Annotated in this window: 59 protein-coding genes (2 of these 59 only partly in view); 31 read left to right on the forward strand and 28 right to left on the reverse strand. The window is 56.3% G+C overall.

All coding sequences use genetic code 11. The features are described from left to right. From ACR0L9_RS08015 to ACR0L9_RS08025, 3 genes are all read left to right on the forward strand, one after another. Window positions 1-38 carry the 3' portion of an SPFH domain-containing protein gene (locus tag ACR0L9_RS08015; RefSeq protein WP_170393209.1) on the forward strand. It extends 853 nt beyond the left edge of the window, so 38 of the gene's 891 nt are visible here — the last part of the coding sequence; the start codon falls outside the window, past its left edge; it ends in the stop codon at window positions 36-38. Continuing rightward, window positions 38-316 carry an NfeD family protein gene (locus tag ACR0L9_RS08020; RefSeq protein ID WP_170405488.1) on the forward strand — a complete coding sequence of 93 codons (279 nt, stop codon included), beginning with the start codon at window positions 38-40 and terminating at the stop codon, window positions 314-316. The genes ACR0L9_RS08015 and ACR0L9_RS08020 overlap by 1 nt, the downstream gene beginning before the upstream one ends. A 95-nt stretch (window positions 317-411) precedes the next feature. Then, complete coding sequence (locus ACR0L9_RS08025) at window positions 412-774, forward strand: SUF system Fe-S cluster assembly protein (RefSeq protein WP_170393211.1); 363 nt, start codon at window positions 412-414, stop codon at window positions 772-774. A gap of 304 nt (window positions 775-1,078) precedes the next feature. Here the strand turns inward: ACR0L9_RS08025 and ACR0L9_RS08030 are convergent, their stop codons facing one another. Next, window positions 1,079-1,402, reverse strand: coding sequence for a hypothetical protein (locus ACR0L9_RS08030; protein WP_170405485.1), 324 nt, complete (start codon window positions 1,400-1,402; stop codon window positions 1,079-1,081). Between the two features lie 164 nt (window positions 1,403-1,566). Between ACR0L9_RS08030 and ACR0L9_RS08035 the strand changes: the two genes are divergently transcribed. Continuing rightward, window positions 1,567-1,932 (forward strand): HesB/IscA family protein, encoded by a 366-nt coding sequence (locus tag ACR0L9_RS08035; protein WP_170465407.1) that lies wholly within the window; start codon window positions 1,567-1,569, stop codon window positions 1,930-1,932. Here the strand turns inward: ACR0L9_RS08035 and ACR0L9_RS08040 are convergent. Then, window positions 1,929-2,843: an isopenicillin N synthase family dioxygenase gene (locus ACR0L9_RS08040; RefSeq protein ID WP_480895372.1), complete on the reverse strand. Its 915-nt coding sequence runs from the start codon at window positions 2,841-2,843 to the stop codon at window positions 1,929-1,931. The genes ACR0L9_RS08035 and ACR0L9_RS08040 overlap by 4 nt on opposite strands. Before the next feature lie 120 nt (window positions 2,844-2,963). On the opposite strand from ACR0L9_RS08040, the gene tpiA reads away from it, so the two are divergent. Then, entirely contained in the window at window positions 2,964-3,713 is a 750-nt protein-coding gene (gene tpiA, locus ACR0L9_RS08045; RefSeq protein ID WP_480736331.1) for a triose-phosphate isomerase, read from the forward strand. Between the two features lie 9 nt (window positions 3,714-3,722). Here the strand turns inward: tpiA and ACR0L9_RS08050 are convergent, their stop codons facing one another. The 7 genes from ACR0L9_RS08050 to ACR0L9_RS08080 form a co-directional block, all read right to left on the reverse strand. Further along, complete coding sequence (locus ACR0L9_RS08050; RefSeq protein ID WP_480895373.1) at window positions 3,723-4,169, reverse strand: nucleoside deaminase; 447 nt, start codon at window positions 4,167-4,169, stop codon at window positions 3,723-3,725. 65 nt (window positions 4,170-4,234) lie between these two features. After that, window positions 4,235-4,546 carry a DMT family transporter gene (locus ACR0L9_RS08055; RefSeq protein ID WP_170510169.1) on the reverse strand — a complete coding sequence of 104 codons (312 nt, stop codon included), beginning with the start codon at window positions 4,544-4,546 and terminating at the stop codon, window positions 4,235-4,237. Between the two features lie 156 nt (window positions 4,547-4,702). Next, entirely contained in the window at window positions 4,703-6,079 is a 1,377-nt protein-coding gene (locus tag ACR0L9_RS08060) for a TRAP transporter large permease (RefSeq protein ID WP_480590540.1), read from the reverse strand. Then, the gene (locus tag ACR0L9_RS08065; protein WP_480895374.1) at window positions 6,079-6,756 is read right to left on the reverse strand and encodes a TRAP transporter small permease; all 678 of its coding nucleotides are present in this window, start codon (window positions 6,754-6,756) and stop codon (window positions 6,079-6,081) included. The genes ACR0L9_RS08060 and ACR0L9_RS08065 overlap by 1 nt, the downstream gene beginning before the upstream one ends. Window positions 6,757-6,872: 116 nt before the next feature. Continuing rightward, complete coding sequence (locus ACR0L9_RS08070; protein ID WP_480438504.1) at window positions 6,873-7,874, reverse strand: DctP family TRAP transporter solute-binding subunit; 1,002 nt, start codon at window positions 7,872-7,874, stop codon at window positions 6,873-6,875. A 318-nt stretch (window positions 7,875-8,192) separates the two neighbouring features. Continuing rightward, window positions 8,193-9,422: a sigma-54-dependent transcriptional regulator gene (locus ACR0L9_RS08075; protein WP_170393221.1), complete on the reverse strand. Its 1,230-nt coding sequence runs from the start codon at window positions 9,420-9,422 to the stop codon at window positions 8,193-8,195. Further along, window positions 9,419-11,152, reverse strand: a complete 1,734-nt coding sequence (locus ACR0L9_RS08080) for a sensor histidine kinase (RefSeq protein WP_480895375.1) — start codon at window positions 11,150-11,152, stop codon at window positions 9,419-9,421. Before ACR0L9_RS08080 ends, ACR0L9_RS08075 begins: the two co-directional genes overlap by 4 nt. A gap of 46 nt (window positions 11,153-11,198) precedes the next feature. On the opposite strand from ACR0L9_RS08080, the gene ACR0L9_RS08085 reads away from it, so the two are divergent. Then, window positions 11,199-12,380: a cytochrome P450 gene (locus ACR0L9_RS08085; RefSeq protein WP_480895376.1), complete on the forward strand. Its 1,182-nt coding sequence runs from the start codon at window positions 11,199-11,201 to the stop codon at window positions 12,378-12,380. A gap of 106 nt (window positions 12,381-12,486) precedes the next feature. On the opposite strand, the gene ACR0L9_RS08090 is transcribed toward ACR0L9_RS08085, so the two are convergent. Then, complete coding sequence (locus ACR0L9_RS08090; RefSeq protein WP_010439761.1) at window positions 12,487-12,960, reverse strand: Lrp/AsnC family transcriptional regulator; 474 nt, start codon at window positions 12,958-12,960, stop codon at window positions 12,487-12,489. Window positions 12,961-13,205: 245 nt separating this feature from the next. Here ACR0L9_RS08090 and ACR0L9_RS08095 point away from each other — a divergent pair, with 245 nt between their 5' ends. The 6 genes from ACR0L9_RS08095 (at window position 13,206) to infC (ending at window position 18,051) form a co-directional block, all read left to right on the forward strand. Then, on the forward strand, window positions 13,206-13,520 hold the full coding sequence (locus tag ACR0L9_RS08095; protein ID WP_170393224.1) for a DUF2849 domain-containing protein: 315 nt from the start codon (window positions 13,206-13,208) through the stop codon (window positions 13,518-13,520). 65 nt (window positions 13,521-13,585) lie between these two features. After that, on the forward strand, window positions 13,586-15,250 hold the full coding sequence (locus ACR0L9_RS08100; RefSeq protein ID WP_480895377.1) for a nitrite/sulfite reductase: 1,665 nt from the start codon (window positions 13,586-13,588) through the stop codon (window positions 15,248-15,250). Beyond that, window positions 15,240-16,001, forward strand: a complete 762-nt coding sequence (locus tag ACR0L9_RS08105; RefSeq protein WP_170510600.1) for a phosphoadenylyl-sulfate reductase — start codon at window positions 15,240-15,242, stop codon at window positions 15,999-16,001. The genes ACR0L9_RS08100 and ACR0L9_RS08105 overlap by 11 nt, the downstream gene beginning before the upstream one ends. After that, complete coding sequence (locus tag ACR0L9_RS08110; protein ID WP_170393227.1) at window positions 15,998-16,405, forward strand: DUF934 domain-containing protein; 408 nt, start codon at window positions 15,998-16,000, stop codon at window positions 16,403-16,405. The genes ACR0L9_RS08105 and ACR0L9_RS08110 overlap by 4 nt, the downstream gene beginning before the upstream one ends. Before the next feature lie 105 nt (window positions 16,406-16,510). After that, entirely contained in the window at window positions 16,511-17,344 is an 834-nt protein-coding gene (locus ACR0L9_RS08115; RefSeq protein WP_170595767.1) for a ferredoxin--NADP reductase, read from the forward strand. 245 nt (window positions 17,345-17,589) lie between these two features. Next, a complete protein-coding gene (infC, locus tag ACR0L9_RS08120; protein ID WP_238528775.1) occupies window positions 17,590-18,051 on the forward strand; it encodes a translation initiation factor IF-3 in 462 nt (153 codons plus the stop codon). A 75-nt stretch (window positions 18,052-18,126) separates the two neighbouring features. Here infC and ACR0L9_RS08125 read toward each other — a convergent pair whose 3' ends face one another. Further along, entirely contained in the window at window positions 18,127-19,443 is a 1,317-nt protein-coding gene (locus tag ACR0L9_RS08125; RefSeq protein WP_480895378.1) for an aspartate aminotransferase family protein, read from the reverse strand. After that, entirely contained in the window at window positions 19,440-20,192 is a 753-nt protein-coding gene (locus ACR0L9_RS08130; RefSeq protein WP_480895379.1) for a beta-keto acid cleavage family enzyme, read from the reverse strand. The genes ACR0L9_RS08125 and ACR0L9_RS08130 overlap by 4 nt, the downstream gene beginning before the upstream one ends. A gap of 110 nt (window positions 20,193-20,302) precedes the next feature. Between ACR0L9_RS08130 and ACR0L9_RS08135 the strand changes: the two genes are divergently transcribed. Next, complete coding sequence (locus tag ACR0L9_RS08135; RefSeq protein WP_480895380.1) at window positions 20,303-21,202, forward strand: MurR/RpiR family transcriptional regulator; 900 nt, start codon at window positions 20,303-20,305, stop codon at window positions 21,200-21,202. A gap of 47 nt (window positions 21,203-21,249) precedes the next feature. On the opposite strand, the gene ACR0L9_RS08140 is transcribed toward ACR0L9_RS08135, so the two are convergent. From ACR0L9_RS08140 to ACR0L9_RS08160, 5 genes are all read right to left on the reverse strand, one after another. Next, window positions 21,250-22,041 carry an FAD binding domain-containing protein gene (locus tag ACR0L9_RS08140; RefSeq protein WP_170510198.1) on the reverse strand — a complete coding sequence of 264 codons (792 nt, stop codon included), beginning with the start codon at window positions 22,039-22,041 and terminating at the stop codon, window positions 21,250-21,252. A 95-nt stretch (window positions 22,042-22,136) separates the two neighbouring features. Continuing rightward, a complete protein-coding gene (locus ACR0L9_RS08145; RefSeq protein WP_170405437.1) occupies window positions 22,137-24,497 on the reverse strand; it encodes a xanthine dehydrogenase family protein molybdopterin-binding subunit in 2,361 nt (786 codons plus the stop codon). Between the two features lie 51 nt (window positions 24,498-24,548). Continuing rightward, complete coding sequence (locus ACR0L9_RS08150) at window positions 24,549-25,034, reverse strand: (2Fe-2S)-binding protein (RefSeq protein WP_170393234.1); 486 nt, start codon at window positions 25,032-25,034, stop codon at window positions 24,549-24,551. A 156-nt stretch (window positions 25,035-25,190) separates the two neighbouring features. Next, window positions 25,191-26,192: a molybdopterin-binding protein gene (locus ACR0L9_RS08155; RefSeq protein WP_480895381.1), complete on the reverse strand. Its 1,002-nt coding sequence runs from the start codon at window positions 26,190-26,192 to the stop codon at window positions 25,191-25,193. Continuing rightward, window positions 26,189-27,157: an XdhC family protein gene (locus ACR0L9_RS08160; protein WP_170421340.1), complete on the reverse strand. Its 969-nt coding sequence runs from the start codon at window positions 27,155-27,157 to the stop codon at window positions 26,189-26,191. Before ACR0L9_RS08160 ends, ACR0L9_RS08155 begins: the two co-directional genes overlap by 4 nt. Window positions 27,158-27,363: 206 nt before the next feature. On the opposite strand from ACR0L9_RS08160, the gene ACR0L9_RS08165 reads away from it, so the two are divergent. Further along, a complete protein-coding gene (locus ACR0L9_RS08165) occupies window positions 27,364-27,864 on the forward strand; it encodes a hypothetical protein (protein WP_170510628.1) in 501 nt (166 codons plus the stop codon). Window positions 27,865-27,867: 3 nt separating this feature from the next. On the opposite strand, the gene ACR0L9_RS08170 is transcribed toward ACR0L9_RS08165, so the two are convergent. Both ACR0L9_RS08170 and ACR0L9_RS08175 read right to left on the reverse strand, forming a co-directional pair. Further along, the gene (locus ACR0L9_RS08170; protein ID WP_170662390.1) at window positions 27,868-29,124 is read right to left on the reverse strand and encodes a vWA domain-containing protein; all 1,257 of its coding nucleotides are present in this window, start codon (window positions 29,122-29,124) and stop codon (window positions 27,868-27,870) included. Between the two features lie 34 nt (window positions 29,125-29,158). Then, window positions 29,159-30,067, reverse strand: coding sequence for an AAA family ATPase (locus ACR0L9_RS08175; RefSeq protein WP_170421335.1), 909 nt, complete (start codon window positions 30,065-30,067; stop codon window positions 29,159-29,161). Between the two features lie 146 nt (window positions 30,068-30,213). Between ACR0L9_RS08175 and pyrC the strand changes: the two genes are divergently transcribed. Then, window positions 30,214-31,251, forward strand: a complete 1,038-nt coding sequence (gene pyrC / locus ACR0L9_RS08180; protein WP_480895382.1) for a dihydroorotase — start codon at window positions 30,214-30,216, stop codon at window positions 31,249-31,251. On the opposite strand, the gene ACR0L9_RS08185 is transcribed toward pyrC, so the two are convergent. Together ACR0L9_RS08185 and ACR0L9_RS08190 are read right to left on the reverse strand one after the other, a co-directional pair. Continuing rightward, complete coding sequence (locus ACR0L9_RS08185) at window positions 31,248-32,543, reverse strand: MmgE/PrpD family protein (protein WP_170610399.1); 1,296 nt, start codon at window positions 32,541-32,543, stop codon at window positions 31,248-31,250. The two genes, pyrC and ACR0L9_RS08185, sit on opposite strands and share 4 nt — an antisense overlap. A 38-nt stretch (window positions 32,544-32,581) precedes the next feature. Then, window positions 32,582-33,025 carry a type II toxin-antitoxin system RatA family toxin gene (locus ACR0L9_RS08190; protein WP_170510230.1) on the reverse strand — a complete coding sequence of 148 codons (444 nt, stop codon included), beginning with the start codon at window positions 33,023-33,025 and terminating at the stop codon, window positions 32,582-32,584. 72 nt (window positions 33,026-33,097) lie between these two features. On the opposite strand from ACR0L9_RS08190, the gene hpt reads away from it, so the two are divergent. After that, window positions 33,098-33,646 carry a hypoxanthine phosphoribosyltransferase gene (gene hpt / locus ACR0L9_RS08195; protein ID WP_170735162.1) on the forward strand — a complete coding sequence of 183 codons (549 nt, stop codon included), beginning with the start codon at window positions 33,098-33,100 and terminating at the stop codon, window positions 33,644-33,646. Between the two features lie 162 nt (window positions 33,647-33,808). Here hpt and ACR0L9_RS08200 read toward each other — a convergent pair whose 3' ends face one another. Together ACR0L9_RS08200 and lipA are read right to left on the reverse strand one after the other, a co-directional pair. Beyond that, window positions 33,809-34,954 carry an amidohydrolase gene (locus ACR0L9_RS08200; RefSeq protein WP_480895383.1) on the reverse strand — a complete coding sequence of 382 codons (1,146 nt, stop codon included), beginning with the start codon at window positions 34,952-34,954 and terminating at the stop codon, window positions 33,809-33,811. Continuing rightward, window positions 34,951-35,901, reverse strand: coding sequence for a lipoyl synthase (gene lipA, locus ACR0L9_RS08205; protein ID WP_170405410.1), 951 nt, complete (start codon window positions 35,899-35,901; stop codon window positions 34,951-34,953). The genes ACR0L9_RS08200 and lipA overlap by 4 nt, the downstream gene beginning before the upstream one ends. 262 nt (window positions 35,902-36,163) lie before the next feature. Here lipA and ACR0L9_RS08210 point away from each other — a divergent pair, with 262 nt between their 5' ends. Continuing rightward, the gene (locus ACR0L9_RS08210; RefSeq protein WP_480895384.1) at window positions 36,164-36,712 is read left to right on the forward strand and encodes a redoxin family protein; all 549 of its coding nucleotides are present in this window, start codon (window positions 36,164-36,166) and stop codon (window positions 36,710-36,712) included. A gap of 51 nt (window positions 36,713-36,763) precedes the next feature. On the opposite strand, the gene ACR0L9_RS08215 is transcribed toward ACR0L9_RS08210, so the two are convergent. Further along, window positions 36,764-37,687, reverse strand: a complete 924-nt coding sequence (locus ACR0L9_RS08215; protein ID WP_480584899.1) for a hydrogen peroxide-inducible genes activator — start codon at window positions 37,685-37,687, stop codon at window positions 36,764-36,766. 60 nt (window positions 37,688-37,747) lie between these two features. Then, on the reverse strand, window positions 37,748-38,845 hold the full coding sequence (locus ACR0L9_RS08220) for a DUF6456 domain-containing protein (protein WP_170817699.1): 1,098 nt from the start codon (window positions 38,843-38,845) through the stop codon (window positions 37,748-37,750). 253 nt (window positions 38,846-39,098) lie between these two features. On the opposite strand from ACR0L9_RS08220, the gene ACR0L9_RS08225 reads away from it, so the two are divergent. Then, window positions 39,099-39,386 carry a DUF6477 family protein gene (locus tag ACR0L9_RS08225; RefSeq protein ID WP_480895385.1) on the forward strand — a complete coding sequence of 96 codons (288 nt, stop codon included), beginning with the start codon at window positions 39,099-39,101 and terminating at the stop codon, window positions 39,384-39,386. Here ACR0L9_RS08225 and ACR0L9_RS08230 read toward each other — a convergent pair whose 3' ends face one another. Both ACR0L9_RS08230 and ACR0L9_RS08235 read right to left on the reverse strand, forming a co-directional pair. After that, window positions 39,387-40,931 carry a trimethylamine methyltransferase family protein gene (locus tag ACR0L9_RS08230; protein ID WP_170393250.1) on the reverse strand — a complete coding sequence of 515 codons (1,545 nt, stop codon included), beginning with the start codon at window positions 40,929-40,931 and terminating at the stop codon, window positions 39,387-39,389. A gap of 134 nt (window positions 40,932-41,065) precedes the next feature. Then, window positions 41,066-41,506, reverse strand: a complete 441-nt coding sequence (locus ACR0L9_RS08235; protein WP_480895386.1) for a GNAT family N-acetyltransferase — start codon at window positions 41,504-41,506, stop codon at window positions 41,066-41,068. Window positions 41,507-41,576: 70 nt separating this feature from the next. Between ACR0L9_RS08235 and guaA the strand changes: the two genes are divergently transcribed. From guaA to ACR0L9_RS08285, 10 genes are all read left to right on the forward strand, one after another. Beyond that, window positions 41,577-43,136, forward strand: a complete 1,560-nt coding sequence (guaA, locus tag ACR0L9_RS08240) for a glutamine-hydrolyzing GMP synthase (protein ID WP_170421311.1) — start codon at window positions 41,577-41,579, stop codon at window positions 43,134-43,136. A gap of 57 nt (window positions 43,137-43,193) precedes the next feature. Continuing rightward, the gene (locus ACR0L9_RS08245; protein WP_170393253.1) at window positions 43,194-43,784 is read left to right on the forward strand and encodes an acyltransferase; all 591 of its coding nucleotides are present in this window, start codon (window positions 43,194-43,196) and stop codon (window positions 43,782-43,784) included. Window positions 43,785-43,971: 187 nt separating this feature from the next. Continuing rightward, on the forward strand, window positions 43,972-44,859 hold the full coding sequence (locus ACR0L9_RS08250; RefSeq protein ID WP_170405390.1) for a DMT family transporter: 888 nt from the start codon (window positions 43,972-43,974) through the stop codon (window positions 44,857-44,859). A 137-nt stretch (window positions 44,860-44,996) separates the two neighbouring features. Beyond that, window positions 44,997-46,223 (forward strand): OmpP1/FadL family transporter, encoded by a 1,227-nt coding sequence (locus ACR0L9_RS08255; protein ID WP_170393255.1) that lies wholly within the window; start codon window positions 44,997-44,999, stop codon window positions 46,221-46,223. An 82-nt stretch (window positions 46,224-46,305) separates the two neighbouring features. Continuing rightward, on the forward strand, window positions 46,306-47,217 hold the full coding sequence (locus ACR0L9_RS08260) for a DMT family transporter (RefSeq protein WP_480569467.1): 912 nt from the start codon (window positions 46,306-46,308) through the stop codon (window positions 47,215-47,217). Between the two features lie 49 nt (window positions 47,218-47,266). Continuing rightward, window positions 47,267-48,139, forward strand: a complete 873-nt coding sequence (locus ACR0L9_RS08265) for an ATPase (RefSeq protein ID WP_170610378.1) — start codon at window positions 47,267-47,269, stop codon at window positions 48,137-48,139. Between the two features lie 38 nt (window positions 48,140-48,177). Further along, a complete protein-coding gene (gene metA / locus ACR0L9_RS08270) occupies window positions 48,178-49,095 on the forward strand; it encodes a homoserine O-acetyltransferase MetA (protein WP_480895387.1) in 918 nt (305 codons plus the stop codon). Continuing rightward, complete coding sequence (locus tag ACR0L9_RS08275; RefSeq protein WP_480895388.1) at window positions 49,085-50,038, forward strand: alpha/beta fold hydrolase; 954 nt, start codon at window positions 49,085-49,087, stop codon at window positions 50,036-50,038. Before metA ends, ACR0L9_RS08275 begins: the two co-directional genes overlap by 11 nt. A 48-nt stretch (window positions 50,039-50,086) precedes the next feature. Then, window positions 50,087-50,956 (forward strand): polyphosphate kinase 2, encoded by an 870-nt coding sequence (gene ppk2, locus ACR0L9_RS08280; protein ID WP_480895389.1) that lies wholly within the window; start codon window positions 50,087-50,089, stop codon window positions 50,954-50,956. 83 nt (window positions 50,957-51,039) lie between these two features. Then, the gene (locus ACR0L9_RS08285) at window positions 51,040-51,654 is read left to right on the forward strand and encodes a TetR/AcrR family transcriptional regulator (RefSeq protein ID WP_170393260.1); all 615 of its coding nucleotides are present in this window, start codon (window positions 51,040-51,042) and stop codon (window positions 51,652-51,654) included. Between the two features lie 11 nt (window positions 51,655-51,665). Here the strand turns inward: ACR0L9_RS08285 and ACR0L9_RS08290 are convergent, their stop codons facing one another. After that, entirely contained in the window at window positions 51,666-52,883 is a 1,218-nt protein-coding gene (locus ACR0L9_RS08290; protein ID WP_480895390.1) for a tetratricopeptide repeat protein, read from the reverse strand. 239 nt (window positions 52,884-53,122) lie between these two features. Between ACR0L9_RS08290 and ACR0L9_RS08295 the strand changes: the two genes are divergently transcribed. The 3 genes from ACR0L9_RS08295 to ACR0L9_RS08305 form a co-directional block, all read left to right on the forward strand. Beyond that, complete coding sequence (locus ACR0L9_RS08295) at window positions 53,123-53,401, forward strand: hypothetical protein (RefSeq protein WP_480895391.1); 279 nt, start codon at window positions 53,123-53,125, stop codon at window positions 53,399-53,401. After that, the gene (locus tag ACR0L9_RS08300) at window positions 53,398-55,038 is read left to right on the forward strand and encodes a sulfatase-like hydrolase/transferase (protein ID WP_170625986.1); all 1,641 of its coding nucleotides are present in this window, start codon (window positions 53,398-53,400) and stop codon (window positions 55,036-55,038) included. Before ACR0L9_RS08295 ends, ACR0L9_RS08300 begins: the two co-directional genes overlap by 4 nt. A gap of 99 nt (window positions 55,039-55,137) precedes the next feature. Beyond that, on the forward strand, window positions 55,138-55,684 hold the start of the coding sequence (locus tag ACR0L9_RS08305) for a sulfatase-like hydrolase/transferase (RefSeq protein WP_480895392.1). The gene runs 1,121 nt beyond the window's last position; 547 of the gene's 1,668 nt are visible here — the first part of the coding sequence; the start codon lies at window positions 55,138-55,140; its stop codon lies beyond the right edge, outside the window.

A 55,684-nucleotide genomic window follows, 5' to 3' on the forward strand; every position in this document is an offset into this window, starting at 1 on the left:
TCGGCAATGCCTTTAACATGCTTAAAGGAGGAAAATGATGGCCGATCCTTTCTGGCTGACTTGGTGGATTTGGTTGGCCGGAGCGCTTGCTCTGGGCATCCTTGAGGTCGCGCTGCCCGGCTTCATTTTCCTGGGTTTTGCCATCGGTGCAGCCATTACCGGAGTGGTTTTGCTGATCCCTGGCCTCACGCCATCCCTGCCCGTTCTGCTGTTGATATTTGCTGTTCTGTCACTGGTCGCATGGCTGGTTCTGCGCCGTATGTTTGCCCTGCCGCACGGTCAGGTCAAAACCTTTAAACACGACATCAACGACTGATCTGTCGTGGCGCCCAAATCAGGCGCCACGGCACCTCTGGACGCTGCCCGGCACTTTCCCTATATAATTTCTCAGGTAACAGACCCGAGGCATCAATGACCCACCCCAGTGAACAGTTCGAAGGCAGCCCTCTGATCGCTCCATCGACCATCGATCACCCGCTCTACGAACCCGTGGTCGAAGCTTGCCGGACGGTGTTTGACCCAGAAATACCGGTCAATATATACGATCTCGGTCTGATCTATACGATCGACATCACCGGAGAAAACGCGGTCAAGGTGATCATGACCCTCACTGCGCCAGGTTGTCCTGTCGCAGGCGAAATGCCCGGTTGGATCGTGGAAGCAATCGAACCCGTTGCTGGCGTCAAAGAGGTCGACGTCGAACTGACTTGGGAGCCACCTTGGGGCATGGAAATGATGTCAGATGAAGCCCGGCTTGAGCTGGGTTTCATGTAACTCCCGATTTACTCACAAAAAACATGGCGATGTTACAAAACGGTGTACTGCGTGTTACTTAACCGTTTTCATGTTGTCACAATGCTGGGTCACAAGGACCTCAGGTACTGACCCAGTGATTAAGCATGCTTTTTTCGATCTGCTGGACGTGCTGGCGCAGGATGTTGAGTCGCGGGCGTCTTATCCGATTGCCCCGCTAAATTGACATACTTCGTGAATTGCATGGGCCTCTGACCATAGCCATCCCCCATTCAATGGGCCCATTCCGGGCCGCTCTTGCCCGAGAGCGGCCCTTTTTGTTTGATTATTCTATGTTACAGGTCGATTTGATTTCAGCAGCGCGCGCGTCCAGCTCTTTTATATAGTCGCCTGACAGCATCTTCAGGTGCTTGCTCTCGGTTCCTGTGACGAGACCCAGCAAGGCACCGGCAGGGAGGATCGAGAACACGCTTTCAGCCTGCTGGTCCTCGGCATGTTTCTTTTCAGCTGCGATTGCGCGCAGATCACCGGGCGCGGTCGCACAGTTGACCGGGTGCCGTTTTGTGTCATCTATCGCAAATGCCGCAGACGCGGACGCCAGCAACATAGATGTGAAAATGGCTGCTCCTGCCCAGTTCTGCGCTCTCATCGATCCAAACCTCTCTGGAATGCCTGTCCTTTACTTCAGGTACGCTAAAGCTTTGCGCACCATCGTGACAACCCTGCGCGGAGTGTGTATTTGAACAGGCTCTCTCTTGAGCCCGGCGCGTGTCGGCCTTAGATTAGAGATAACGCGCGATAACGGAGCCCACCATGTTTGGCATTCCCGGCAAACAAGCCGTGACCATGACACCTAAAGCTGCTGAACAGATTGTTCGGCTTATGAAATCCGGCGGTCACACCGGATTGCGCATCGGCGTCAAGAAAGGCGGCTGTGCGGGGATGGAATACACCATGGACTACGTCGATGATGCCGACCCGAACGACGAAGTGGTCGAGCAGGATGGCGCGCGTGTAATGATCGCCCCCATGGCACAGATGTTCCTGTTCGGAACCGAGATCGACTACGAGGTTTCACTGCTTGAGGCCGGGTTCAAGTTCCGAAACCCGAATGTAGTCGATGCATGCGGATGCGGAGAATCGATCAAGTTCGACGAAACCTTGGCTGAACAACGCTAACTCGCAGCTTTTAGGTGGACGTAGGTCTCATTAAATCGCCGCGTCAGATGCTCTCCGGCGCGGATCGTGGCGTATGAACCCGGCGGCGCAACATTTGTGTCGTAAGAAGGATTGAAGAACAACGGAACCGAGATCCTCTCGTTCACGCTGCCTTTGACCCTATGCTCGGTCGCTTTGACTTCTCCTGCGGTCCAAAACTCCAGCATCTCGCCGAAATTGATTATGAATTGTCCCGGTGTGGCGTTTACAGCTTGCCAATCGCCATCAGGCATACGAACTTCCAGACCCGGTGTGCCGTCCGTGGCCAGCAAAGTCAGGCAGCCATAATCCGTATGCGCGCCGATACCAAAGTCCTTTTCTCCTGCCCAATCAGGGCGTTGCGGATAGAAGTTACCGCGCAGCAGCGCCATTGGCGTATCAAAGGCCGCATCAAAACTGTTTGCATCCCTACCGATGGCAATCGCAATCGCGCGCAAAACGCGAATGGCAACTGAGCAGGCGTCTGAATAGTAACTCTGGATCGTTCTCCGAAACGCGTCGGCCCCGTCTGGCCAGAGATTTGGGGCATACACACCTAATCCACGCCCCGCATAGGGATCATCGGCTGGCAGTTCAAAACCGCTATCAAAGACTTCTTTGAAATCCGGGTTCGCCCTGAGATCCACCTGTTCGGAACGCGGCGCACCCCAACCGCGGTTGGCACCCGTAGCTGCCATATCGACGCTCTGCTTGATCTCATCGGGTTGACGAAAAAAATCGCGATACGCGTCAATCACCAGCTGCACACGGGCGGCATCGAGGCCGGAATTGGAGATTGTTAGAAATCCGATCTGGCGAACAGCATGTCTCAGCTTTTCCATCTCATCTGGATCACGCAGATCCAATTTGGCGAGATCGAGATCGTCTATCATGCCATCCTCCGCAACAACGCGCGCAATGTGTCCCGACACGTAGCGCTATGCAACCGGAATTGTCAGCCCCGCCTGCGGGTGATATCCGAGGGTTCAAAGCAGAAAACCGGAGGGATCGCGATGCGGCGTAAGTTGGCGGCAGGCAACTGGAAAATGAACGGAACTGGCGTTGCGCTGAGCGAGTTAGAAGCGTTGAAAGCCTCGCACCCATCTTCTGCGGTAGAAATCCTGATATGCCCACCAGCTACTTTGCTTCATCGCGCGGCAAATACGGTTGAAGGTTCGGGCATTACCGTTGGTGGCCAAGACTGCCACGCGGCGCTCTCGGGTGCGCATACCGGGGATCTGAGTGCCGAGATGCTGTTGGATGCAGGGGCGAGCGCAGTGATCCTTGGCCATTCCGAGCGCCGTGAAGATCATGCTGAGCAGAACGAAGACATCCGTGCCAAAGCCCGCACCGCCATGGATGCAGGCCTGAAGACGATCATCTGCGTTGGTGAAAGCCTTGAACAGCGCGAAGCAGCAAATACTCTGGATATCATCGGTGGACAGATGTCGGGTTCGATCCCGGATCAAGCGACAGGCGAGAACCTGATTGTCGCATATGAGCCGATCTGGGCCATCGGCACCGGTAAGGTTCCAACTTTGGAAGAGATCGGAGAAGTGCACGATTTCATACGCGCACGTCTGGAACGCCGATTTGGCGAAGGTGTCGGCCGGTCAGTCCGCCTGCTGTATGGCGGATCGGTCAAACCCGGTAATGCTGCCGAGATTTTTGGCGTTTCAAATGTTGACGGAGCGTTGGTGGGTGGCGCCAGTCTGAAAGCAACTGATTTCTCGGGCATCATTCAGGCGCTTGAAAGCGCCTGATCGCCAACCTCATTCGGCAATATCTTCGGCCCAAAGCGCGGGCTTCTCTTCGATAAAACGCTTCATCAATGCAATGCAGTCCGGGTCATCTGCGATGATGACCTCGACACCGCGATCGCGCAGGAAGTCCTCATTGCCGCCAAAATTCACGGTGTCTCCGATCACAACACGCGGGATACCGAACTGTACGATCGTGCCAGAACACATCATGCAAGGCGACAGCGAGGTATAGAGCACAGTATCGCGATAGGTCTTCTGCCGCCCTGCCTTGCGCAGCGCATCCATTTCCCCATGGGCAATCGGGTCGCCCAGTTGGACACGCTGATTACGCCCGTGCGCGACGACCTCACCACCCCGCGCAAGCACTGAACCGATTGGGCAGCCTCCTTCGTCAAATCCAGCTTTCGCCTCATCATAGGCAACGCGCAGCAAGCGTGCATCGGTGTCGGTCAGCATATGCAGGTGTCCTTTGTTCGGAGTTGTTTCGCAAAGCTGCCCGACACCACTACGGCGGTCAACGCTTAGGCCAGTTTCATGATGACCAAACCCGTCACGATTAGAATCGCAGCGCCGATCCGCATGGGCGTCAGCGCTTCACCCAGGAACAGGATGCCAACAGTGAACGCCCCTACTGCGCCGATCCCGGTCCAGATCGTATAGGCGGTGCCAAGCGGCAGATCCCGCATGGCCATTGCAAGCAGGCCAAATGACCCGATCATCGCAACACCCATGATCGCCGTCGGCCACAGCCGCGTGAAACCAGCGGTCTGCTTCATCGCGACGGCCCAGACGATTTCGAGGAGGCCAGCAAACAATAGTAATATCCAGGGCATAAGAACACCTCACTTTCCGAGATCGGGTCGTCCCGAATAATCGTCCATGATGGTGAGGTCGTCCTCTGACCCTCAGATATGCGTTTGGGCATCAGTTTCAAGACAAAAAAACCGGGCGGATTACACCGCCCGGTTCATATGCTCGGTTTAACCGATCTAGTTGGTTATGATCTCAGGCCCCATGAATGTGTTGGGCAGGAATGTCGAAATCCACGGGATATACGTAACCATGATGAGGAAGACGAACAGCACGGCCAAGAACGGCAACGCTGCCCTCACAACACTCATCATCGGCATACCCGCCACGCCAGAGGTTACGAACAAGTTCAACCCGACCGGAGGCGTGATCATCCCGATCTCCATGTTCACCACCATGATGATGCCCAGATGGATCGGATCGATGCCCAGCTCGATGGCAATCGGGAACACCAGGGGGGCCACAATGACCAGCAGACCTGAGGGCTCCATGAACTGGCCACCGATCAGCAGGATCACGTTGACTACAATCAGGAAAGTCACTGGCCCCAGACCCGCCGATAGCATAGCGCTTGCTATATGCTGGGGCACCTGCTCATCCGTCAGCACATGTTTCAGGATCAGCGCGTTGGCGATCACGAACAGCAGCGTGACAGTCAGCTTGCCGGCCTCGAACAGCGTATGCTTGGTGTCGGGGTGCACAAAGGCCGTGATCAACGCATAGGGTTTCTTGAGCAGCGAGATGTTCTGCGCATCCCCTTCAGTGCTGAGCGGACCCATATCCTTGTAGACAAAACTTGCGATCAGGAACGCATAGACGGCAGCAACAGCCGCGGCCTCGGTCGGGGTAAAGATACCTCCGTAGATACCGCCGAGGATGATGACGATCAGGAACAGACCCCAACCGGCCTCGCGTGCTGACGTGAAGACTTCGCCCCAACCTTTCCAATCGCCTTTGGGAAGGTTCTTGACCTTGGCCATGACGTAAATGGTGATCATTAGCATCAGACCGGCCATCAAACCCGGAATAACGCCCGCAAGGAACATCCGCCCGACCGAAACCTCCACGGCTGCCGCATAGACCACCATCACGATTGATGGCGGAATCAGAATGCCCAGTGTCCCTGCGTTACAGATCACACCGGCGGCGAATTCCTTGGAATAGCCCACCTGACGCATGCCAGCGATGACGATCGATCCGATGGCCACAACTGTCGCCGGAGACGAACCGGACAAGGCCGCAAACAACATACAAGCGAAGACGCCAGCAATTGCCAGACCTCCGGGCAAGTGCCCCACACAAGCGATCGAGAACCGGATGATCCGCCGCGCCACTCCACCTGTGGTCATGAAAGATGACGCGAGAATGAAAAACGGGATAGCCAAGAGGGTGAAATGCCCCTCAAATGCCTCAAACAGCGTGCCCGCGACCGAAGCCAATGAGCTGTCGGAATAGATCAGCAGGAAGAGGGTCGAGCTGAGACCAAGTGCCACCGCGATCGGAACGCCGATCAACAATAGGCCAATGACCATCGAGAAAAGTAGTACGACGTCCATCAGTCATGCTCCCCCTGCTGGGCGCGGACTTCTTCGATCTCGTCCTCAACCTCGTGGCTAGCTACAAGGCGATCAGTTTCACCGCGCAAAATCTGTACTGCGACCTGTGCAAAACGGATCACCAGCAGCAACATCGAAAGAGGCAGAACGAAATACGGAACGACCTTGGGCAGTTTCTCGTAATATTCGCCATAGTTGATCATATCTTCCAGAAACCGCAGCGGCGCGACCATCGGGATATCATCAACTTCATAGAAGCTCTGGCTGCGCGCACTCATGTCAAAGCCGGTCGGAAACCAGCGACCCGAGGTGGGCGGCAGATCGGCAAACACTGCCCAGTAGTCATACGAACCCTTGAGCAGGAGCAGAGAAAACACCAGACAGCAAGCCACGGCTATCAGCGCCAAAACCCGGCGTGGCGCGGGGGCCAGCATGTTCAGGATCGCATCAACACCCAGATGTGCATGCTTTTTCACTGCATAAGACGCACCCAGCAGCACCAACCAACCGAAGGTGAATACTGTCAGTTCCAGCGCCCAAAGAATGTTAGAATTGAATACAAACCGCGCGATCACATTGGCGAAGGTGACAATTGTCATCAGACCCAACAGGCACGCAATCATGGTTTCTTCGATATGGTCGACCAGCCCGCCTTGGCCGGGTTTCGCACCAGACATCTCTCTGTCCCCGCATTTTTTTGATGAGAGTGGTGGGAGTGTGGCGGGCCACTAAGGCCCGCCCAGCCAATGCGTCCATAACTCCCCAGTCCCCGGACGCGTGGCTTGAACCGGGATCAGAACCCGGCGTTGATCGCCTGTGCGGCGTCAATCTTGTCCTGACCAACGTCACCGGCAAATTTGTCCCAGACTGGCTTCATCGCATCGACCCAGGCCTGGCGCTGCTCGGGGTTCAGTTCCCGGATGATGCCCCCTGCGTCAGTGATCGAAGCCTTGGCAGCTTCGTTTACGGAAAAGGCCTCCTTGTTACGGGTCTCGGTCACTTCGGCGAGAATCGTCAGGAATTGATCGCGAACTTCAGGCTCCAGGCTGTCCAGCCAGTCAACTGAGGTTACAACCAGATAATCGATGATACCGTGGTTCGTTTCTGTGATGCCGTCCTGCACCTCGAAGAACTTCTTGCCGTAGATGTTCGACCAGGTGTTTTCCTGCCCGTCAACAACGCCCTGTTGCAGAGCACCGTACACTTCTGAGAACGCCATCTTCTGAGGGCTGCCACCAATTGCTTCCATCTGGGCAACCAATACGTCCGAAGACTGAACGCGGAACTTCAGGCCGTTCGCATCCGAAGGATCTTCCAACGGCTTGTTCGCAGACATCTGCTTCATGCCATTGTGCCAGAATGCCAGCCCCTGCAGGCCGCGGCGCTGCATGCTGTCTTTCATCGCCTGACCATCAGCCGAGGCTTGGAACGCATCCACAGCATCGATGTTCTTGAACATGAACGGCAGATCGAACAGGCGGAATTGCTTTGTAAACTTCTCAAACTTCGACAGCGAAGGCGCGGCCAACTGCACGTCGCCCTGCAGCATCGCTTCAAGAACCTTGTCATCGTTGTAAAGAGTGGAGTTCGGATAAACCTCCATGCACATCACGCCGTTCATCTCGTCATTGACGCGCTGCTCAAGCAGCGAAGCGGCGATGCCCTTGGGGTGTTTGTCCGTATTGGTCACATGCGCAAACTTCACGACGATCTCGCCATCATCGCAAGCTGCTACACCAGCGGTCGCTGTCACGGACAGTGCGATTGCGGTTGCTGCCGTTGTCAGGAATTTCATCAGTCTTATCCTCCCAGACTTCCCTAAAACTTCCATCGAGCGCCCAATCAGCGCCGTATGTTGCGGAGTGAACCGAATCGGCTCCTCACTCTCAACATTTTGTTTAGATGTTGCTGAGATCTGTTTTTTCCAAATAATTTCTTACGGTTAAATGATGTCCGTTATAAATCTGGTGTTTCGGCAGAACTACGCTGTGCGATTTTTCGCACAGGCAGTCAGCACCTTGTGCGAATTTCCGCACAATATCCGAATCGATGCGAGCGAATCGCTCGCTTAAGCCACAGCGCAACCGCAGTTCGCCCTAGCGGAAGTGTTTTGCTAACGACGATAGTCTTCTGGCCTAATGTGGTAGCGGGTCAGCTTGTCATAAAAAGTTTTGCGCGGCAGCTTCAGTGCCTTGGCGGCATCCGCAGCCTTGCCATTGTGGCGCCCAAGGGCTGCAATCAGCAAAGACCTCTCAACGCGCGCCAATTGCTCGCTCAACCCCAGATCAGCGGCCTGTGCAACCTCATCCGGCATCCCCAACACAAACCGCATTGCCGCCGACATCAACGATCGGGCATTGCCCGGCCAATCCTGCGCCATCAGCGAGGCCAGATGCTCGGGTGTCACTTCAGGTTCCGCAATCCCGGCCTGCTCAGCGGCCTGCGCCACATAGCGGCGAAAGATGACGGGGATATCCTCGGGCCGTTCTGACAGGGCCGGGATTCGCACCCGCATGACATCCAACCTATAGAACAGATCGGCATTGAACCTTCCCTGTGCAGTAAGGTCCGACAAATCGGCCGTTGCCCCTGCGATGATTCTGGCTTCCGTCCCTTGTTCGATCAGTTCCAGCGCGGCGTATTGCGTGGCATCCGACATCGCCGAGATCTCATCCAGATACAGCGATCCGCCTGCCGCATCCTTACAGACACGCAACAAATCATCCGGGTTCAGGCCTGAGGCAGGGCGTTTGACAAATGGCCCCTGTCCAACCGGAGACATCAGATGGACAACTTCAGCGACCTTTGAAACTCCGCTACCCGCTGGCCCGGTAACCAGTACCTCGGCCCGTGTTGGCGCTACGCTCCGCACTCGCTCACGCAAGGCCTCGGCTTGATCTGACAACCCAAACAGCATGCGTGCTGCGGGATCGCCACGCTCAAGTTCGCGCCGTTGCTCGCGTTCCTGCAGAATTTCTGCGCGCGCTGCGAAGGCTCGCTCGAGTACCGCCAATAAGTCCGCTGCTGCACAGGGCTTTTCCAGAAAATCAAATGCTCCCTGCCCCATGGCCTGTACCGCCATCGGGATATCGCCTTCACCTGTCAGCAATACCACCGGAAGCTCAGGATCAACCTCGCGCGCGTATGCGAGCAGATGAAACCCATCCCGCCCCGGCATGCGAATATCCGAGATGATCACACCGCCGAAGTCACGATGAATATGATCCTTTGCGGCCACGAAAGATCCCGCGGTGACCGGTTCATACTCGGCCAATTCGAGGGTTTGCGCCAAGGCCTCACGTACGGCGGCATCATCATCGACCAAAAGCACTTTGCGGATCATGCTGCCTCATCTTCTTCAAAGGGTTCCAGTTCAACCGTGAATTCAGCACCCTCGTCCGTGTTGGCACCGCGAATATCCCCCCCGAAGCTCTGAACCAGACCGTAGGATATCGACAGCCCCAGACCCATCCCTTCGGACGTCCCAACCGTTTTTGTGGTGTAGAACGGCTCAAACACGCGGTCGGGGTCCTCGATGCCGGGTCCGGTATCCCGCACCGACACGCGAATAGGCTTTCCCCCTGACAGAGTGACCAATATTCTGCGCGTCGGTCGATCGACCATCGCATCCGCTGCATTATTGATTAGGTTGACAAACACCTGTACCAGTCGCACCTCTCCACCCCAAGCATAGACCGCAGTCTTTGGCGGCACCCACTCCAACGCGACGTTCTCATCGCGCAGGCGCGCCTCGGTCAATTCTGTGGCAGTGTTCAGAACCTGAACCAGATCAACGCGCCCCATTGGTTCGCTTTCATTTCTCGCAAAAGCCCGCAGGTTCTTGATGATCCGCGCCATGCGTGCGGCCATATCGGAAATGCGGCCCAGATTTTCGCCAGCTCTCTGGCCCTTGCCGCGCTCAAGAAAGGCGGACCCGTTGTCGGCGAACTGCTGAATCGCCATCAAGGGCTGGTTCAATTCATGACTGATGCCAGCCGACATCTTGCCCAAAGCGCTCAACTTACCAGCCTGAACCAAATCGGCCTGCGCTTGTTTGAGCGCGGCCTCCGCCTCCTGCCGCTCGGCAACTTCGTGGCGCAAAGCGCTATTAGCCGCCGTCAAGGCGCGCGTACGTTGCGCGACCCGGCTTTCCAGCACGGTATTTGCCTCTGCAAGTGTCCGACGGCGTTCCGAGGCCAGAAACAACAAAGCACCAAAGGCGAAACAGATCGCCGCAACCGCCGCCGCCTGCAACCCCGCCAACCGGCGCGCCGGGGCGACATCAACCAGCATCTCTGCGGTCATCGCAATCACCGGAAGATCGAGCGTCAGATGCAGGGCGCGACGGGGCAGATAGCGACCCCAATTGAGCTTCCACACTTCATATCCCGCAATCCGGGTTGAGGCGAAATCGACATTCTCACCTTCTGGTGACATCAGCCCTTGCTGCCCTTGCCCGCGGCGCCATAGTAGCAGATCCGATCGGTTCGAGATAAAGACAACCCCATCCGTATCAACGAAAAACACCGCATCGGTACTGCCGCGCCATGTTTGTTCCACATCCTGCACATCGGCCAGAACCATCAACGCGCCTTCTATTTGGCCCAAATCCCCGAATGATGGGGCCGCGTATGAATAAATGCGGTTACTGCTTGCGTCTTCGACCCCATGTGCGCTGCCCAGGGCCCCCTGCATGGCGCGCTCGAAGGCCGGATGTGCGGACATATCGCGCTGCGTCACCGGTTGGGCCGCGACCAGAACCTGACCCTCCGGATTCAGGTACATAACGTTAACGGCAGCGGTTTTGTCTGCCACATCCAGCAGCACCTTTCGGGCGGCCCGTTGCTGTTCTGATGTTTCTAGCTCCTGCAAAGCAGGATGGTCCGCCATCAAGGCGGCCACTTCCTGATAGACCTGCATTTGAGTGCTCAGACGGTCGGCGGCCAGTTCTAAATCGGCCTCGGCCTTCTCGCTCAGTTGCGACAGGGCCTGACGATAGCCATAAGTCCAGACCGCCGCTGACAGCAATCCGACCGCGCATAAGAAACCGGCTATGATCCAAAAACGTTGCATATCTAGGGTCTTGCATTCAGCAGCCGCCATGGCAAGTCTGCACCGCATGAAGACGCTGACCCAATCCCCGACCGACCCGGCATTCGTGCAAAACCCATACCCCTTTTATGACAGTGCACGTCAGTCGGGCGATCTGTTCTACTGGAAAGACTACGGCCTTGTCGCGGCTGTCTCGCACAAAGCGGTGCAAATTCTGCTGCGCGATCGGCGCTTCGGGCGTGAAATCCCGGCGGAACTTGCAAAACCCGGCCCAGAGCATCTTGCACCCTGGCTAGAAGTCGAATCCCATTCGATGTTAGAGCTTGAACCCCCGCGTCATACTCGATTGCGTTCTCTGGTACTGCGGGCGTTTACCTCTCGCGCGATCACGGCGCTTGAGGGGTCCACTGAACAGTTGTGCCACGATTTGATCAAGCAGTTCCCCGCTGGCCCCTTCGATCTGCTGGAGGCCTATTGCACCCAGGTCCCCGTGATCACGATCTGCCGTCTGCTTGGTGTGCCGGAAGACATGGCACCGCAACTATTGCAGTGGTCGCACGCCATGGTGGCCATGTATCAGGCAAACCGGACGCGCCAGACCGAGGACGAAGCCGTCCGTGCCACACAAGCCTTTACCACCTATCTCGAAGAATACATCAAAAAACGCCGCACTGACCCGCGTGACGATCTGATCACCCGGTTGATCGCGGCAGAGGAAGATGGTGAAAAACTCTCGCGCGACGAACTGATCACGACCTGCATTTTGTTGCTGAACGCCGGTCACGAAGCCACCGTGCACGCCATCGGCAATGGCGTGAAGACTATGTTGACGACGGGTACACAGCAGTATGTCCTGACGCCCGGCACCATCGACGGCGCAGTCGAGGAAATCCTGCGTTTCGATCCACCACTGCACATGTTCAGACGCTATGCCTATGAAGACATTGAACTCTTCGGTCACCGCTTTGCGCGTGGTGACGAAGTTGCCTTGCTTCTGGGCGCAGCCAATCGCGACCCTACTGCTTGGTCCCAACCCGATACGTTCGACCCGATGCGAGATGTAAGCGCTAATACTAGCTTTGGTGGTGGCCTTCACTTCTGTGTGGGCGCTCCGCTGGCCCGGCTTGAGATGCGGATCGCCCTGCCCATCCTGTTCCAGCAATGCCCAAAGCTAGAGCTGACGGCAGAGCCGCAATATTCGGACAGCTACCATTTCCACGGGCTGACCAAACTCATGGTAGCGGTCTGACTTAACATCCTGTCAAGAAACCCGGATCCGTTCTTCATCTGGCCATAAATATCTTGGGGGAGTCGCCTTCGGGCGGCGGGGGCGGCGCCCCCATTCACGCTTCAAACTATCCGACAGACTTCAATGGCAGCATTGTGGTCGATTTGATCTCTTCCATCGAAAGCAAGGCTGTGACGTTGTGCACCCGTACCTCTGAAATCAACGCCTGATAAAACGCATCATACGCACGCGCGTTCTTGACGCGCACTTTCAGAATGTAATCGATGTCTCCAGCCAAACGGTGCGCTTCCTGAACCTCCGGACGATCGCGCAACGCTTTCAGGAACTTCTGCTGCCACTCCGCTTCATGTTCCGACGTACGGATCAGCACAAAGAATGTGGCCTCAAAGCCCAACGCTTCGGCATCCAGCAATACGGTCTGCTGGCCAATGACTCCTGCCCCCTTCAGCTTGCGAATGCGATTCCAAACCGGCGTCTTGGAGCTCCCTACACGGGCTGCGATTTCGTCAAGCGACTGGCTGGCATCCCGTTGCAGCTCGGCTAGAATTTTCCGATCCGTGTCGTCTATTCGCACCGACATTCCAATTTCCCTTCCAATTCAGAACAAACCTTCTTTCACTCGCCGCATATAGAACATTTGTTCTTATTTCTTCGCGCATATGGCGATTTGTTGGGAATATTTCCTATATTGGCACACAAGTCAATTTAGTCACGAGATGATCCGATGCAGGTCAAACAAACAAATATGCGCATTCACAAACCCGGCGTCGCCCGAGTTGCGCAATACCCGCACGTAGTCTCGGTTTTCAATAAGGAGCTTGCCTGATGGCCCGCGCTTTTACCCCCAAAGTCGTCACCGCCAACGACTTGTTGGAAGGTGATGTGATTTACCAGACCGAAGATGACCGGTGGTCGCGCGAGTTGTCCGATGCCGAACTGATCACGGACGAAGCTCACGCGCAGGTTCGTCTGCTGGATGCCGCGCGTCAGGCCAACAAGATCGTCGGCGCCTATCTTGCCGACGCGGTGGCCGGAGAAAACGGCCCCGAACCCACCCACTTTCGGGAGGATTTCCGCCGGACTGGTCCGTCCAACTATGCCCACGGCAAACAGGAAACCTCCCCGCAGCCTCGGGCCTGATCTCAGGCCATTCTCTCTCCCCTTCAAGGCCCCGGGTCCGGGGCTGCAACTAAGGACAGCTAAACATGTATCGCTACTCCGAGTTCGACACAGCATTTTTGGCAGAACGCAACGCGCAGTTCCGTGCGCAGGTTGAGCGTCGCATTGACGGTTCGCTGACTGAAGACGAATTCAAGCCACTGCGCCTGATGAATGGTCTGTATCTGCAATTGCACGCTTATATGCTGCGGGTCGCTATTCCATATGGCACGCTGTCCAGTGCTCAGATGCGTCAGCTCGCTTTGCTGGCCGAGAAATGGGACAAAGGTTACGGCCATTTTACCACCCGTCAGAACATTCAGTACAACTGGCCGAAGCTGAACGACGTGCCGGATATGCTGGACGCACTGGCCGAGGTTGGCATGCACGCCATCCAGACCTCGGGTAACACCATCCGCAACGTGACCGCCGATCATTTCGCCGGTGCCGCCGCGGATGAGGTCGCTGATCCGCGCCCCTATGCCGAACTGCTGCGCCAGTGGTCGACCGACCATCCTGAATTCCAGTTCATGCCGCGCAAATTCAAGATCGCCATCACCGGCAGCGAGAATGACCGCGCCGTGATCAAGGCGCATGACATCGGCCTGCAATTGGTTGAGCGTGATGGCGTTCTGGGTGCCCGCGTCATCGTTGGCGGTGGTCTGGGCCGTACGCCCATGATCGGCAAAGAGCTATCGGAATTCGTCGCCTTTGACGACCTGCTGGCCTATCTTGAGGCCACCGTTTCCGTGTGGAACCAGATCGGCCGTCGCGACAACAAGTACAAGGCACGTATCAAGATCACCGTGCACGAGCATGGTATCGACGCCATCCGTGCCAAAGTGAACGAACGCTTTTTGAAGGTTCGCCCGCAATTCAAAGGCGCGGATATGAACCTGCTGGACAAAATCAAAGGCCACTTTGCGCCTCCAGCCTTCCGTGATGGTTCGGTTGCCTCGTTCGAGAGTGCCTACACCAACGATCCGGTCTTCCGTTCGTGGGTCGACACCAACATCGCGCCGCACAAGAACGCGGACCACGCGATCGTCACGATCTCGATCAAGAAGCACGGCCAGACGCCGGGCGATGCGACTGCCGAGCAGATGCGCGTAATGGCTGATCTGGCCGAAGAGTTTGCCTATGACGAACTGCGTATCAGCCACGAGCAGAACGTAATCCTGCCGCATGTCCACAAATCCGACCTGCCCGCGATCCACGCGACGCTGAAAGAATACGAGTTGGCGACCGCCAACATCGGCTTGATCAGCGACATTATCGCCTGCCCCGGTATGGATTACTGCGCACTGGCGACGGCACGTTCGATCCCCGTGGCGCAGGAAATCGCGACCCGGTTCGAAGACCTGAAACTGGAGCATGATATCGGCCACCTGAAGATCAAGATCTCGGGCTGCATCAACGCCTGTGGTCACCACCATGTGGGTCACATCGGCATTCTTGGCCTGGACCGCGCTGGCGTCGAAAACTACCAGATCACTCTGGGTGGTGACGGCACCGAATCCGCCGCCATCGGTGATCGTACTGGCCCGGGCTTCGCCTATGACGAGATCGTTCCGGCGGTCGAGCGCATCGTCGACACGTATCTGGAGCAGCGCGACAGCACCGAAGAGACCTTCTTGCAGACCTATCGCCGCGTTGGCATGGCACCGTTCAAAGCGGCGCTTTACCCCGAGGCACAGGCCAATGCCGCTTGACCTGATCCAAACGGAACTGGGGGCTGACCGCGCCGAACTGACCGAAAAGGTCGAGGCGCTGAACGCCCGCTTCCGCCACCACAGTGCCCATGATGTGATGCATGGCGCATTGGACGAGATCGAGGAGCTTGCTCTGGTCTCCAGCTTTGGCGCGGAATCGGTGGTGTTGCTGCATATGGCTGCAGTGGTCGACAAGATGACCCCAGTGCTGTTCGTGGACACCCAGATGCTGTTTGCCGAAACGCTGGAATACCAGCAGGAGGTCAGCGAGCGTCTGGGCCTGCGCAATGTGCAGATCATCCGCGCCGAGGATGAAGATGTTCAGCGCGACGATCCTTATGGCGCGTTGCGTTTGCGTGACACCGATGCCTGCTGCAACCTGCGCAAGACCTTCCCGCTGCAGAAAGCTCTGACCGGGTATTGTGGCTGGATCACCGGGCGCAAACGGTTTCAGTCCGGCACCCGTGCCGCGCTGGACTTTTTCGAGGTCGAGGACGGAACCGGCCGGATCAAGGTCAACCCGCTGGCCCATTGGGCACCCGAGGATGTGCGCGCCTATATGGACGAAAACAACCTGCCCCGGCATCCGCTGGTGGCCAAAGGATACCCCTCGATCGGCTGTGCGCCCTGCACCTCGCCGGTCAAAGAAGGCGAAGACCCCCGCGCCGGGCGCTGGCGCGATCAGAACAAGGAAGAATGCGGCATCCATTTTGTTGATGGAAAAATGGTGCGCATCGGAGAGAAAACATGAACGTAATCGTAAACGACGAGGGCTTTGCCCCCGATGATTGGACCGATGGCTATGTCACGCTGGACGATGCAGCGAATGACGTGGTCGCACTGGATATCGCTTCGGACACTGACCCCGATGAACTGTTTGACCGGCTGGGCAGCGCCCAGATGGTGCGCGTGGACTTTCCATCCTCAGCGGATGGGCGCGGCTTTACGATCGCGCGCGTTCTGCGTCTGAAAGGATATACGGGTCGCCTGCGGGCAAAAGGCCATGTTCTTGCAGACCAATACGCCATGGCGCGTCGTAGCGGCTTTGACGAAGTCGAAATTGATGACACCTTGGCGAACCGGCAGCCCGAAGATCAGTGGCTGGCCCGGGCCAATTGGCAGGACAACAACTACCAGGCCCGCCTGCGCGGCTGACCCGCCATCGCCAACCTGTGATACGAAAGGGGCAATCTGCCCCTTTTCCTGACTTGGATCAAAGATTAAACGGAGATACCGGTTTAGCAGACCGGCAGTGAAATGATGACAGAGATGAAATCCGTGAGTGAAGCAACCGCCGTTAAGGCCCCCGTCCTGCCCGACGCCCAGACTGTGACCGAGGTCAAACATTGGACCGACCGCCTGTTCTCTTTCAAGGTGTCGCGCCCTGCATCGCTTCGTTTTCGCTCGGGTGAGTTCGTGATGATCGGCCTGCTAGGCGACAACGGCAAACCGCTGCTGCGCGCCTATTCCATCGCCTCGCCTTCATGGGATGAGGAACTGGAATTCTACTCGATCAAAGTGCAGGATGGCCCGCTGACCTCAAAACTGCAGCACATCCAGCCTGGTGATCAGATCATCCTTCGGCCTAAACCCGTTGGCACACTGGTGCATGACGCATTGCTGCCCGGCAAGCGCATCTGGTTCTTCGCCACCGGCACAGGCTTTGCGCCCTTCGCGTCGCTGCTGCGTGAACCGCAGACCTATGAGGATTATGACGAGGTTATCATCACCCATACCTGCCGCGACGTAGCTGAACTGGATTACGGTCGCGAGTTGATCGAGGGCGTCAAACAGGACGAGTTGCTGGCCGAACTGATTGGTGACGGTTTCGCCGACAAGATCCGCTATTATCCCACCACCACGCGGGAAGAGAGCCCAAAGATGGGCCGTATAACCGAGCTGTTAAAAGACGGCACCGTATTTGCCGATCTGGGCATCGAAGGTGGTATCAAGCCAGATACTGATCGCGCGATGGTTTGTGGCAGCCTTGCCTTCAACCATGACATCAAAGCAATTCTGGAAGAGTTCGGCTTGCGAGAAGGTGCAAATTCCGAACCCAAGGAATTCGTGATTGAAAAGGCATTTGTGGGCTAATGGGGTTTGCCGGTGGAGTTATCGACACCCTAAACCGGCAAAAACTCACGAAATTCATGGAAAATTCATGCGGCTTGCAATTTATGCCGCTTGAAACACCTCTCAGCCCGGTCTAAATTCCGGGCTCGAAATTCTGCAATCATCAAAGGAATGAACCCATAGCCCGCAGACCTCACAACGCGCCGCCACAGCGAGATACCGGCCCGCGCGTCAATGACAAGATCCGTGCTCCCGAAATTCGCCTGATTGGCGCCGAAGGTGAAAATGTCGGGGTGGTTCATCCCGCAAAGGCCATGCAGATGGCCGCCGATGTCGGCCTCGATCTGGTTGAGATTTCGCCCAACGCGAACCCGCCGGTCTGCAAAATCATGGATTTCGGCAAGTTCAAGTACGAACAGCAGAAACGCGAAAGCGAAGCCCGCAAGAAGCAAAAGATCATTGAGGTGAAAGAGGTCAAGTTCCGGCCCAACACCGACACGCATGACTATGACGTCAAGATGCGCAACGTGTTCAAGTTTCTTGAGAACGGCGACAAGGTCAAAGTCACCCTGCGTTTCCGGGGCCGCGAGATGGCGCACCAGAACCTGGGGCGTGAGCTGCTGGAACGTGTGGCCGAAGACGTCAAGGATCTGGGCAAGATCGAGAACATGCCCAAGATGGAAGGCCGTCAGATGATCATGATGATTGGCCCGCTGCCACAGAAGTAGGTTTTCTTTTTGTAGAATGACAAAAGCCCCTCCGAAATCGGAGGGGCTTCTTTGTTTTCTGGCTTCTCGCCTAAATCAGATCACCGAGGATATCGCCCGATCCAGCTTGTCTACAAGCTCGACCAGTTGGTCATCTTCGATGACAAAGGGCGGTGCTAAGAGGATATGATCTCCGTTGCGTCCATCACGCGTTCCCGACATCGGGTAACAGATCAATCCCTCGGCCATGGCGGCCTTCTTGATTTTGCCCGCCACGCCACGCGACGGATCAAACGGGGTTTTCATATCTCGATCCTCGACCAGCTCAATCCCTCGGAACAAGCCGCGACCGCGAATATCCCCGACATTCGGGTGCTGACCGAACTTGTTTTCCAGCATGCTCTGCAGCTTATCCCCCATTACACCTGCCCGCGCCGGCAGATCACGAGAGGTAAGTTCCTGTACAACGGCAAGCGCAGCCGCAGTCGCAACCGGATGACCGATATAGGTGTGGCCATGCTGGAAGAAACCCGATCCATCCCGGATCGCATCATAGATTCGACCCGAACACAGCATCGCTCCGATAGGCTGATACCCTGCACCCAACCCTTTGGCGATACAAAGAATATCCGGCGCGACATCGTCATGATCACAGGCAAACAAATGCCCGGTACGACCCATGCCGCACATTACTTCGTCGAGGATCAGAAGAACGCCGTGTTGATCGCAAATTTCACGGATTCGCTTGTAGTACCCCTCGACTGCCGGAACAGCCCCAAGCGTCGCACCAACCACCGGCTCTGCCATGAAAGCCATGACCGTTTCAGGCCCAAGGCGCAGGATTTCTGCCTCCAGCTCATTCGCAACGCGCTGACCATATTCAAAACTGCTCTCATCCTCAGGCTTTTCGGCGTACTCATAGCAAGGAGCGATATGAGTCATCTCGATCAGCATCGGTGCAAACTGCGCCCGCCGCCATTCATTGCCACCCGCCGAAAGTGCCCCCAAAGTGTTGCCGTGATAGCTTTGCCGACGCGCGATCACATGGCGGCGTTCTGGCTGACCGGTTTCCAGATAATACTGCCGCGCCAGTTTGATAGCAGCCTCGGTCGCCTCTGACCCGCCCGAGACAAAATAGACCCGGTCCAGTTCGCCGGGGGCGTGTTTAATCAGCAGATCGGCCAGTGCCTCGGCCGGTGCCGAGGTCATAAAGCCCGTATGCGCAAACGCAATCTGCGCCACCTGATCCTGCACCGCTTTGACCACAGCGGCGTTGGAATGGCCGAGGCATGAAACGGCAGCATCACCACAATCCAGATAGCGACGGCCGGTTGAGTCGATGAGATAACAGCCGTCACCACCAGCGGCCTCAGGCAGTTCCGACTTTGTATGGCGTGGAAATACGTGACTCATGTCGACGTCCTTTTCAGAAGATCAATCAGCGCCGCGACGGATGCGGCATTGTCTGCCCAAGCCTGGCCATCCGGACCGGCAAGGCTGTTCTCAAAACCAACGCGCACATCGCCACCCAGCTGCGCGGCCTTTTGCAGGCACGCATGCTCCTGCCCTCCAAAGGCACAGACCATCCATGGATCAGCGCTGTGCGGAAACACATCCAGATCATTCGGGTTTGATTCCTGCGCCGTGGCATAGCGACCAAGGACAAGCAGACGCTCGACCTGATCCGAATTTACCACCCCTTCAGCCTGCCAATGGGTCAGTAACTCGACGTCAGCGACATCATAGAGGATATGCTGAACACGAGTCCCTTGTTCCGCGCACAGAGCGTAGACCTTTGGCGCAAGTTCAGGCGACCGTGCAATCTCGCGCACCGAAATCGAAGCCCAGTCCGGGCGCACATTTTGCAAACAAGCAAGTTGTGCTTGAACGCCGAAAACGCCAGCAGCTTCTGTCGTAATCTGGATGTCCATGTCAGGGGCCGCAGCACGCAGTTCAGCAATGGTTTCGCGATACAAACCCGCATCTAGTGAATGGTTACCTGACTGATCGCGAATATGCAGATGCAGACCTTGCGCACCTGCCCTATGGCACGTTTTCGCGACCTTGACGATTTCATCAGTCTTGATCGGCAGGGCAGGATGATCTCCATGCCCTCGTCGCGCCCCGTTCGGAGCCACCAACACATATGGCCTTCTCGTCATCCTCAAACCAGTCCCAGACATTCCGTCACCTGTTTTTTACGATCCCGAATTAGACACCTCGCTCACGTTTTCAATTTGCAATTTTCATAACATTTGTTTTTTCTTACCAAATGCAACACACCTCATCCCAACTGACCGAGCAGCTTCGGCACGAAATCGACACCCTGCCTCAGCAAATGCAAGCCGCAGCGAAATACATCATCGACCACCCTGGCGATTTCGGGCTCGACCCGGTTCGGCTTACCGCCGAGAAAATCGGTGTCAGTTCAAACGTTCTGGTTCGGTTGGCACAACGTATGGGGTTCGACAGTTTTGATGCGTTCAGACGGCCCTTTCGCCAGACCCTTGTCACAGACCGGGAAGATCGGCTGGGTCAAGGCTGGCTGGATCGCATGAAATCGGGGGGCCAATTCAGCGCCGCGCAAGCTGGGTTTGCGCAAAACGAACTGAACGTCGTAGCCCGCTCCCTGCGACTGGCCGATCCTGATTTGATGCAACAGGTCACGGAGTACATGATTGCAGCTAATCGCTGTTTCATAACCGCGACCCGGGCCAGCTATGCTTTGGCCTATTATTTCCACTATGCGGGTCGGATGGCACACCCAGGATTTCAGCTTATCCCGCGACATATGGGATCAGCCATCGATGATTTGCTCGAGGCCGATGAAGCGGACTGCCTTTTCGCTATTACCGTTCACCCCTATTCCTCTGACACCATACAATCCATGCGTTTTGCGCGTAAACGCGGCATGCGCATCGTGCTATTGTCGGATAGCGACGTCATCGCCCCTGGTGTTAACCCTGACATCGTGCTGCCTGTAAGTACCCGCGCGCAACATCACTTTTCCAGCTTCTCCGGAGCGATGGCAGTGCTTGAATGCCTGCTAGGTCATCTCTTTGCCGCCGGGGGATCAGCCGCGCGTGACCGCGTGGAACGCTATCAGACGGCACGAGAAGACACCGGCGCCTACTGGCACCCCGCCAAGCCCCCAAGAGTTCGGAAAGAATAAAGAGCCCCGGCTTTCACCGAGGCTCTCAAAGCTGATTAACAATCAGATCAGCTGCAAGCTTCGACAGCCCGTTTCGTCATAACAGTGACCAGATGCGCCCGATACGTTTTGCTCCCGTGCAGATCACCAATCATGTTCATCGGATTGATGTGCAGCCCCATCAAAGCGTCCGCGCGGAACTCTTTGTTCAGGGCCTCCTCAGCCTCTGCCCAGCGGAAAACTCCGTCCTCGCTTGCGCCGGTTACTGCAACCCGAACGCCATTGGCGAACCGAGCGAGATAAACCCCGACCAACGCAAACCGAGACGCGGGCTGCAAAAACTTCTGATAACTCGCCGCCTGAGGCACAGGGAAACGCACCGAAGTGATAATCTCGCCCTCTTCCAGAGCTGTCGTGAACATGCCCTGAAAGAAGTCATCCGCCGCTATCTGGCGATTATTGGTGACAATGGTCGCGCCTGAACCCAGCACTCCCGCCGGATAACAGGCAGCTGGATCATTGTTGGCAATCGAACCGCCAATAGTGCCACGATTACGCACCGCAGGATCACCGATTTGGCCGGCCAGCGCTGCCAGCGCCGGATAGTTACCAGCAGCTTCAGCGGCCACATTTGCGTGGGTTGTTGCACCGCCTATCGCTACCGAGCCATCATCCTCGACGCAGACCCCTTTCATTTCAGCGATTCCGTTGACCGAAACCAGCTTGGATGGCGCGGCCAACCGCTGCTTCATTGTGGGGATCAGGGTTTGCCCACCCCCCAATGCCTGTGCATCCTCAACTCCCAACGCAGTAACCGCGTCAGCGATGGTCGAGGGTTTCTCAAACTCGAAATTGTACATTTCGTTCTTCCTTCCCGAAAAGCGCGGATCCGCCCTTCATCTGGCTATAAATATCTCGGGGAGCGCGAGGGGCTGGCCCCTCGCACCCGAACCTCTCAACCATGCATTGCTGTCCAGACACGCGACGGGCTCATCGGCATGTCAATGTGATCAACAGCCTTTCCACCCGAGTTCAGCGCATCCAGAACCGCGTTGACTACCGCAGGCGGCGAGCCAATCGCACCAGCTTCACCGCAGCCCTTCACACCCAACGGGTTGTGCGTACACGGCGTCTGGCTGGAATGGTCGACCGCGTAGAACGGCAGATCATCAGCACGCGGCATCGCGTAGTCCATGAAGGATGCGCTCAGCAACTGGCCATTCTCGTCATAGGCGCAGTTTTCCAACAAAGCCTGACCGATACCCTGACCGATGCCGCCATGTACCTGACCATCCACAATCATCGGGTTAACGATGTTGCCAAAGTCATCCGCAGCGGTGAAGGCTTCGATGGTCACCTGTCCAGTCTCGGGATCCACCTCAACCTCGCAGGCATATGCCCCCGCTGGGAAGGTGAAGTTGGCCGGGTCATAAAATGCGGTCTCCTCCAGCCCCGGCTCAACCTCCAATGGGAAGTTGTGCGGTACATAGGCTGTCAGAGTCACATCACCCCAGGCCACCGACTTGTCAGTGCCCGCGACGCTGAACTGACCGTCCTTCAGCTCGATATCGGCCTCGGACGCCTCGAGCAGGTGGGCCGCGATCTTCTTGGCCTTGTCGATCACCTTTTCGGTCGCCTTAACCATGGCCGAACCACAGACCGCGAGCGAGCGTGAGCCATAAGTGCCCATGCCGAACGGGATCTTCGAGGTGTCGCCATGCACAATCTCTACCATCGACTCGTCGATGCCGATCATGTCGGCCACAACCTGCGGGAAAGCGGTCTCATGCCCCTGCCCGTGGCTATGTGCACCAACCATGACGCTGATGGAACCGGTGGCGTTCACCCGCACCGTGGCAGCATCATAAAGACCCGCCCGGGCCCCCAGCATGCCGACGATGTTCGAGGGCGCGATGCCGCAGGCCTCGATATAGCAATTGACGCCTAGGCCACGCAGCTTGCCATTGGCCTCGCTTTCCGCCCGTCGCGCGGCAAAGCCAGCCAAATCAGCAGCAGCTTCAAGCTTATCCATCGTCCCGTTGTAATCCCCGGTGTCGTAGGTCAGCGCCACCGGTGTGTCATACGGGAACTGGGTGATGAAATTCTGGCGACGCAGGGCGATCGGATCGACACCCAGTTCACGCGCCGCCTTGTCGATGACGCGCTCTAGCTGATAGGTCGCCTCTGGCCGACCCGCACCGCGATAAGCGTCCACCGGCACTGTGTTGGTGAACATTGCCTTCACATTCACCTGAATGACCGGCGTTTTGTAATTGCCCGCCATCAGAGTGCCATGCAGCCAAGTCGGAACCGAGCTTGAGAAGGTCGACAGATACGCGCCCAGATTGGCGTAGGTGTTGGTGCGGAGGCCTGTGAAGTTATTGTCCGCGTCCAAAGCGAGCTCAATCGTGCTGACGTGGTCGCGGCCCTGCGCATCCGACATAAACGCCTCGGACCGGCTGGCGGTCCATTTGACCGGACGGTTGCAGGCCTTGGCAGCGAATGTACAGAACGCCTCTTCCGCGTAGTGGAAAATCTTCGTGCCAAATCCACCACCAACATCAGGCGCTACAACACGCACTTTGTGTTCAGGCAAGCCCAGAACAAATGCGCACATCAGCAAGCGGATCACATGCGGGTTCTGCGAAGTGGTGTAGAGCGTGTACTCATCCGTACCCCGGCTGTATTCGGCCACCGCAACGCGCGGCTCCATCGGATTAGCAACCAGACGGTTATTGATCAGGTCCAGAGTGGTGACATGGGCCGCGTTGGCAAAAACCTCATTGACCTTGTCATTGTCTTCTTCGCCTAGATGCCAGTCATAGCAGATGTTGTTCTTCAAATCCTCATGGATAAGCGTCGCGCCATCCTGCGCTGCGGCTTTCATATCCAGCACGGCAGGGAGCTCTTCGATATCCACTTCAATCGCTTCCGCCGCATCGCGGGCGAGTTCAAGGCTGTCCGCGACAACGGCAGCGATGGGATCGCCTACATGTCGGACCTTGCCTTGCGCCAGAATGGGATGCGGTGGTTCCTGCATCGGGGCGCCATGACGGTCGGTTACTTCCCAGCCGCAAGGCATTCCGCCCACGCCTTCAAAGTCCTTGCCGGTGAACACCTTCACAACCCCCTGCATACCCTCGGCGGCAGATGTGTCGATGTTGGTGATCCGGCCATGCGCGATGTCGGACCGTAGGAAATGCACATAGGCCTGGCCATGTACGTTGATGTCGTCGGTGTAATTGCCTGCTCCGGTCAGAAAGCGTACGTCCTCGCGCCGCTTGGAACTGGCTCCGATGCCACTGTCTTTGGGCATTGCTTGTTCTCCTCCGTGGAAAAGAATTTTCGTCGAAAATTCTTAACCGCCTCACTCGGCGGCGATGCTGGAAACGTCTTGACCCGATGCGGCCATGATTGCCTTGACGATGTTGTGGTAGCCTGTGCACCGGCATAGGTTACCCTCAAGGTACTTGCGAATTTCGCCTTCGGTCGGGCGCGGGTTATCCTTTAGCAATGCTGCAGCGCTCATCACCATGCCCGGAGTGCAAAACCCGCATTGCAGCCCATGATGATCCTGAAAGGCCTGTTGGATCACGTTCAGCGTGCCATCTTCGGCCGCCTGCCCCTCGATCGTGCCCACATCCGCGCCGTCTGCTTCCAGCGCCAGCATGTTGCAGGATTTGACCGCCTCACCATTCACGTGCACTACGCACGCGCCACATTGAGCCGTGTCGCAGCCAATATGTGTGCCTGTCAAATTCAGGTGGTCGCGTAGAAATCCGGATAATAGAGTCCGCCCTTCAACATCACCGCTGACGGCAACGCCGTTCACGGTCATTGAGACCTTGGTCATAAGATCCTCCCCTTTTTTTGGCTTATTTGCTAAGCCAGAGTTAAACACGGTAAATTTCGTTTGAGAACAAAAATATTTGCCTGATTTTTCCGCAGTTTCGCTGATCAGCCTTCTAACAATGATGCGCCCACCAAACAGGGCAAAATTGCCGTTACGTCATTTACTCTTGGCAGCACGGGGCTGTGGCCGCGTCGGGATTTCTTTTAGCAGCCCACCGACACCCATCCCAGCGATGTCCGCGCCCGTTGTTTCGATTCCGCAAGCAACACGAGACAAGACCCAATCCGCCCCGTTCAATGCTGGTGAGCGCGCGCATCCGGGCAAACCGATGATGGGGCGCCCGCCGGAAGACCCCAAAAACAACAGGTTCCCCGGATCGACCGGCATTCCAAACCGGTCGACGATGCCCCCCGCCGCCCGCACAGAAGCAGGCGCCACATCATCTTTATCCGACGTGGCCGATCCGGTCAGGATCATGACGATCTCACCCCGAATGGTCGAAATAGATGCTGTTAAGTCGCCCATCCGATGCGGCACCACCTGAACATCTGACAGATTCATACCCAAAGCCTCAACCCGGCTACGAATAGCAGCGATACCTTTTTCATTAGATGGCCCGCCAGCAATGTCGGTAACGATGAGACCCGCGTTTTCGTATTTGGGCACCGATAACCGAATAGCGTCCTGCGCATGACGGGCCGCACTCTCAACGTCGGATCGAGGTACGGCATAAGAAATCACCTTGATCGTCGCGACCATGCCGCCAGCCGCCATCTGCTGATATTGCGGCACCGTCGCAACAGTGATCATCGGATTGACCTGATTGAACTTTTGCAAGGCATCGGTAGCCAGCACCGCGACGCCTGGTCCATTTGCTAAAAGGTTGACCCGGCCTGTAAAGGCTTCGGTGACACGCAGATTTGCCTGTGTGGGACTTGGTGCAAGCGCTTCTGCCAGCAGCGCTGCGGCTTCGTCCTCATGGCAATCACCTTGCTCCAGTCTCGCGACTGTGACCTCGGTAAGACCGGCTTGGTGCAACTCGGCTATGTGCTCGGACGAAAGCGTTATACCTTTCCTAAGCTTGCGGTTTCCCGCTTTGACGGAATGGGCCAATATCGCGCCGTTGGCGTCGGAAACCGGTACCTGACCAAACTTCACGCTCTGCCTCGCAGAACCGCAGTCATTTGCGCCAGAATCGCAACGGCTATTTCAGACGGTCCAGCCGCCCCGATATCAAGCCCAACGGGTCCGTGGATCAGTGAAATCTGGTCATCGTTGAACCCGGCCTGCTTCATCCGCTCCACGCGTTTGGCATGTGTGCGCTTAGATCCGAGTGCGCCGATGTAGAACACATCGGCCGCCAAACCGGCCTGAAGCGCGGGGTCATCAAGTTTGGGGTCGTGGGTCAGCAACACAAGCGCCGTGCGCGAGTCGAGACCCAGCTTTGACACAGCCTCATCCGGCCAATCCGTCAGGATGGTTTCTCCGGGAAAACGTGCGTCCGATGCGAAGGCCTCGCGCGGATCTATAATCGCCGGGTCATAGCCCGCGATCCGGGCCATCGGCACCAGAGCTTGGGCGATGTGCACCGCTCCCACCACTATCAACCGTAGCGGTGGGTTGTGGACAGCGACAAAGGTTTGCCCATCCTCTTCGAACCCGGACCTGTCCATACGCAAGCGTTCGGAATAGGCATTACGGCGCAACGCGCGCTGGCCCGTCTCGACGTTGACTTCATAGGCCAAGGGTTCGCGCCGCGCCCGTGCCGCGACCAGTTCGGCCAGCATTGGTTCGGGCAGGACCTTGCCGACCGGTTCAACCAAAACCCTGATCGTACCGCCGCAGGCCAGACCGACTGCAAACGCATCCTCGTCGCTTACACCGAACTCGAGCAGCCTTGCCTCGCCTTCCTCTATGGCTTCCAGCGCTTCGACGATCACGGCACCTTCGACGCAACCACCAGAAACCGAGCCTTCGATCCGACCATCGCCCGCAATGACCAACTGCGCGCCTACACGGCGCGGCGCGCTGCCCCAGGTCTCAACCACAGTGGCCAAAGCCGCGCCCTTCCCGGCGCGATACCATTTTAGTGCGGTTTCCGGGCTGCTATCGAATCGTTCCATTTAGACCTCCGGCCGTGCTTGGGTTCAACATAGTCAGCTTTGGAGCAATGAAAAGCGCTCAGCGGGTCGATCTTGTGGCGCTAACAAGCCGATTTTGAACTCACATTCACAAATTGTTGAATGTTGGAAGGCGTCATTCTAGCCTGCATGCGATTCCGGGGCCTATTCGGGATCGTCCCAACATATTTCATAGCGGAGACAAACAGTTGAAACGCATTCTTACACTCGGAGCAGCGATCGGCCTGTTGACTGCCAGCACCGGCTGGGCTGACACATTTCTGAAATACGGTGAGGTCGAAGGCTGGAAGGTTTTCATCGATCAGGACAAGAAATCCTGCCTTATCGAAGCGGTTGATGACGCTGAAAATGTCGTGCAGATGGGCCTGACCGAAGATCGCGGCGTTGGCTATGTTGGTGTCTTCACCAAGGCCAAAACCAACATCAAGAAAGGCGAGAAAGAGGCTGTTGCCATCCTTATCGGCGACAATATTTATGTCGGAGAAGCCACCGGTATGAAGGGGAACATCACCAAGGGCTATTCGGGCGGGTATGTTCTGTCAGACGACCCTCAGTTCGCAGATGATCTTGCCAAGAAGAAGGTGATGGTCGTTTTCCCGGAGAAAGAGTTCGCCTTCACCGTTGACCTGACTGGCACTTACAAAGCCATGGAAATGGCACGGAAGTGCAATGAAGAGCAGCTTTCGTAACAGCTAGTCTGAAAGCGCGGACATCAGCCGCGCTTTCTGCCCCTGATCATCGGGTTGCGAAATTACGTTGGTCAAATCCTCAAGCGATGCAATCGAATGCCCGGCACGGAAGCTGTCGACATGTGGAAGCATTGTCGCCACACCCTGAGCTTTCGGTGCGAACCCGTCCCAGCGCAGCAATGGGTTCAGCCAAATCAGACGCCGCGACGACAGGTGCAGGCGCTCGATTTCCTTTTCCAGCATCTCGGGATCGCCCCGCTCTAACCCGTCGGTGATCAACAACACGACCGCCCCCTGCCCCATGACGCGCCGGGACCAGTCGCGATTGAACTGATGCAGGCATTCTCCGATCCGGGTTCCGCCTTCCCAGTCCTGTGCCTCGGCCCCAGCAGCGGCCAGCGCTGCATCGACATCACGTTGATGCAGATGGCGGGTGATGTTGGTCAGGCGTGTGCCAAACGTGAATGCGTGCACTTTGGCCCAACCTGCGCCTTTGGCATTCGAAACCGCGTGTAGAAAGTGCAGAATGATCCGACTGTATTGGCTCATCGACCCGGATATATCGCACAACGCCACCAAATTCGGCCACCGAGGTTTGGGTTGCAAGTGCGCGATATCACGTAGTTCGCCACCCTGCCGCATCGCTGACCTAAGTGTCCGAGCGCGATCAATGCGGTGACCGAGGTGACTGGCCTGACCTCGGCGAGACTCGATGGGTTTGACCGGTAAGTTCAGGCGCGACAGCATGCGTTTGGCCTGGGCGATCTCGGATGTACTCATCTGTTCGAAATCGAGGTTGCGCAAGCGTTCTTCGGATGACGCGGTTTGGGTTGCGTCGATCTCGATCTCGCTTTCCTCTTGTTGCTCGGTTGATTCTGGCAAGTCGCGTTCGACGCCATCCAACAAGGCCTCAGCCGCCCGCTTTTCAGCCGCATCCGCTTTGCGCTCCTCCTGAACACCGCGAATGGCGGGCAGCATCATGGACATCATATGTTCTAAATACCGCGGATCGCGCCAATAGAGGCGGAAGACTTGCGCAAAAACCGTTCGATGTTCCGGCCGGTTCACGAAACAGGCATGCAGCGTCCAGTAGAAATCTCTTTTCTCGGTGAACCCCGCAGCCTGCACGGCGCGGATCGCGTCAACCACGCGCCCAGTTCCTATCGGCAGTCCGGCCTTGCGCAAAGCGCGCGCAAAATGGGTGATGTTCTGGGCCAGTTTGGGGTTGTCCGGGATATCGAGTGGGAGTTGTTCGGCCATCAAACCCCCAAAGTATTTTCGAACAGATGAAGCATCAGGCCGGTTCAAGATCGGCTTTCGCCTGATCCAGAATGCGTTTGGCCTCGGACCCCTGTAACTTTTGGATGTCGTCCTGGTATTTCAGGATGGCACCCAACGTATCGCCGATTACTTCGGGACTGAGGTTGATAACGTCCAGCGCCAGCAGGCACTTCGCCCAATCGATGGTCTCGGCCACCCCCGGTTTCTTGAACAAATCCTCGGTGCGCAAACGCTGAACAAAGGCGACCACCTCACGGCTCAGCGCTTCTGCCGCTTCGGGAGCCCGTGCGTGCAGGATTTCGATTTCGCGCGCAAAGTCAGGGTAATCAACCCAATGATACAGGCAGCGGCGTTTCAGCGCGTCGTGCACTTCTCGCGTGCGGTTCGAGGTGACGATCACGATCGGCGGTTCTGGAGCTTTGACAGTACCAAGCTCGGGGATCGTGACCTGAAAGTCACTGAGCGCCTCCAGCAAGAAAGCCTCAAATGGTTCGTCGGTCCGGTCCAATTCGTCAATTAGCAATACAGGTGCCCCATTAGCATCCGGACGCATGGCCTGCAGCAAGGGGCGTTCGATCAGATAATCATCTGAGAACAGCTCGGTCTGCAACGCGCCTCGGTCCGCCCCACCCGACGCTTCTGCGGTTCGGATCGCCACCATCTGGGCGGGGAAATTCCACTCATACACAGCGGAAGAGGCATCAAGGCCTTCGTAACACTGCAACCGGATCAAGCGGCGGCCTAATCCTGCGGCCAGCGCCTTGGCAATTTCGGTTTTGCCGACGCCCGCCTCGCCTTCCAGAAACAGAGGCCGACCAAGTTTCAGCGAAAGAAACACAACCGTCGCCAAAGCCCGGCCACAGACATAACCCTCAGAGCCCAGAAGCTCTTGCACGGCATCGATGGAGTTTGGCTGTGTCATGAGTTCCCCTTTTTCCTGCGCCCCAACAGGTCATGACCACAACCAGAGGTCAAGACCACCATCCGTCAGTGACTTACGGCGATCTGTCTCATCGGCAAGGGCAAGAGGGTCTTTCACCACCCAAGCGGCTGTGTTAGCCGGGGGCCATGACCCAATCCCTGACGATCCGCCGCCCCGATGACTGGCATTTGCATCTGCGCGATGGCGCGATGCTGCAAGCCGTCTTGCCTGAAACCGCGCGCCATTTTGCCCGTGCCATCATCATGCCGAATCTGGTTCCGCCCGTTGTCAAAGGTGACGACGCAGCAGCTTATCGGGACCGCATCCTTGCTGCTCTGCCTGAGGATATGACGTTTGAGCCGCTGATGACGCTCTACCTGACCGAAGACACGGACCCGGCGGATGTGGCCGCCGCACATGCAAGCGGGCTGGTCAAGGCAGTCAAACTGTACCCGGCTGGGGCAACAACCAACTCGTCTTCTGGCGTTCGCGATTTCGACAAGGTACGCCCGGTGCTGGAGAAGATGGCCGAGATCGGTCTGCCGCTATGTGTGCACGGCGAAGTCACGGATGCCGAGATCGATATATTCGATCGCGAGGCGGTGTTCATCGCCCGCGTTCTTGATCCGATTCGCAAAGCAACACCCGGACTGCGCGTGGTGATGGAGCACATCACGACGTCAAACGGCGTGGATTACGTCAAGGCGAACGAGAAAGATCTGGGTGCGACGATTACAACGCATCACCTGATCATCAACCGCAACCACATTCTGGTTGGCGGCATCAAGCCGCATTACTACTGCTTGCCGGTCGCCAAGCGCGAAGAGCATCGGCTGGCGCTGCTGACCGCCGCGACATCAGGCGATACGCGTTTCTTCTTGGGCACAGACAGCGCGCCGCACACGGATGCTAACAAGGAAATGGCCTGTGGCTGCGCCGGCTGTTTCACTGCAACCAATACGATGTCACTGTTGGCCGAAATGTTCGAGCGCGCAGATGCGTTGGACAAGCTGGAGGCGTTCACGTCACTCAGCGGCCCGGCCTTCTATCGCCTGCCAGTAAACGAAGAGACCATCACGCTGACCAAAGGCGATGAGGTCGTCTATCCGGCCAAAATCGAAAGCGGCGAAGGCCCCGTCACAATATTCGATCCGGGTTTTCCGCTGCATTGGCGGGTCACTTAATCGGTTAACCTGTCAGCCAAATCCGCTGCGCGCCCGCCGGTGCGCAGCATCGACCAGATGGCGTCCGCCTCATCCCCCCCGATCAGCTTCGCCGCTTTCTCCCTGACGCGATCTTCGCGATCCGATAGAGACATCGGTGCCAGCAGATCATGGCTGGCCTCGCGGCGCGCGCCGTCCCGGCGTAACAGGGACAGATGGGCTTGTGTCTCGGATAGACTCTCATCCGCCTCGACCGTGATCCGGTCCCTTAAGGATTGCAGTCTTGGATCAGCACAAATCTTGTCGGAATAGCTCCCTGGCAGAGCTGTATCGTAGCCCATTGCCTGCATTGCGATCACGGTACGATAGGAAAACTTCGCTCCTAACCCACTGGTCGGCTGCAGTTGATTGCACACGCTCATCCAGCGTGGGTGGGTTTTGATCTTGATCTCGGCCACCTCAGGCTCGGCGATGTCGAGATCGCGCGCAGCCTCAAGCGCCGCGTGCAGGCCATGGCAGCAAGCGTGGAATTTGTGGCTGATGCTTTCGAACAGCCACTCGTCCCCCAAACCATCAAGCGCAGCAGCTAAATCGTCAGCCCCCAAATGTGTCGCCCCAAACCCAAACGGGCCTTCCAATGCGTCAGCACCGGGTTGAAAGCCGTTGCGGATCAACTGGGCGGCCTCAACACCGTTCGAGGCTGCAAGCCCAGCGTTATAAGGTTTACCCATTGTCCCAAACTGTGATTTCTGCCCAGAGGCCCGGGTCGCGGTTAGCCCCAACAGGTCACGCATCTGCTTTACGTCAAATGCCATAATCCGACCCGCAGCCACCGCAGCCCCAAACGCGCCAGCCGTGGCTGTTTGGTGAAAACCAGCCTGATAATGACCACGACCAAGCCACAAACCGATGCGGATCGATAACTCCATTCCCACTAGCGCTGCCTCAAGCAGATCGACCAGAGGTCGGTCTTCCCACGCAGTAAGAGCAAGGGCTGCAGGAAAAACAGCAACCGATGGATGACCGATATGAGCGAAATGCGTGTCGTCATAATCAAGCGCATGAGAAATGGTACCATTCACCAGCGCAGCTGCGCGTAGCGGCGCATCACCGCCTCCGAACAAACGCGCCTGTGCGGCACCGCTCTCGGAAAGAACCATCTGACGTATGATGCGGGAAACCGGCTCATCTGCGCCTGCCCGCCCCACAGCAAGCCAGTCCAGCGCGGATAGAGATGTCACGATACGAGCCTGCGCCGTGGTCGACACAGATCCAGCAGCAAACTCGGCAAGGGCAGTTGTCAAATCGGTCATGTGGCGCAGTCTAGCGCGCGCCGCTCGGGCGTAAAGCCTCAGCCGTACAGGACGGCAGCACGTTGTTCGAATGCTCGGACGATACGGTGCATGGCTTCGTTGAAAACCACGCCAATGATTCCTTGCAGAACCGCGTTCTTGAATTCGAAATCAACGTGAAACGAGACGTTGCAGCCATCAACTGTATCCTCGAATTCCCAATCCGAGCGCATGTATTTGAACGGACCGTCCAGATACTCGGTATCGATCCGTTTCAGCTCATCAAACAGCGTGACGCGGCTGCCGAAGCGTTCGCGGAACACCTTGAATGAAATAACCAAATCCGCTTCCATCACCTTGCCATCGCCAGCGGCATAGGTCCGACGGATACGGGCCGCAGCGCACCAAGGCAAAAATTCAGGGTATTTCGCCACATCCGCGACCAGATCATACATCTGCTGAGCGGTGTAAGGCAGCGGGCGGGTCTCGGAATGGGTTGGCATGATATCCGGGATTAACTGGTGACAATGGCGCGTGATTTCGTATGTTGCGCGCCAAAGATCAAGGGGGCAGCGATGAGCCAGCGCGCATATGTGATAGATGAGATGATCTCGGCCAAGGCAATTGCTGCCCGGATCGAAGAGCTTTGCCGCGAAATAACGGCTGAATTCGGCGACACCGACAAGCTGGTCGTTGTCGGCCTGCTGCGCGGCAGCTTCGTCTTTATCGCTGATCTGGTGCGTGAGCTGGACCTGCCCATCGAGGTCGATTTTCTTGAGGCATCATCCTACGGTGACTCGATGGAAAGCAGTCGAGAAGTTCGTATTCTTAAGGACTTACGCGGCGCCATTGAAGGGCGCGATGTTTTGGTGGTCGAGGATATCGTGGATACCGGCCATACCCTGAATCATGTCTCCAAGCTGCTCCGTACCCGCAAGCCGCACCGGTTGAAATCCATCGCCCTTCTGGACAAACCCAGCCGGCGCGAGGTTGATTTCCGCTCGGACTGGATCGGGTTTGAAATCCCTGATGAATTTGTCGTGGGTTATGGCATCGACTATGCGCAGCGCAATCGTAACCTGCCGTTTATCGGCAAGGTTCGATTTGTCGAAGATCAGGACTGATGAGTCTGCGCCACTTTGTTCGCATGTCAAAATGGGGGCGAAACCCGCCCTCGGAACGGCGCGTGAAACTGGTGTTTGGCGCGATCCTTATCTGCCTGATGATTGCCGGAATTGAATATATGGGGTGGTGGCCCGAATGGGCAGAAAGCCAGCCCAGAAAACTCAGGCCTTGAGCGTTTGTTCGATAGCAGCCAGAAAAATATCTGTCCCGATCGGGATCAAAGCATCCGGGAAATCATAGTCGGGGTTGTGTAGCTGCGGATGATCCCGCCCCGCGCCTAGCCAGAACATGGCGCTTTTTGCGCCTTTTCCGAACTGCCCGAAATCTTCCGAAAACCTTTGTGGGGTCGCAACCAGCTTGCAAGGAATGTCGCGGCTTTGGCAGGCCTCTGACAGGATCTGCACGGCTTCACCCGAATTTGTGCAAGCCTCAAACACATCGTCATAGGTGATTTCAACACCTAATCCCTGTGCCTGAGCACGTGTAGCCACCAGCTGTTCTGCGTCGCGGATCAGGCTTGCCATCCGGCGGTCCGAGACCGTGCGCAGGGTTACCCACAGTTCGGCCTGACCGGGTGCGACACCAAAGGTGGCTTCGCCCAACCTGGCATGGGTTACCGTTGTCAGCGCATATTCTGCATCCAGCGCCCCACCCTGCCCCAAAATGGCCAAAGCAGGCATAAGCTCTGCCAACGCACCGGCTGGCGATACACCGTCCTGAGGGGCCGCCGCGTGAGAGGTTTTGCCCGTCAAAACAATTCGCATCCCACGCGAGGCGCAATTCGCCGGACCCGAGCAAAGCTCAACCCCGCCCAATTCCAAACCCGGCAAATTGTGCAAAGAAAACACATAGTCCGGAGCGATATCCGCAAACTTGGGATCAGCACGATAGGCAATCGCACCTTGACCGGTTTCTTCGGCGGGTTGAAAAATCAGAACCACCCGCCCCTTGGTCGGACGCTTGTCCCCCAATACAAAGGCAACACCAAGCACCATCGCCATATGGCCATCATGCCCGCAAAGATGCCCCTTTCCGGGATGTTGCGACGCGTATCGTGCACTTGAGATTTCCTGAATCGGCAAACCGTCCAATTCACATCGGATTCCGATGGTTGGTCCGGGCTGTCCGCTATCATAAACCGCCGCGACACCGTGGCCACCGATACCTGTCAGAACCGCATCGGGATCACACGCCTGAAGCAAGTTCGAGATACTCGTCGCGGTTCCACGTTCCTCGCCCGATATCTCAGGCACTTGATGCAGTTCATGGCGCTTTTCGGTAAGCCAGGATTGAAGTTCGGGTTTCACCTCTGGTTCAACTTCTTTTGTCGAGCTTCGCGCAAACGGGCGAAATCATCGCCCGCATGGTAAGACGACCGGGTCAAAGGAGTTGCCGAGACCATAAGGAAACCTTTGCCGAATGCAGCTTTTTCATAGGCCGCAAACTCTTCGGGTGTAACAAAGCGGTCAATGCCATGATGCTTGGGTGTTGGCTGCAGATACTGGCCGATAGTCAGAAAATCGATATCCGCCGCGCGCATGTCATCCATGACCTGACGAACTTGCTGCTCGTCCTCGCCCAGTCCGACCATTATGCCGGATTTGGTGAAAATGGACGGGTCCATCTCTTTGACCCGCTGCAGCAAGCGCAATGAGTGGAAATATCGCGCACCGGGACGCACCTGAGGATAAAGGCCCGGCACCGTTTCAAGATTGTGATTGAACACATCTGGCTTGGCCTCGACAACAATCTCAAGCACCGAGGGATCGCATTTCAGGAAATCCGGCGTCAGAATCTCGATCGTAGTCTTGGGCGAGCGGTGTCGCACCGCACGGATGGTCTGTGCAAAGTGATCGGCGCCTCCATCGAGCAGGTCATCCCGGTCCACGGATGTGATGACCACATGGTTCAAGCCCAGCTTCTGCACCGCATGCGCCACTCGACCCGGTTCAAATGCATCCAGAGTATCCGGCTTACCGGTCGCGATGTTGCAGAATGTACAGCCGCGCGTGCAAATCTCGCCCATGATCATCATGGTCGCGTGACCCTGGCTCCAGCACTCACCTACATTCGGGCATCCGGCTTCTTCGCAGACGGTGACCAGATTATTGTCACGCATGATCTTGTGCGTCTCGGCATAGCCCTTGCCACCCGGCGCTTTGACCCGAATCCAGTTCGGTTTGCGCGGAGCCGCATTGTCAGGTCGATGTGCCTTTTCGGGGTGTCTTTGCTCGGGTATTTTCAGATCACGCACGGCTGGCTTTCCTGACTTTGGGTCAACTTTCTTTGTTCATAACATAGACCGAGTCATTTGGTTACACCAGCGGCGCATAGCCGCTATGCGGCACGTCTACGCGCGTGCAGCGAAAGTGACCATGCACATCATTTTACGCATTACTTATAATGCCTTATCGCCATCAAAGATATTATGCTTTTGCAGCATATATATCATTGAAGCCGAGTTAGAATCATTTTAACTCTCGCGGCAAACATATGTGAATCACAGGAGTTTGATGATGAAAACCGGTGCAAAACTGCCTGACGTAACCTTCCACACCCGTGTCCGTGATGACGCCGTCGAAGGCCCCAACCGGTTCCGTTGGGAAGACAAGACAACTGCGGATTATTTTGCAGGCAAGCGCGTTATCCTGTTCTCGCTGCCCGGCGCATTCACCCCGACATGCTCGACCTATCAATTGCCTGGTTTCGAAAAAGGCCACGGCGATTTTGCGGCCAAGGGCATCGATGCAATCTACTGCATGTCCGTCAACGACAGCTTTGTCATGAACAAATGGGCCGCCGATCAGGGTCTGGAAAACGTCAAGGTCATTCCTGATGGGTCCGGTGAGTTCACGCGTAAAATGGGTATGCTGGTCGACAAGGACAATCTGGGCTTTGGCATGCGCTCGTGGCGTTACGCAGCCATCGTCAACGATGGCGTTGTGGAGGCATGGTTCGAAGAGCCCGGCCTGATGGATAACTGCCCCGAAGACCCTTACGGCGTGTCGTCCCCAGAAAACCTAATGAAGCATCTGGACGAAGCCCGCGAACCGGCGCTGGCATAATCCTGTCATGCCCTACTTTGAAAGGCCCGCCATTTCGGCGGGCCTTTTTCGTTAGGTTCGAGTTTTAGCTACCACGTCTTCACCGACCTGCCGGATTACTTGCGCCAATCGATCGAACCACTCCTCCGCTCCGGTCGAGCTGCGACGCACCAGGCCAATGGTCCTCGCCGGTTGCGGCGCACCAAATCGCAACAATCGCAGACCAGGGACTGCATCCGTCTCGGCCTGCGCCGCAAGTTCAGGCATCAACGTCAGGCCAAACCCTTCGGCGACCAAACGCGACAACGTGGCAAGTGAGGACGCACCCATATTAATTTGGCCGCTGGTACGATCCTGACCGCAAACTTCTAGCGCCTGATCTGTCAGGCAGTGCCCGTCTTCCAACAGCATCAATTGCGCTGTCTTCAAGTCCACAGGCCGCAACTCTTCCGGGCTGATGGTCAATCGATTCATGCGAGTCTGACTTCCTGCCAGCAAGAACCGATCTTCGAATAGTGGCTGTTCGTGGAAAGTTCCATTTCCCAAGGGCAGCGCCAGTACGGCGGCATCTATTTCGCCCAAGCCCAACATGGATAGCAGTCGCTCGGTCCGGGCCTCGCGAATCTGAACCCGTAACGAGACATCCGCAGCCCGCAACCCGGCTAACACCCCCGGCAGCAAATAAGGTGCAACCGTAGGAATAATCCCGATCGACAGGGACCTATGGCCACCCGAATGGTCGCGTGCAAACCGGTCCAACCGTTCGGCCGCGTTCAGGACATGTTGGGCATAGTCCAAAACGTCTCGACCAAGTGGTGTCAACAGGATGTCGCGGGCCTGCCGTTCGAACAACGGCCCACCGATCGAGTCTTCCAGTGACTTGATTTGAACCGAAAGCGCAGGCTGCGAAACATGGCAGACCTGCGCGGCACGGCCAAAGTTACGCTGTTCGGCGACGGCCTGGAAATATTGCAGCTGGCGGAAGGTGAAATTCATAACCCCTGACTATCATTTGGGGTCATTTCCGCAAGGCCAGTATATGGCTGCATGAATCCTTCAGCCGATCATCCGATCCCGCTCGGTCTGGTCCTCGTAGTGGCGCTTCAGCCTTTGCAACGCGATCCTCAGCACGATCTTGCCTGATCGCGCAGACCAGCCCATCCGCTTTTCAGCCAGCTCAAGCCCTTCTAGATAACAACAACAGCGCAGCGCGACGTCGCTCAAACCCGGCCCAAGGTCAGACAGCGCGCGGGCCACACGATCCCTGGCACCAGAAGGTCCTCGCCCCACCTGGCTGTCCGAGGCAAAGTCACCGCGTCCACCACCTGTCAGAAAGCGATCCCAATTTTGTGTGACCTGAGGTCCGATCTGCGCCAGTTCGAAATCCTCACGCAAGCGCTCGCCCGCGCTCACCAGAGTTTCATCCAGAAACGGCTTGCCATCCCGGTCGCGGCGGCGTGCCAAAGCGATCAGCGGGCTTTCCACAGTGCTGTAACGAACGCGGGGCTGCGATGGCGCCCTTGCACCCGCAGTTGCGGGTTTGAATGCGGCCTGCGCTTCCGCCATGCCAAATTCATTCTGCGTACGCGCCCGGTTTTCGGCCTCGGCAATCAAATGACTTAGTGCAGCCCTGCCCGAGGTTGAAATCCGGTAGCGCGAGATCCGACCCGGACTATCGCATGAAATCCAATCATTCAGCGCCAGAGCCTGCGCGATCCGGCAATCTACAACCGCTGTTTTAGTAGTTCCGCCTTTGCCGTTGTCCCGAACCACAACAGCCTTGTCCATATCCTCGGCCACGGCAAGCACTGCACCGGATTCACACATGCGCCTCAGTACACGCAGCGACTCGCGCTCGAATTCGTCGTCTTGGGCTTCGGGCCGTTCTGCCTCAGACGTCACGATTGCAAATGCAGAACCTGTGCGCTCCATTGGCGCAAAGTGTGACTGGGCCAGAGAATGCAGAGCTGCATCCACCAAAGGATCGTCCCTGCGCATCTCAACCCTGCGGATCTGACGCAAAATGGTCGAGGCATGGCACCCGGCGGACCGCGCAATATCCCGAATAGATCGCCCTGACTCCGTATGGTCCAGATATCGTTGCGCCCCTTCGGGAACCCATGCCGGAACAGTGAATGCCACGCTGTTTTCCATATTTCTTCGCCCTCGTCGACAAAACAAACTGACAGTTTTAGCCGTCGGATTCTTAGTTAACCAAATCTAACTAGAGTTGCTTTCATTACTCGTTCGTTAATCACAGACGGCACAGAGCAGAATTGATTCAAAAAGATAAACAGTGGTGAAACCATAGTTCGGGGTGATCCCGCACAAGGCAACACCCGCTTAGGTTGTGTCACATTTCAGACAGCGAAATTGAAAAAGAAGGAAAGCTGCCGTGCAGGACCTGATGACCATGATCACCACACTCCGCCGCCCGCGACTACTGGCCCGTGCCGCCAAGATCGGGGCGCAGGACTATAATCGCGACCGCCACCTGCAACGGCTTCTTGGGTATGGATCAACGCCGGCCACTGGAGCAGCGTTGATCCGTTTGCTGGAATTGGAGCGTGAGACTAACGCGCAGCGCATCGAAGATGATGCGGCCTATTCACTGGTTCGCCATCTTGATCTGCTGATTGCATTGAATGGCGAAGCGCAACTGTATCAGGCCAGTCGCGCAACGCAGTATCAGTAATCAGGTGAACGCGTCCGGCATCGATGCTTTCTTTTCGGCAACATATGCGTCGAGCGCCGCCTTTACATCAGGGTCAAGCTGCGGCTGCTGGTAGTTCGCCAACAGATGCTCAACCCGTGCCGAAGCCAGCGTCCGTGTATCGCGGGCGCCTTCTTCTTCCCAGGTCTCAAACGGCTTATAATCCAAGAGATCGGTTTTCCAGAACGCTTCCTTGAAGTTGGCTTGCGTATGGGCACAACCCAAATAGTGACCTCCGGGACCGACTTCGCGGATGGCGTCCATCGCCTGTGCATTCTCATCATAGGCCACACCTTTGGCCAATCCGTGCAAGACGCCCAACTGATCGGCATCCATGACGAATTTCTCGAAATCCGCCACCAAGCCGCCTTCGAGCCAACCGCAGGAATGCAGCATGAAATTCACACCCGACATAAGGCCCATGTTCAACGAGTTCGCGGTCTCATACGCAGCTTGCGCATCCGGCAATTTTGAACCACAGAACGAACCCGCAGAGCGATATGGCAAACCCAGTCGGCGCGCCAACTGACCCGCACCATAAGTGACGTGCGAAGCCTCTGGGGTGCCAAAGGTCGGCGCTCCTGAATTCATGTCGATCGACGATACGAACGCCCCAAAGATCGCAGGAGCACCCGGACGGATGATCTGGCTATATGCTACACCTGCCATGACCTCGGCCAGAACCTGCGTCAGCGTGCCCGCGACCGAAACCGGTGCCATAGCACCACCAACGATGAACGGCGAAATAATGCAGGCCTGATTGTTTGCGGCATAAACTTCCAGAGAACCCATCATCACGTCGTCAAAGGTCATCGGCGAGTTGATGTTGGTCAACGATGTCATCACGGTGTTGTTCTGCACGAACTCTTTGCCGAACAGAATCTCGCACATCTCGATCGAATCCTGCGCCCGGCTAGGATCAGTGACCGAACCCATGAACGGTTTGTCGGACAGTGTCATATGCGCCATCAGCATGTCCAAATGGCGCTTGTTTACCGGAATATCTGTCGGTTCGCAGACCGTACCGCCCGAATGGTGCAGCCACTTGGACATGTAGGCCAGCTTCACGAACTTGTTGAAATCGTCCATTGTCGCGTAACGACGTCCGCCTTGCGCATCGCGTACGAACGGAGGACCATAGACCGGAGCCAGAACCATATTGCGGCCGCCGATGACTACCGATTTCTCAGGATTGCGGGCGTGCTGGGTAAATTCGCTAGGGGCGGTCTTGATCAGCTCACGTGCCAGGCCGCGCGGCAGGCGGACGCGCTCACCATCCACATCTGCACCCGCGTCTTTCCAGCGCTCAAGCGCTGCCGGATTGTCTACGAAATTGACGCCAATCTCAGCCAATACGGTTTCCGCATTGGTTTCGATAATCTCCAGCGCCTCTTCGTTGAGGACCTCGAAATTGGGGATATTGCGTTCGATATATTTCGCGGTTTCGATCTTGACCGCCGTACGCTCGGCACGACGGGCGGCACCACCGCCACCCCGTGCCCTGCGCCGGGTGTTTGCCTCTGCCATTGAGTAAATCCCGTGATTGGTTGGTTTGGTAGATGTGTTACATGAACGGCAAACTTCGCCACAGGTAGTTTACGGCGCTCTAGAGGTAAAAGCGACATGAACCGCGGGCCGCTGCGACATATGTCTGTCGGTTACTACTTTGCCTTTTTCTGCATAACGACAGTGTTTCCTGACACCTCGACCTCAACCCACCCCAGATGAGTGTACATTTCGCGGGTTGCACGCATCAGCCGATGTGTCCGCAAGCGCAGGACTGAAAGCCCGGCCTCAACGGCCTTAGCTTCAGCAACTGCAAGCAGTTGTCGCGCAACACCCTTGCCCTGAGCCTCTGGCGAAACGGCGAGATTGAATATCATCACGGCCTCGGCCTGTTGATCGAATATGATGACACCGAGAAGTGCACCGTCCACTTCAGCAATGACGACCTGATGCTCTGCGATCTCTTCCTCGATACCAGACGCAACATCCGGCAGATCGGCAATGTCTCTCATCGCATCGGCATAAGCGCTTGCGATACAAACTTGTATCGACTTGGCGTCGCTTCGTTCGGCAGTTCTGAGTTTTATGGTGGTCATGTATCAGCCTCCTCGCTGAATTGACGTCATTACGCTTGCACAAGCAAGGCTTGCGACCTAATAGCCAATCATGACCCAAGACAGCCATGACCGCCTTTTGATCATCGACTTCGGCAGCCAGGTGACGCAGCTTATTGCCCGCCGCTTGCGCGAACTGAACGTCTATTGCGAAATCCACCCCTACCAGAACGTCACGATGGATTTCGTGCGAGAGATGGCGCCCAAGGCCGTCATTTTTTCGGGCGGCCCTGACAGTGTTACGCGCGAGGGTTCACCCCGCGCCCCGCAAGAGATTTTTGACTACGGCGTGCCGATCCTGGGCATCTGCTATGGTCAGCAGGTGATGATGCATCAACTGGGCGGCAAGGTTGAAAGCGGGCACGGCACTGCAGAGTTTGGCCGCGCATTTGTTACTCCGAATAATCGGCTTGATATCCTCGATGGCTGGTTCGCCGAAGGTGACGAGCAGGTCTGGATGAGCCACGGCGATCATGTAAGCGAAATCGCTCCGGGTTTTGAGGTGTTCGGCACTTCACCCAACGCGCCGTATGCCATCACGGCCGACGCCTCGCGTCATTTCTATGCGGTGCAATTTCACCCCGAGGTTCATCACACACCCAAGGGTGCAAAGCTCTATGAGAATTTTGTCAAACTGGCAGGGTTCAAGGGCGATTGGACCATGGGGGCTTATCGGGACGAGATGATCCGCAAGATCCGCGAACAGGTCGGGGACAAAAAAGTCATTTGTGGCTTGTCTGGCGGTGTCGACAGCTCGGTTGCGGCGATCCTGATACATGAGGCGATTGGCGATCAGCTGACCTGCGTGTTTGTCGACCATGGGCTTCTACGCAAGAACGAGGCTGCCGAAGTCGTCGGCATGTTCCGCGACAATTACAATATCCAGTTGATCCACGCGGACGAAAGCGAACTGTTCCTGGGTGAACTTGATGGACAATCCGATCCTGAAACCAAGCGCAAGATTATCGGCAAGCTGTTCATCGACGTGTTCCAGAAACACGCTGACACAATCGACGGCGCCGAGTTCTTGGCACAGGGCACCTTGTATCCAGATGTGATTGAATCCGTGTCGTTTTCAGGCGGTCCATCTGTGACCATCAAATCGCACCACAATGTGGGTGGCCTGCCTGAAAAGATGGGCCTGAAGCTGGTCGAGCCTCTGCGTGAACTCTTCAAGGACGAGGTTCGCGCGTTGGGCCGCGAGTTGGGCCTGCCCGACAGCTTCATCGGTCGCCATCCCTTCCCCGGCCCCGGCCTAGCCATCCGCTGTCCGGGTGAGATCACCCGCGAAAAGCTTGAGATCCTGCGCGAAGCCGATGCCATCTATATCGACCAGATTCGCAAACATGGTCTGTATGATGAGATTTGGCAGGCCTTTGTCGCCATTCTTCCGGTGCGCACGGTCGGTGTAATGGGGGATGGACGAACATACGATTATGCCTGCGCCCTCCGCGCGGTCACATCCGTCGATGGCATGACAGCGGACTACTATCCGTTCAGCCATGAATTCCTCGGTGAAACCGCCACGCGTATCATCAACGAAGTCAAGGGCATCAACCGGTGCACTTACGACATCACCTCGAAACCTCCCGGAACGATTGAATGGGAATGATTATTCCCCCTCGACAGTGCTGAAATGCACCGCGTTTGACGGGAGAAGGACAATTCGATGAGCAACTACTCGGTACATGAAACGGCAATCGTCGATGAAGGCGCGCAGATCGGAGATGGCTGCCGAATCTGGCATTGGGTGCACATCTGCGGCGGCGCCAAACTGGGCCGAAATGTTTCACTCGGGCAGAATGTCTTCGTTGGGAACAAGGTCATCATTGGCGACGATTGCAAAATTCAGAACAACGTTTCGATCTATGACAACATCACGCTGGAAGATGGCGTATTCTGTGGGCCGAGCATGGTGTTCACGAATGTGTACAACCCGCGTTCATTGATCGAACGAAAGGCCGAATACCGCAATACTCTGGTAAAGAAAGGGGCCACGCTGGGCGCCAATTGCACGATCGTTTGCGGTGCTACAATCGGGGAATACGCTTTTATCGGCGCAGGTGCCGTTGTTAATGCTGACGTGAAGCCATACGCACTGATGGTGGGCGTCGCTGCCAAACAGATTGGCTGGATGAGCGAGTATGGCGAGCAGTTGGATTTACCTCTCACTGGTCGTGGTGAGGTTACCTGCCCTCATACCGGTGCTCGATACGTGTTGAACGGCGATTCGGTCAGCAAAGCTCTGCCAACCACCTGAGTATCAGCGCCAGCGCGCTGATCGGTTAAGAACCCCCTTTATTTGCGGGTTCGTGTCAGAATACTGGCATCATCTAAGCCGCTCACCCAAAGCGATCATAGACGGCCAGACGTACATTTAGCCTTGCTTCATCGGGTAAAACGCAATCTATTCAGCCCGTTGCACCACTGCACATGTAAGTGATCTCATGAACAGCAATAAAATGCAGATCGGTAAGGCGGCGCTGTGGATGACAGGGGCGATCGCCTCATTCACATCGATGGCCATTGCCGGCCGCGAGCTGAGCGTGACGCACGACACCTTTGAGATCATGTTCTATCGCAGCCTAGTGGGTATCTGCGTGGTGGCAATCGTCCTCTCGGCTTCACGCAAATGGCATCAGGTAACCACCAAACGTCTTGGTTTGCATGGTATTCGGAACGTGTTGCATTTCACCGGGCAGAACCTGTGGTTCTATGCAGTAACGGTGATCCCGTTGGCGCAGGTCTTCGCGCTCGAATTCACTCAGCCCATCTGGGTGATCCTGCTGTCCCCACTGCTGCTGCACGAGAGGTTGACCGCTTTGCGTCTGACCGCAGCCCTGATCGGATTTGCCGGGATTCTCATTGTGGCCCGTCCAGGGGCCGCCACACTTAGTCCCGGCGTTATTGCTGCGGCCGCATCTGCGATTTTCTTCGCGTTAACAGCAATATCGACCAAGTCCTTAACGCGCACAGCCAGCATCGGATGCATTATGTTCTGGCTTACTTTGATGCAGGCCGGTTTGGGTCTGGTTGCATCAGGTCTGGATGGGCAAATAACACTTCCAACCTTAACGACTGCGCCGCTTCTTTTGCTTGTCGGCTTGGCAGGCCTATTGGCCCACTACTGTATTACCAATGCCCTGGCCATCGCGCCTGCGACCGTGGTCGTGCCGTTTGATTTTGCACGCCTTCCGACCATCGCGATCCTCGGGATGGTCCTTTATCACGAGCCGCTGGATCACTGGACGCTTCTGGGGGCCGTGGTGATCTTTGCCGGGATTTTCCTGAACGTTTGGTCCGAGAACCGTAGCAATTCAGCAACACCCGCATAGAGCTATTTTGCTGAATAACGCTCCGTCACCGGTTGACCCAATTTTAAAGTTTAAGACAGTAAAAAGCGGTAACGAGGCCGAATACGCCCAATGAGGATGCGTATAACAGGCAATTTGGACAGTGTAGGGAGGAATATATGAAACGAGTGTTGTTGCACACATGCGCGTTGTGCATTGGGGCAACCGCGGCGCAGGCCGGCGGCCTAGACCGAAGTGGGCAAGGTGTTAACATCCTGTTCGAAGAGGGATCTGTCGTGCAGTTTCGGCTTGGGTATACAAAGCCGGACGTAAGCGGATCGATGGAGGATCAAATCCCGACGAGCCCGACGTTTGGGGAAACGATTGACTCGGGCAATGTCTCGAACAGCTTTTTCACACCGCATCTGGCATACAAGACTTCTTTGACCGAAAAGCTCGACTTCGCGCTGGTTTATGACGAGCCGTTTGGCGCGGATATCGACTATTCTTCGGATTATCCCTTGTCGCAGAATGTCTTGGCTCTGGCAGGTCTTCCCGGAGCAACAACTGACGTGCTTCGCGCAAAAGCAGATACCGATGCGATCACGGCTTTGCTTCGCTACAAATTGGATGGTGGCTTCAGTGTTATCGGTGGTCTCCGCGCCCAGCGTCTGAAAGCAAGTGTTTCAGTTCCGATCGCTGGTGCAAGCACAACACCATTCGCGTCCGGGGGATACCGCGTTGAAACCGATGCCGAGATCGATTTCGGTTACGTTGTTGGTGTTGCTTGGGAACGGCCAGATATCGCCGCACGGGTCGCTCTGACCTATAACTCGAAAATCACACATGATCTGTCGCAGACCGAAGCGAACGATGCCATCACTGGAATTGTTCCACCCGGCATACCCGTCGTGGGTCGCGTCAGCGCTGATTCATCGACCGAGGTTGTGACGCCTCAATCGGTCAATCTCGATTTCCAGACAGGTGTCGCGCCAAAAACCCTGTTGTTTGGTTCGATCCGTTGGGTTGACTGGCCGCAAACCGTGTACGCGCCGCCGGTCTATACTGGTCTGACAGGTATTAACCTGGTCGACTACGAAGAAGCGACATGGACCTACTCACTGGGTCTCGGCTATCAGTTCAGCGAAGAATTCTCTGGCGCGGTAACGCTGGGTTACGAGAGCTCTCAGGGGAACTCGGTCTCGAACCTAGGCCCGACGGATGGGTTCTGGAGTATCGGTCTGGGCGGCACTTACTCTCTTGAAAAGGCCAAGATTTCCGGTGGTGTACGCTATACGGATATTGGGGATGCCACTGCCAACGGTACTGGCCCCGATAACCGTGCCACGTTCACTGGCAACAGCGCATGGAGCGTTGGTATTCAGGTGACTTACGCGCTGAACTAAAGCGGATGCAAATGTGCATATTAAGCCCCGCCATCTCGGTGGGGCTTTTTCGCATGTTCCGGGTCGATATGCTGATTGAGAGATGCCAGAACAAGCCATGACTTCTCAGAAAACACTCACAGCTCGCACTTGGTCCGAATTGATACTGCTTGGTGTCATTTGGGGAATGTCATTCCTAGCGATCCGAATCGCACTTGATACGATTCCCGTCATAACATCAGTTTTCCACAGGGTTTTTTGGGCAGCGCTGGCGTTGTGGATCGTCATCATCTTTCAACGCCAACCGGTCCCGAGCGATCCGAAGGTCTGGGGTATTTTTCTGATCATGGGGCTGTTGAACAATGTCCTGCCATTCTCGCTTATGGCCTGGGGACAGCTCTATGTCGAAACTGGGCTGACATCGATTCTGAACGCTGCCACCGCGATCTTCGGCGTCCTTCTGGCGGCCTTGTTTTTTCGCGACGAGAGGTTGACCAAAACCCGCCTCCTTGGCGTAGGGCTTGGGTTTCTGGGCGTTTCAATCACAATTGGCCTCAGACAGTTTAGCAACCTAAACCCAAGCAACCTGGGTCAGGTTGCGATCCTGGCTGGGACGCTTTCTTATGCGTTTGCAGCCATCTGGGCTCGCATCCACATGAGCGCCCTTCCCCCTCAGATCGCCGCGGCAGGTATGTTGACCGGATCTGCGATCCTGATGACGCCTGTTATGTTGTTGGTCGATGGAGTTCCGACCTTCACCCTGCCCCTGCAAACCTGGCTGGCAATCGCCTATTACGCCCTGCTGGCAACAGCCGGAGCCTATTTGCTGTACTATCGGGTGCTGCAACAAGCAGGCAGCGGCAATGTTCTGCTCGTAACGCTCATCATTCCGCCAATCGCAATCCTAATGGGTGCTTTGGTGCGCGATGAAGCTTTGCCACCACGTGCTTTTATTGGTTTTACGGTACTGGCGATCGGCTTGCTCATCCTCAGCCGATCTCGCCGACGCGATTGACGCCGCCAGCGGCCCGTTTTAGCTAGGGCAAAACAAGGGACGGCGGATTATGATCTACAACTCGGCAACGGACTGGCGTCAGGCTGCGCGAAAGAAGGTGTTGTTCTTCGGTATGTCCGGGTTGGGAAAATCCTATGTCTCAAACACGCTGCGAGATGCCGGGGACTGGTTCCACTATTCAATCGATTACCGCATCGGCACCCGCTATATGGGCGAACATATCGCGGACAATGCCAAGGCTGAGGCGATGAAAGTACCCTTTCTCCGCGAGCTTTTGCTGTCGGATTCAATATATATCGGGTCGAACATCACGTTTCAGAACCTGACCCCGGTGTCGACTTATCTGGGCAAGCCGGGCAATCCCGATCTGGGCGGCCTTGAAATCTCGGAATATCAGCTGCGGCAAGACCAGTTTCGGCAGGCCGAAATCCATGCCCTGTTGGATACCAAGTATTTCATAGACCGGGCCAATCGTCTTTATAGCTATCCACACTTTATCTGCGATACCGGCGGGTCAATCTGCGAATGGGTAGAGCCTGAAAATCCAAATGACCACATTCTGACCGAATTGTCGCGCCAGACCCTGATGATCTGGATCAAGGGCGATGAAGCCCACACTGAAGAACTGATCAAACGCTTCGACAAGGCACCAAAGCCTATGTCCTATAAGGCCGAGTTCCTGCAGCGGGTTTGGGACGAATACCTCGCCCTCAACAAGTGTTCCGGCACCAAGGTTGATCCGGATGCATTCATCCGCTGGACCTATGCGCAAGCGCTGGCGCACCGGCAGCCACGCTATGAAGCGATGGCCCGAAATTGGGGCGTTACAATAGCAGCCGATGACATCGCCAAAGTGCGGGATAGTGGCGATTTCGATGAGTTGATCGAACGCACCCTTGAGACCCGCCCCAACCCCGCCTAAGTTCCAGACTTCCTTCGCAGTTTCAACAGCGTGACCAAATGCCGATCAAAATCCCCTCTGACCTGCCCGCCTTTGAAGTCCTGACAAATGAGGGCGTCATGGTCATGGCTGATGATCAGGCCGCACGGCAGGATATTCGCCCCCTTCGGATCGGGCTTTTGAACCTGATGCCAAAGAAGATACAGACCGAAAACCAGTTCGCACGCCTGATCGGAGCGACCCCGCTGCAGATTGAGCTGTCTCTAATCCGCATGACGGAACATCAGACCAAGAATACCGCCGCCGAGCATATGGCCGAGTTCTACCATCCTTTTCAGGAGGTGAAGGACCAGAAGTTCGACGGCCTGATCATAACCGGTGCACCAATCGAACATCTGGATTTCGCTGACGTCACCTATTGGAATGAAATCCGCGAAGTGTTTGAGTGGACTCAGACCAATGTGCATTCCACATTCGGCGTATGCTGGGGTGGTATGGCGATGATCAACCATTTCCACGACGTTGAAAAACACATGCTGGACGCGAAGGCCTTTGGCTGCTTCCGGCACCGGAACCTTGCACCCGCATCTCCATTTTTGCGTGGTTTTTCTGATGATTGCGTGATACCCGTTAGCCGCTGGACCGAGATGCGGCAATACGAGATCGATGCGGTTCCCGATCTGATCACCCTGCTTGGCAGTGATGATGTCGGCCCCTGCCTGATCGAAGATCCCGTGCATCGGGCGCTCTATATCTTCAATCACTTTGAGTATGACAGCGATACGCTCAAACAGGAATATGACCGGGACATCGCAAATAACACGCCGATTAATGTGCCTATCAACTACTATCCCGACGATGATCCAAGCCAGAACCCTCAGAACAGGTGGCGCAGTCACGCGCATCTGCTTTATGGTAACTGGATCAATGAAATTTACCAGACAACCCCGTTTGATATGAGTAAAATTGGCCAGTAAGCTTTTGATATCGCTCAGCGTTGCGCTTGTGGGTCTCGCCCTTGTGACCGCATGGCGCAGCGCGCAGCGTGAAAGCAGCGCCGAGGCTTCGTTTCCGCCAGAAGGCCAGATCGTCGAAGTCGATGGTGTTGCAGTTCATGCCGTCGTGATTGGAGAAGGGCCGGATGTGGTGCTTATCCACGGGTCCAGTGGAAATACGCGCGACATGACTTTTGCGCTGGCCCCAATTCTGGCCGAGACCTATCGCGTCATCGTCTTTGACCGCCCGGGTCTTGGATACTCAGATAGCTTTAACCCCAATGGCGAAACCATTGTCGAACAAGCGGAAATCCTACAACGGGCCGCATCGAAACTAGGCGCAGAAAAACCGATCGTCGCCGGGCAAAGCTATGGCGGTTCGGTTTCGCTTGCCTGGGCTGTCACCCGGCCCGACAACATCGCAGCTTTGGTCCTGATCGCTCCGGCGGCGATCCCGTGGGAAACACCTCTGGACGCGTTCAACACTATTGGTGCGACGACAGCGGGCAACGCCCTTGCTTTGCCTTTGGTCAGCGCATTTGTTCCTGACTGGTTTGTTACGAAGGCATTGGACCAGGTGTTTGCACCGCAAAAAGCCCCCGAAGGATATGCCGAGCATTTCGGGCCGGGCTTGACCATGCGCCAGTCTTCGATGCACGCAAATGCCAAACAGCGTGCAAATCTGCTGGATGAAATCACCGAGCTTCAACCCCGCTATGGCGAGATCTTCGTGCCAACCGAAATTGTCCACGGTACGGCGGATACGACTGTCGGGCTGGGCTGGCATTCCGAGCGCCTGATCGAACAGATTCCCGGCGCTGAGCTGATCGAATTGGACGGCATAGGACACATGCCGCAGGTTGTGGCCGCCCCAGAGGTTGCCGCCGCAATCGACCGCGCAGCCGAGCGCGCGAGTTTGCGTTAAGCCCATCCGTAATTCATAGTAAGATATGGATTTTATTGCGAGGCGTGCATGACCCAATCAGACCTGGACACTATCGAGAACTATTTTCACAACCACGCCCCAAAACCCATACGCTCGGCTATTGAAGAGGCCAAGAAGGGTGAAATTCTGAACCCGACCTACCCCTACTCCAAAAAGCTTAAAGGCAAGGAATACGATCAGCAGATGGAAGGTCTGCAGATTGAGCTGGTCAAGATGCAGCGATGGGTCAAGGAGAATGACCAGCGCATCGCTATCCTGTTCGAGGGCCGTGACGCCGCTGGCAAAGGCGGAACCATCAAACGGTTCCGCGAGAATTTGAACCCGAGGGGCGCGCGGAACGTGGCGCTCAGCAAACCCTCGGACGCAGAACGCAGCCAATGGTATTTCCAACGCTATATCTCTCATCTCCCATCGGCCGGTGAAATCGTGTTTTTTGATCGCAGTTGGTATAATCGGGGCGTTGTCGAAAATGTCTTTGGCTTCTGCACGACGGAAGAGCGTGAACGGTTTTTCAGGCAGGTCCTGCCCTTGGAAACCGGTTTTAGCAATGATGGCATACATATCTTCAAGTTCTGGCTGAATGTCGGGCGTGCCGAACAATTGAACCGCTTTCTTGCCCGCGAAACCGACCCTCTGAAGCAGTGGAAACTCAGCCCGATCGACATCGCAGGCCTACACAAATGGGATGAATACAGCCAGTCGATTACCGAAACCCTTACACGAAGCCATTCCGAAAACTGCCCTTGGACGATCATTCGATCAGATGACAAGAAACGCGCCCGGCTGGCAGCCATTCGCACCGTGCTAAGCCAACTCGACTACGAAGGCAAAAACCTGGAAGTGGTGGGCATGCCGGATGAAAAGATCAGTGGTGGTCCGGAAATCTGGGATGCATAAGCTAATTGCAACACTCTGCTCAGCCTACGCTGGATTAGGCCCTGGCCGCTGCATATATACAATAAAACGCGCCTGAGGCCGGGATGACGAAACGCGGATATCACCACGGAAACCTAAAGCAAGCCTTGATGGAGGCCGCCTTATCCCTGATCGAACAGAAGGGACCGACCGGTTTTACATTGTCAGAGGCCGCAAAGACCGCTGGGGTCACTCCCGCAGCCGTTTATCGCCATTTCGAAGGGCGTGAGGACCTGATCGCCGAAGCTGCGCGGCAGGGGTTTGAGATGTTCGCCGACCTGATGCAATTTGCCTATGACAAAGGGCAACCCTCGGCGCTTGCGGCGTTTGAGGCCACGGGCCGCGCCTATCTTGCCTTCGCCCGCAAGCACCCCGGCTATTATATCGCGATGTTCGAAAGCGGGATTTCAATCAATCGTACACCGGAACTGGCGCTGGCCGCGAACCGGGCCAAAAACGTGCTTGAAAAGGCCGCCAGCGATCTGTCGCAGCATATTCCGCCGGAGAAGCGTCCGCCCGCTTCGATGTTCAGCGCCCATATCTGGGCCATGAGCCATGGTGTTGTCGAACTTTTCGCACGCAATACCGGCGCAAGTTCCCCCTTCCCGCCTGAAGACCTTCTGGAGAGCGGAATTGGAATCTATCTGCGCGGTCTGGGTCTGGTCGCACAGGACGAATAAGACCCTGCCAGTCAATCACTTTCGCGGGCGGTCCCGCCGTCGATCAACGGGACTCCCGCTGCCCTCACGCCTGCAATAAGCGCATCAACCGGTTGCGATTCCTTGAATACGCGGCGTTTCAGGGCCTCCAGCGGAAAACCAGGCCAAGTTTTCTGGTAAACATTGGCGAGACGCCGTGCTTCGACTTGTTCGCCATTGTTCCAATGCGCGGCCATCAGATAGGCCGCTGATATCGGCCCAAATGGTCCTCCGCGCTCGATCGTGTCCTCGTAAGTTCGGATCGCCGCTGCATAGTCTCCGGTATGAAAATGCGCAGACCCTAGTACATTGCCAAAGACAAGCCCGCCGCTGCGTTCCGCAAGCTCTTCATACCATTCAGATTGCGCCAGGATCCGCTCGAAATTCAGAGTATAGAGTGAAATAAGTGCATCGAACTCAGCGACATGCGGATCGGTGGGGGCCAGATCAACGGCTCTGCGAGACAGGGCCGATGCCCGATCGTAATTGCCCAGTGCAAATTCCAGCCAGGCCCGCGCCGAAAGCGCCCAGGCCTCATCAGGTGCGATATCCATCGCATGGGCGCTTTTTTCATCGGCAGACTTCAAATACTTTTCTGCATCCGGTTCAAAGAACAACAAAATGGCCAGCATGGTCTCGACCTGTGCCGCTCCGGCATAGCCGCAAAAAAAGAGTGGATCTCGTTCAATCGCCGTCTCAAAGATCAGCAAAGCCGGTTGCAGGCGCGATAGGTCAACGACGGGGAACATCACATCGCGGCCAGCACTGCAAAGGTTTATCGCTTCTACCCGGGCGGGAGATACGTCATAAATCGCGCTTTGCCCTCGGCCCACAGCGCTGCGTGGCTCATTCTTTGAATAATAGCCTGATACCCAGATGCCTACGCCAATCAAAGCCAGAAAGAACGCGATGACCAACGCGCTTCGCCGAATGCCCTGTGGGTTCTGGGCTTGCGAACTCCCCAGCGTAAATTCGGGTGCATAGCTACCGACAGGCAGCGAAATCACCACCGCATCAGTTGCGCCATCACCTCCGTAGTAAGCTTTTAGCTTTCGCCGGACACGACCCGCATCGACGCGCACAACCCCTTCCCGCTTGGTCAAGTCGTCGGCGCTGTAACCATAAACATCCATGGCAATGGTCTTGGCGCGGATCTCATCCTTGCGGCCCGCAAGCGCTTCGGTCACGACATAGCTAAGAAAGGTCCGCATTCGGGCAGATCCTTTGAAGCCACCTGAGTTCAATACCCGCTCAAGAGCACTTCGCACCTCCTCATCCGAGAAAGAAGGCGCTGTGTCACGTTGTTTGTTATCCGCCTGGGCAGTCAAGAACTATCCTTTCATGACAATGGCTTGACCCCATGGTGCTACGGTAGCATGCGGCTTTATACGTTCAAGTCATATTCTAGGGAACGCATGCTTTACGAGCAATTTCCACGAAGGCAACGCGGATGGACGAAGAAGACTTCTTTGACGCACAATTCCCGGGAGCCTCCGTTCTGATGCGAAACATGCGCGCCCAAGACAGTGAGTTCGACCGGATTTGCCTCGATTATCAGGAGATGATGACCGAGCTGGCACAGTCTCCTCTTTCCGACACGGGCGTTCGCCCTCGGTACCTCGCGGATCTGGCGGAAACCGTTACTGATTTGCGAAGCTCTATCGAAGCAAAGCTGTCAGACGTTCCGGGTACGCCTGGGCATATGGATAAAACGAAAGGCTTGAAATGACCCTGAAACACATTTTGCCCGCGCTAATCCTCACTGCAGGTTCGGCATATGCCCAACAGAACCCGATTATTCACGATGGTGAGTTCGAATTTCTGCGTGCCCAGTTCGGCGCGGTCTGGGATGCCCAGGACATTGAGATTGACGCGAAACTGGCCGAAATCCGCGACGCAAACGGGGGCAAACCACCCAATATCCTGTACATCCTGATCGACGACATCAGCTTTGGTCAGATGGGTGATCGCAAGATGAACTACGTCATGGGCATCGAAACGCCCAGCATCAACCAGTTCGCCACCGAAGGTTTGTCGCTGATGCGAATGTACACGGAACCCTCGTGCACGCCGACCCGAACGGCGATGCTGACCGGGCGACATCCGGTGCGTGCCGGTGTGACAGAAGTCAAAGTGGCTCTGGTAGGCGAAGGCCTTCCAGCCAGCGAGGTGACCCTGCCCGAGATCCTAAAAGAGGTTGGCTACAACACCGTGCATGTTGGCAAGTGGCACCAAGGTGACATCGAACAGGCCTACCCCCACAACCAAGGTTTCGATTGGGCCGCCTTCCCCCTGCATCAACAAGTTCAACTGAGCCTCATGACCCCCGAGGCGATGCGCGCGAATAACATGCTCGGATACGTGCCCGAGGGGCAGAACAATCAGTTTCTGCTGGATGAGCGTTTCAAACCCTACGGACTGGTGACTGGTGTCGAGGCAGAAGCAGGCGGCACCGCCCGAGAGGTGGATATGTCACCGGGCGAGGTCTGGACCCAAGCCAAGTATGAAGCGATGAACGAGAGGTATCAGCGTCAGGCTCTTGAGCAATTGGAGCGTGCCGCAGCCGAGGAAGAACCGTTTTTCCTGCAATATTGGCCGCTCTACCCGCTGAATTTCGTTTATTCCGAGAACGCGATCTCTCGCAACGGCGGGTTTCATGCTGACAAACTGCAACTACTGGATGGCTGGATCGGTGACCTGCTGGTCAAGCTCGAAGAAACCGGAGAAGCCGACAACACGATTGTGGTTTTGATGGCCGACAATGGACTGATGTACCACTACGAAGGAACTTCGGGGCTCAATCAACTGATCTATCGTGGCGGTAAGACCCAACATCTGGAAGGTGGCGTACGCACGGATGCATTCATTCGCTGGCCCGGAGTAATCGAGGCTGACAGCGCCGCCGGAGATATCTTTCATGTGTCTGATATCTATACCACAATGGCTCGGATCGCAGGCGCGACTGATCATATCCCGCGCGACCGCATCATCGATGGTGTCGATCAGACCGCCCTGCTGCTGAACGGTGAAGGCAACGGTCGCCGCGATTATGTATACGTCTATGAAGGCCCGGTTTTGCGCTCGGTGGTCAAGCAGGAATTCAAGATGCACCTGCCCGCGCCCGGCCAACCCGGAGCGGCGGCCCCGACCTTCAACATCTATCGTGATCCACGCGAACTGCACCCTTTGGTCGGTTACTCACTTTGGGCCGGAGCGTCGTTTCAGGACATGATCAAACGCCATCAGAAGATGATCGCGAAACATCCACATTCCGAAATCGGGCGCGGCATCCCCTACGAGGGCATCGACAACCTGCGTCCGGAATCTGAACTGGCTCGCGATGTGTTCACGAGCTGGCAGCAGTGAAGGCTACAGAAATTCCTGTTTAAATATGATAATGTTTTAATGTGAAATCAGCGGCAGGAGTGTTTGCGTTCCGCCCAGTACATGATCGGGGGATATCGAATGAAGATTTCAGGGGTATTGGTTTTATTCGCCAGCCTTGCCGCGCGCAGCACGTTCGCGCAAGAAAACCCAATCCAACACGATGCCGAATTCTATATCTTGCAAGCACAGCGCGCAGAGCAATGGGCCCAGGATGATATGGCTGTGGATGAAGCCCTGGCTGCATTTCGCGAAGGCAACAACGGCAAGCCACCGAACATCATCAGCGTTCTGATCGATGATCTGGGATTCGGCGACATGGGGATACCCGAGTTGAACGCCGTTCGGGGTTACTCGACGCCGAATATCAACGATTTCTCCGACGACGCGATGCGCATGGTTCGGATGTATACCGAACCCTCTTGCACCCCTACTCGCGTCGCCCAAATGACGGGGCGGCTGCCTGTACGCATGGGAATGGGTGATACCACCGTTGATATTGCCGGCTTTGGCCTGCCGGGGGGGGAAGTGACGTTGGCCGAAGTGCTGAAACAGGTTGGTTACGCAACCAGCCATGTTGGCAAGTGGCACATGGGGGATATCGCGGAAAGTTGGGCGATGAACCAAG

The organism is Ruegeria sp. I3, assembly GCF_056532525.1.

What these genes read in the sequence shown, in the direction of transcription:
- ACR0L9_RS08020 (WP_170405488.1), top strand. Translation starts at nt 38, where the DNA reads ATGGCCGATCCTTTCTGGCTGACTTGGTGGATTTGGTTGGCCGGAGCG.
- ACR0L9_RS08025 (WP_170393211.1), top strand. Translation starts at nt 412, where the DNA reads ATGACCCACCCCAGTGAACAGTTCGAAGGCAGCCCTCTGATCGCTCCA.
- ACR0L9_RS08030 (WP_170405485.1), bottom strand. Translation starts at nt 1,402, where the DNA reads ATGAGAGCGCAGAACTGGGCAGGAGCAGCCATTTTCACATCTATGTTG.
- ACR0L9_RS08035 (WP_170465407.1), top strand. Translation starts at nt 1,567, where the DNA reads ATGTTTGGCATTCCCGGCAAACAAGCCGTGACCATGACACCTAAAGCT.
- ACR0L9_RS08040 (WP_480895372.1), bottom strand. Translation starts at nt 2,843, where the DNA reads ATGATAGACGATCTCGATCTCGCCAAATTGGATCTGCGTGATCCAGAT.
- tpiA (WP_480736331.1), top strand. Translation starts at nt 2,964, where the DNA reads ATGCGGCGTAAGTTGGCGGCAGGCAACTGGAAAATGAACGGAACTGGC.
- ACR0L9_RS08050 (WP_480895373.1), bottom strand. Translation starts at nt 4,169, where the DNA reads ATGCTGACCGACACCGATGCACGCTTGCTGCGCGTTGCCTATGATGAG.
- ACR0L9_RS08055 (WP_170510169.1), bottom strand. Translation starts at nt 4,546, where the DNA reads ATGCCCTGGATATTACTATTGTTTGCTGGCCTCCTCGAAATCGTCTGG.
- ACR0L9_RS08060 (WP_480590540.1), bottom strand. Translation starts at nt 6,079, where the DNA reads ATGGACGTCGTACTACTTTTCTCGATGGTCATTGGCCTATTGTTGATC.
- ACR0L9_RS08065 (WP_480895374.1), bottom strand. Translation starts at nt 6,756, where the DNA reads ATGTCTGGTGCGAAACCCGGCCAAGGCGGGCTGGTCGACCATATCGAA.
- ACR0L9_RS08070 (WP_480438504.1), bottom strand. Translation starts at nt 7,874, where the DNA reads ATGAAATTCCTGACAACGGCAGCAACCGCAATCGCACTGTCCGTGACA.
- ACR0L9_RS08075 (WP_170393221.1), bottom strand. Translation starts at nt 9,422, where the DNA reads ATGATCCGCAAAGTGCTTTTGGTCGATGATGATGCCGCCGTACGTGAG.
- ACR0L9_RS08080 (WP_480895375.1), bottom strand. Translation starts at nt 11,152, where the DNA reads ATGCAACGTTTTTGGATCATAGCCGGTTTCTTATGCGCGGTCGGATTG.
- ACR0L9_RS08085 (WP_480895376.1), top strand. Translation starts at nt 11,199, where the DNA reads ATGAAGACGCTGACCCAATCCCCGACCGACCCGGCATTCGTGCAAAAC.
- ACR0L9_RS08090 (WP_010439761.1), bottom strand. Translation starts at nt 12,960, where the DNA reads ATGTCGGTGCGAATAGACGACACGGATCGGAAAATTCTAGCCGAGCTG.
- ACR0L9_RS08095 (WP_170393224.1), top strand. Translation starts at nt 13,206, where the DNA reads ATGGCCCGCGCTTTTACCCCCAAAGTCGTCACCGCCAACGACTTGTTG.
- ACR0L9_RS08100 (WP_480895377.1), top strand. Translation starts at nt 13,586, where the DNA reads ATGTATCGCTACTCCGAGTTCGACACAGCATTTTTGGCAGAACGCAAC.
- ACR0L9_RS08105 (WP_170510600.1), top strand. Translation starts at nt 15,240, where the DNA reads ATGCCGCTTGACCTGATCCAAACGGAACTGGGGGCTGACCGCGCCGAA.
- ACR0L9_RS08110 (WP_170393227.1), top strand. Translation starts at nt 15,998, where the DNA reads ATGAACGTAATCGTAAACGACGAGGGCTTTGCCCCCGATGATTGGACC.
- ACR0L9_RS08115 (WP_170595767.1), top strand. Translation starts at nt 16,511, where the DNA reads ATGACAGAGATGAAATCCGTGAGTGAAGCAACCGCCGTTAAGGCCCCC.
- ACR0L9_RS08125 (WP_480895378.1), bottom strand. Translation starts at nt 19,443, where the DNA reads ATGAGTCACGTATTTCCACGCCATACAAAGTCGGAACTGCCTGAGGCC.
- ACR0L9_RS08130 (WP_480895379.1), bottom strand. Translation starts at nt 20,192, where the DNA reads ATGACGAGAAGGCCATATGTGTTGGTGGCTCCGAACGGGGCGCGACGA.
- ACR0L9_RS08135 (WP_480895380.1), top strand. Translation starts at nt 20,303, where the DNA reads ATGCAACACACCTCATCCCAACTGACCGAGCAGCTTCGGCACGAAATC.
- ACR0L9_RS08140 (WP_170510198.1), bottom strand. Translation starts at nt 22,041, where the DNA reads ATGTACAATTTCGAGTTTGAGAAACCCTCGACCATCGCTGACGCGGTT.
- ACR0L9_RS08145 (WP_170405437.1), bottom strand. Translation starts at nt 24,497, where the DNA reads ATGCCCAAAGACAGTGGCATCGGAGCCAGTTCCAAGCGGCGCGAGGAC.
- ACR0L9_RS08150 (WP_170393234.1), bottom strand. Translation starts at nt 25,034, where the DNA reads ATGACCAAGGTCTCAATGACCGTGAACGGCGTTGCCGTCAGCGGTGAT.
- ACR0L9_RS08160 (WP_170421340.1), bottom strand. Translation starts at nt 27,157, where the DNA reads ATGGAACGATTCGATAGCAGCCCGGAAACCGCACTAAAATGGTATCGC.
- ACR0L9_RS08170 (WP_170662390.1), bottom strand. Translation starts at nt 29,124, where the DNA reads ATGGCCGAACAACTCCCACTCGATATCCCGGACAACCCCAAACTGGCC.
- ACR0L9_RS08175 (WP_170421335.1), bottom strand. Translation starts at nt 30,067, where the DNA reads ATGACACAGCCAAACTCCATCGATGCCGTGCAAGAGCTTCTGGGCTCT.
- pyrC (WP_480895382.1), top strand. Translation starts at nt 30,214, where the DNA reads ATGACCCAATCCCTGACGATCCGCCGCCCCGATGACTGGCATTTGCAT.
- ACR0L9_RS08185 (WP_170610399.1), bottom strand. Translation starts at nt 32,543, where the DNA reads ATGACCGATTTGACAACTGCCCTTGCCGAGTTTGCTGCTGGATCTGTG.
- ACR0L9_RS08190 (WP_170510230.1), bottom strand. Translation starts at nt 33,025, where the DNA reads ATGCCAACCCATTCCGAGACCCGCCCGCTGCCTTACACCGCTCAGCAG.
- hpt (WP_170735162.1), top strand. Translation starts at nt 33,098, where the DNA reads ATGAGCCAGCGCGCATATGTGATAGATGAGATGATCTCGGCCAAGGCA.
- ACR0L9_RS08210 (WP_480895384.1), top strand. Translation starts at nt 36,164, where the DNA reads ATGAAAACCGGTGCAAAACTGCCTGACGTAACCTTCCACACCCGTGTC.
- ACR0L9_RS08215 (WP_480584899.1), bottom strand. Translation starts at nt 37,687, where the DNA reads ATGAATTTCACCTTCCGCCAGCTGCAATATTTCCAGGCCGTCGCCGAA.
- ACR0L9_RS08220 (WP_170817699.1), bottom strand. Translation starts at nt 38,845, where the DNA reads ATGGAAAACAGCGTGGCATTCACTGTTCCGGCATGGGTTCCCGAAGGG.
- ACR0L9_RS08225 (WP_480895385.1), top strand. Translation starts at nt 39,099, where the DNA reads ATGACCATGATCACCACACTCCGCCGCCCGCGACTACTGGCCCGTGCC.
- ACR0L9_RS08230 (WP_170393250.1), bottom strand. Translation starts at nt 40,931, where the DNA reads ATGGCAGAGGCAAACACCCGGCGCAGGGCACGGGGTGGCGGTGGTGCC.
- ACR0L9_RS08235 (WP_480895386.1), bottom strand. Translation starts at nt 41,506, where the DNA reads ATGACCACCATAAAACTCAGAACTGCCGAACGAAGCGACGCCAAGTCG.
- guaA (WP_170421311.1), top strand. Translation starts at nt 41,577, where the DNA reads ATGACCCAAGACAGCCATGACCGCCTTTTGATCATCGACTTCGGCAGC.
- ACR0L9_RS08245 (WP_170393253.1), top strand. Translation starts at nt 43,194, where the DNA reads ATGAGCAACTACTCGGTACATGAAACGGCAATCGTCGATGAAGGCGCG.
- ACR0L9_RS08250 (WP_170405390.1), top strand. Translation starts at nt 43,972, where the DNA reads ATGAACAGCAATAAAATGCAGATCGGTAAGGCGGCGCTGTGGATGACA.
- ACR0L9_RS08255 (WP_170393255.1), top strand. Translation starts at nt 44,997, where the DNA reads ATGAAACGAGTGTTGTTGCACACATGCGCGTTGTGCATTGGGGCAACC.
- ACR0L9_RS08260 (WP_480569467.1), top strand. Translation starts at nt 46,306, where the DNA reads ATGCCAGAACAAGCCATGACTTCTCAGAAAACACTCACAGCTCGCACT.
- ACR0L9_RS08265 (WP_170610378.1), top strand. Translation starts at nt 47,267, where the DNA reads ATGATCTACAACTCGGCAACGGACTGGCGTCAGGCTGCGCGAAAGAAG.
- metA (WP_480895387.1), top strand. Translation starts at nt 48,178, where the DNA reads ATGCCGATCAAAATCCCCTCTGACCTGCCCGCCTTTGAAGTCCTGACA.
- ppk2 (WP_480895389.1), top strand. Translation starts at nt 50,087, where the DNA reads ATGACCCAATCAGACCTGGACACTATCGAGAACTATTTTCACAACCAC.
- ACR0L9_RS08285 (WP_170393260.1), top strand. Translation starts at nt 51,040, where the DNA reads ATGACGAAACGCGGATATCACCACGGAAACCTAAAGCAAGCCTTGATG.
- ACR0L9_RS08290 (WP_480895390.1), bottom strand. Translation starts at nt 52,883, where the DNA reads ATGCGGACCTTTCTTAGCTATGTCGTGACCGAAGCGCTTGCGGGCCGC.
- ACR0L9_RS08295 (WP_480895391.1), top strand. Translation starts at nt 53,123, where the DNA reads ATGGACGAAGAAGACTTCTTTGACGCACAATTCCCGGGAGCCTCCGTT.
- ACR0L9_RS08300 (WP_170625986.1), top strand. Translation starts at nt 53,398, where the DNA reads ATGACCCTGAAACACATTTTGCCCGCGCTAATCCTCACTGCAGGTTCG.